The organism is Brevibacillus sp. HD3.3A (genome assembly GCF_013284375.2).
GTDB classification, from domain to species: domain Bacteria; phylum Bacillota; class Bacilli; order Brevibacillales; family Brevibacillaceae; genus Brevibacillus; species Brevibacillus parabrevis.
This window is the reverse complement of record NZ_CP085874.1, coordinates 4,354,485-4,412,155: the sequence shown is the minus strand read 5'-3', so window position 1 is coordinate 4,412,155 and position 57,671 is coordinate 4,354,485. Positions and strand designations below refer to the sequence as shown.

Genomic DNA, 57,671 nt, shown 5'->3' with positions numbered 1-57,671 from the left:
TTCGGCTCAAATTCTTTCCAGCCTTCGCGACGGCGGGCCAGTTCAGCCTCGTCTACGTTCAGGTGAATCGTGCGCTCTTCGAGATCGATCGAGATGATGTCGCCGTCTTGGACGAACGCGATAAGGCCGCCTTCAGCCGCTTCCGGGGAGACGTGCCCGATGCTGATGCCGCGGGAAGCGCCGGAGAAACGGCCATCTGTGACGAGAGCCACTTCCTTGCCGAGTCCCATCCCGACGATTTGCGAAGTAGGAGCCAGCATTTCTGGCATGCCCGGACCGCCTTTTGGTCCCTCGTAACGGATGATGACGACATGACCGGACTTGATTTTGCCTGCCGCGATGCCCGCCAGCGCTTCTTCCTGGGAGTCGAAGCAGATCGCTGGTCCTTCGTGCTTTTTAATAGAAGGATCGACACCGCCCGTTTTGATGATCGAGCCTTGCTCAGCCAAGTTGCCGAACAGGACGGCCAGACCGCCGGAGGCACTGTACGGGTTCTCCAGACGGCGGATCACCTGGTCGTTTTTGATTTCCGCTTCCGCGATGTTTTCCGCGAGCGTTTTGCCTGTCACGGTGATGCGGTTCGGATGGATCGCGCCTTCTTTTCGCGCAATTTCCTTGAGAACAGCGGAGACGCCGCCTGCTTCGTGGCAATCCTCGATGTGGTAGTCGGACGATGGCGCCAGTTTGCAAATGTGCGGAATGCGCTTCGCCACTTCGTTGATGCGCTCGATTGGATACTCGATGCCTGCTTCCTGAGCGATCGCCAATGTGTGCAAAACGGTATTCGTCGAGCCGCCCATCGCCATATCGAGCGCGAAGGCGTCGTCGATCGCTTCGAGGGTAACGATATCGCGCGGTTTGATATCACGCTCGATCAAATTTTTCAGTTTTTCTGCGGAGGCTTGTACCAGTTCGCGGCGCTCCGGAGAGACGGCGAGGACGGTGCCGTTGCCTGGCAGCGCCAGACCGATCGCTTCGAGCAGACAGTTCATCGAGTTGGCGGTAAACATACCGGAACAGGAACCGCAAGTCGGACATCCGTATTGCTCCAGCTCTTCCAGCTGCTTGTTGTCGATCAGACCTGCCTGGTACGCCCCGACTCCTTCGAATACGGAGGAAAGCGAGATGGAGCGGCCGTCGCTTGTCTTGCCTGCTTTCATCGGTCCGCCTGTCACGAAGACAGTCGGAATGTTGACGCGCAGAGCGCCCATGATCATTCCCGGAGTGATCTTGTCACAGTTCGGGATGCAAATCATGCCGTCGAACCAGTGCGCGGCTACGACTGTTTCCAGGCTGTCTGCGATGATCTCGCGGCTTGGGAGGGAATAGCGCATCCCGATATGGCCCATGGCGATCCCGTCATCAACCCCGATGGTATTAAACTCAAATGGAACCATGCCTGCGGCGCGAACAGCTTCTTTGACCAGCTTGCCAAACTCCTGCAAGTGCACATGGCCTGGGATAATATCAATGTAAGAGTTGCAGATGGCGATAAACGGTTTGTCGAAATCCTCGTCTTTTACGCCTGCCGCCCGGAGCAAGCTGCGGTGCGGTGCGCGGTCGAAACCTTTTTTAATCATGTCACTGCGTTGTCTAGCCAATGTATAGCTCTCCCTTCCTGCTTGAAAATGACCTGTCTTATGTTTTGCACTATCTTATCAATTTTTATTAGTAGAAACAACCGTAAAAGTCTGAACATTTGCTCAGTCTGACGCTTGCAGGCAGCTTGCCATGCCGCTTGCAGCATGGCGAAAACAAGCTTTATCGGCTACAATAAGAGAACGAATTTTAATTTTGTTGGAGTGAACAAAATGATAGAGGAATTGAAAAGTATTTGCGAGGAAGGCAGCGATGAGGAGCGCAAAATACTGGAGTTGGCGATGCAGGCTATCCGGCAAAAGCGCGAGCGCAAAAGTGCCTATCTTTCAGGCTTTCTCGGCTTGAAGGGAGAGTTTATCGACGAAAAGAAGCAGTCGTATCGCTTCGAACTGCCGCTCACGGTGTTCATGCACAATTCGGGAGGCGCGGTACATGGAGGGATTCTCGCCACGCTGATCGACTCGGCCATGGGCTCGTTGATCAACCGTTCCCTGCCCCCGGAGCAGTACGCGGTCACGACCGAGTTGAAACTCAACTACTTGCGTCCGGGAATAGGGGAACGGCTGCGCGCTGAAGCGACATTTTTGCATCGGGGACAGACGCTGGTCGTCATGGAAGGCAGCGTTTACGACGAGCGTAACCATCGGATCGCGCACGGCACGGGTTCGTTTATCGTTTTAAATCGAAAATTTTTTACCTGAACTTCACCGGATCACAACAAGTCCGCTGTATTGTGAAATATAGGTCAGCATCTTGCCGGAGAGGGGCACGATAAATTCCATGTTTTCTTTCTCCACGATGCCGGAACGAGAGACGATCCGCGCCCATTTGACGCCGATTTTGTAGTATTGGGAGCCAAAGGTCGTGTGGACGGTTTCTCTGTTCAGCCGAAACGACATCGGCGCCGTATCGAGCGTATGCGGCACCATGCTGACGATATCGTGCAAAAACAGGTGGTAGGTCAGGTGCGGCTTGAAAAACACGAGTTCTTTTGTCGTGACCGTAAAGCCGTAGCTATTGTTCATCTGGGTGAATTTCAGCTCACCCTCCATATTTTTCAGACGAATGAAGTCGCTGTTCATGTTTTTCCCCTCCTAAAAAGCGTCGGGCTGTATGCGCCAAAGCCTGGCTTTGCGCCCGCTCGCCTGCGCTGCGTCTTTTGTCTTTTTCACGATGGGTGTCATTCTATCATAGTGATGTGCGCATGAGGAATGCAAGGGAAAACAATGGACAAACGACCCAATGAAGGAGCGAAAAGCCGATGCTGGAAATTGCCAAGGAAGCAGCAAGTGTGGCAGGAGCCTTTTTGAAGGAGCGTTTTCTGGAGCAGCTCACCCCTGACGAGGAGCTGCATAACGATGTGAAACTGCCGGAGGACAAAGGCAGCGAGCAGCGCATCATTGAAGTGCTGCACCGTCACTTCCCGACGCATACGATTTTTTCCGAAGAGATCGGGATGGTCAGCCGCGACGAGGAGTATTTGTGGATTGTCGATCCGCTGGACGGCACGAACAATTATTTTATCGGCCATCCGTATTTTAGTATATCGATTGCCTTGCAGCACAAAGGCGAACTCGCCCTTGGCGTCGTGTACAATCCGGTAGCAGGTCAAATGTTCTGGGCGGAAAAAGGGCAAGGAGCGTTCCTGAACGGCAAACGCATCTCCATCAACAACCGGACAGACTTGACGCGGGCAGCAGGGACGTACATTCGCGGACGCGAAACCGTGACCAGGCAGGAGGAGCTTGCTTTTACAGAGCCGTTCATGCTCCAGACGAAGCGTCTGTTGCGCAACGTGGCTCCGGCACTCGATTGGTGCCTGCTCGCCAATGGCTGGCTCGACTACATCGTCATGCAGCGTTCGGGGATCATGGACGTGGCTGCCGGAATCGTGATCGCGAGTGAAGCGGGCGCTACCATAACCGATTGGCAAGGTGAGCCTTACCGACACGAGCCGTTTTTCCAGGATCAGACGCGTTCGCTCGTAGCGACAAACGGTCAGCTGCACGAGACGATCCGCGCGATGGCAGTGGAGCAGCACGTGGCGAATGTGCAGCGATAGGCTTGGAAGCCACATACAAACAGCGCGACCATTTTCACAAACGCTCTTTTCTAAGAAATTGTTGCTTTTAGAAAAGCCGTGAGTTGCTTGATATTTATAGTACCAAGCGAAGCGTGCATTCACGGTAAATGGAAATCCTATAGACTTCCTGATTTTCATTATAGAACACACGTTTCCACAACAGCAATAGCAACAAAATTTGCGAAAAGAGCCTTCACAAAAATGGCCAAGGCTGGGGCAGGAGACGGGACTCTTGCACCAGCTTTTCCCTTTTTAGCCGAATTTCGTGTTTTTTCGGCAACCATTTGTTCCGTGATGCGTATAAATTGGTGCTATCTTGAAAAGGGCATCATTTTACTGAGAAATGGGGTGACAGCATGGCTAGACTGGAATATCGTCTGCTGGACGAGACGAACGGGTACCCTGTCCTGTTTTATTACGATCGCATCGACAAGGACGAGGTGTCGCTGCGCTTTGCCTGCGACTATTTGGTGAAGGGGCATGTCGTCTACGAGAAGACTTCTTGCGCCATCGAGGGCGGGACATATGTGATCTACGTCCGCCACTCGTCCGAGGAGACGGCGGTGGACTATGCCGAAAGACCGTCCGTGCGCTGGGGGAGCATCCAGATCGAGATGCGCGAATACAGGGAGAACACACGTCTCTACCCACTCGTGCACACGTTTTCGTTCAAAGATGACGACGATGCTCTCCTGCATTTGCAAAGCGACTATTTGTATCTGAATGGCCGCGAATGGGAAAAAACCTCGGCTGAGGTGGATGAGGATCGTCAGGTGTACATTTACTACGCACAGCCGGCAGGGTAGGAGGGAAAAAGCATGGCACTGACAAAATCGGCAAAGGTGGTCGGTCTGTTTGTGGCGGCAACGCTGGCTATTAGCGGATGCTCGTCTGATTATGATGACGATTGCTACGACGATGACAATGACGGATATTGCGACGACGGCGGGAGCAGTTCGCGCGGATCGTCCGGCTACTACGGCGGCAGTTCGTCCAAAAGCAAGTCGTCAGGAGTATCCAGCGGCATTAGCCCCAGCAGCTCCAAAGGTGGAATCGGCAGCTCGGGCGTGTCCAGCTCGGGGTGATGGAAGTGGATAACAAGAACCGAAGAGAAGCGCTGTACGGCCCTTTGCGCGAGGAAGGAATTTTCCTGTGGGATTGGATGTACGGGGAAGAGTATGCGCTGGCGGATATCCACCTCATCTCCGAATCGTTTCGGGAGGAGCTTGCGACAGCAACGGCAAAGCTCGGCCGCATTTTTACGAAAGTGATGCCTGTCTTGCAACGCGCGGACGATGCGCTTCTGCTTGAGTTGGGCGTTCCGGCGCAAGCGTTGCAAACCGTGCGAACCGCTGTCCTGCAAGATTTGCCTACAGCGATCGGCCGCTTTGACTTCGCCAGCACGAGCGAAGGGCTGAAGATGCTGGAATGCAACAGCGATACCCCGACAGGGATTGTGGAAGCTTTTCACGTCAACGAACACGCGTGTCGCTACTTCGGGGTGAAAAACCCGAATGCCGGGATGGACGCGCAGCTGCAACGCGCTTTTGCCAGGCTGATGCAAGCTTACAGCGACAAGGGCTATCCGGTTGAGCACGTCTGGTTCAGCTCGCTGGACTGGCACGAGGAAGACAAGGGAACGACCTTGTATCTGATGGAAAAGTCGGGAATCGACGCCCGATTTGCGCCGCTGGAAAAGCTTCGCGTCTGGGAAGACGGACTGTACGTCGAAGCAGAGGGCAGCTTGCTTCCCGTCGATGTGCTGTATCGGCTGCACGCCTTGGAAAAGCTGGCCGAAGAGCGGGACGAAGACGGCTATCCCACAGGGGAGCACGTGCTTTCCCTGATCGCTGCGAAAAAACTGGCGATTATCAATCCGCCGTCTGCGTTTTTGATCCAGACGAAAGCGCTCCAGGCGCTGATCTGGAACTTGCACGAGGCAGGCGAATTTTTCCAGGAAGAAGAACACGCGATCATCGAGACGTACATGCTTCCAACGTACTTCGAAAATCGGTTTGCAGGAGCGAATGACTATGTCACCAAGCCGATTTTCGGCAGAGAGGGTGGCGGTGTCGCGCTGTTTGCAGCCGATGGGACACTGGTCGAAAAAGATCAGGAGGAATTTTACTGGGAGCAGCCGATGATTTATCAAAAGCGGGTGGAATTGCCCGAGATTACGGTACAGACGCTGTCAGGCCCGTATCAAGGCAGGCTGTTGTGGGGCTCCTTCTGGATTGGCGGAGAAGCGTCTGCGGTCGTGGCCCGTGTCGGCGGCCCGATCACCAACAACTTGTCCTATTACTTGCCGGTCGGCATGAAAGGGTAACGAAAAGGAGAGGAGTGCGGCATGATTACACAATGGAGTTACATACTCAATTTTTTGGCCTATTTGGCCGTGACTATTCCGATATTGGCAGTCGGCATTTTCGTTTTTACGTTTACGACTCCGTATAAGGAATTTGCGTTGATCAAAGACGGGGCACAGACAGACGACCCGAAAAAAATGGCGGCGGCGAAAGCAGCGGCACACGATTTGGGCGGAAAAATTATCGGTCTGGCGATCGTGCTTGCATCCGCTGTCTATCACTCCGTCAACCTGTTGGATCTGGTCGTGTGGGGATTGGTTGGCATGGTGTTTCAAGTCGTTATTTTTTATTTGTTCGAGTGGATCACGCCGTTCAAAGTGGTGTCGGAAATCCCGAACGGCAACGTTTCTGTCGGCATTTTCGCCTCCCGGCTGAGCATTGCGGCAGGCTTGCTGATGGCGGCTCTCATCAGCTACTAAGATATAGAAAAGCGGGATCGGTCCTCGGGAGGAGTCCTTCGTGTTTTGGCGCGTCATGTATGAGATATTCGTCATCATGCTAGTAATTACGTATGCAATTTTGCTTTTTGCTGATTTCTCGAACCACCCGCTGCTGACAGACGAATTGATGCATTGGGTCGACAACGGGCTTATCGTCATGCTCATCGCAGAATATATGGTTCGCTTGTGGAAGGCAAAAAACAAGCGGCAGTTTGTCATCTCCAACTGGTTCGATCTGGTGGCGATGATTCCCTTGGACCAGTATTTGTATTTGGCCCGGTTCATGCGTGTCCTGCGTTTGGTGCGCATTGTGCGGGCTTCTCCGTTTTTGCTTGGCGTCATCCGCTCCGGCCCTATGCGGCAAGTTCTCGGGGTCGTTACGATTATCATGCTCTGGAGCTCGACAGCGATTTATTTGCTGGAATACGGCGTGAACGAAAATATCAAGAGCTTCACCGATGCGCTTTGGTGGTCGATCGTGACGACGACGACGGTAGGGTACGGGGATATTTCCCCTGTGACGTCAGGCGGGCGGATCATGGCGACGATTTTGATGGTGACAGGGATTGGCATGATCGGTGCGCTGACAGCCAACTTTGCGACCCATTGGACGGAGACGCACGATGCCAAAAGCGACTCCGAAACCGACCGACTGACAGAAGAAATCCGGAAGCAGACGATTTCCTACATCCAGCAAATCGAGAGCTTGCGGGAAGAAGAGTACGAGACGTTAAAAGAAAGTCTGGACTTATTGTATCGTCGAACGAGAAAGAAACACGAAGAAGAGTGAGCTGTCGGTGCGCCGGCAGCTTTTTTTCATGACTTTTCGGGGGAAAATACAGAAAAGAAGCTATTTTCGTGAAGATTATACCGAAGAAATACGAATTGATTGTTGACGCGGAAAAGCAACCCATTTATAATTCCGAGTAAACACATATGATTTACTAAATAAGTTTGGATGAGGGGTATATCCGATGGCAAAAACTGCGGCTTTGGTAATCGCTCACGGTTCTCCCGATCCCGACTGGCTGAATCTGGTTGAATCAGCAGTCAGGCAGTGCCAGAGCGAGCTGCCGACCCGGGTCGCCTATCTGGGGGGAGTAGAAGGGCGCAGCATCAGCGACGAGTGGAAGCGTCTGGAGGCATCCGGAGCGAAGCGGATTGTCGTGGTTCCTCTGTTTGCCTCGGCGGGCAGCAATCATGTGACAGAGATACGGGCGATGCTGGGGCTTACGCCTTGGCCCACCTGGGAGACGGAGCAGGTGCGCATTCCTGTTCGGGCGAGGATTTTATGGTGTCCGCCGTTGGAAGATCATTCGCTGGTGGAGCAGATCGTCGGACAGCGCGCCATGGAGCTGGCAAAAGATCCTCGCAAGGAAGCGTTGTTGCTCGTCGGTCACGGCAGCGACTGGCCGGGATGCCAGGAGCGATGGGAAAAGCTGCTGCGCCGCATGACGTTTCGCCTGCAAAACCGCTATGCCTTTGCTGCAGCCGGATATGCGACGCTTCGGCCAGACACGCTGCGGGAACAAGTCGTGGCGCTCTCGGAAAAAGGAGAGGTCATCGTGCTCCCTCTGTTTGTCAGTCAAGGGTATTTCACCCGCAAGGCGATTCCGGCACGGCTGGCAGAGTTGTCGTATCGGTATAACGGCAGCGCGTATTTGCCCCATCCGCTGATTGCTGATTGGATTGCCCAATCGATTCGCATGGCACTTGTAACAGACCTTTTTACGCAAAGGAGCGTGTATGAGCATGGCAGAGAGAAAACAGTGGAAGTGGGCAGATGATCCGTCCCTGAACAAAATGGAATTTACCAAGCTGGAAAAGGACGGACTGGATGTCATCGAGACAATCGTCAACACTTATTCCAAAGAAGGCTTCGAATCGATCGAATCTTCTGATATGGACCGCTTCAAGTGGGCCGGTGTCTATCAGCAACGCCCGAAAGACGGCCACTTCATGATGCGTGTGCGCATACCTGGCGGGATCATGAGCAGCGAGCAAGCGAGAGTGCTTGCCAAAATCGCCCAGGATTACGGCCGCGATCTGGTCGACGTAACGACGCGCCAGGCTGTCCAGTTTCACTGGCTGACCGTAGAGTCGCTCGCAGACATTTTTGATCGGCTCAGTGCCGCTGGCATGTCGTCCTTCGAAGCTTGCGGAGACTGTCCGCGGCAGATCATGGGCAATCCGCTCGCAGGAATCGATCCGCATGAAGTGCTGGATACGCGCCCGATCGTAGCCGAGCTGGAGCAGTTTTTCCTGCTTAACCGCGACTTCTCCAACCTGCCGCGCAAATACAAAATGTCCGTATCTGCGAACATTTACAACGCTGCCCATGCGCAAATCAACGACCTCGCCTTTACTCCGGCAAAAAAAGTCATCGCTGGCGAAGAAGTCATCGGCTTTCACGTTTGGGTGGGCGGAGGCTTGTCGGCAAAGCCGTATTTGGCGAAAAAGCTCGATATTTTCGTCCGTCCGGAAGAGGTCGTCAAAGTGGCGGCAGGCGTCACGACGCTGTTCCGCGACTTCGGCTATCGGCAGAAGCGCACGCATGCCCGCCTGAAATTTTTGGTGGCGGACTGGGGACCGGAGAAGTTCAAGGAAGAGCTTGTCCAACTGGTAGGCGAGCTGGAAGCTGGCGGAGAGGATTTGACGAAAGGCTGGAACGGCGGTTACTTCTACGGTCTGCACGAGCAGCGCCAGCCAGGATTGTACTACGCAGGGCTGTCTGTTCCCGTCGGGCGCATGAACGCGGAGGAGCTGATCGAACTGGCTCGTCTGGCGGACGAATACGGGGATGGCACGATCGGAGCCTGCAACACGCAAAATATCCTGATCCGCAATATTGCGAAAGAAAAAGTGGCGGCGTTCCGCCAAGAACCGCTGATTGTCAACCGTTTCAAACTAAAGCCGAATACGTTTGTCGGATATGCCGTCTCTTGCACAGGCATCGAGTATTGCAATCTGGCTATCGTCGAGACAAAAGAAAGAATGCGCGGGCTGGCGCAATATTTGGATGATGCGGTTTCGCTCGACACACCGCTGCGCATTCACATGATCGGCTGCCCGAACTCGTGCGGACAACGCCAGATTGCCGACATCGGTCTGCAAGGCGCGCTGGTGAAGACGCCAGCCGGGATGGTCGAAGCTTTTGATGTCCACGTAGGCGGAACGCTGGAAGAGCCGCAATTCAACCGCAAGCTGAACGCGCGCGTCACCGTAGACAGGCTGGGGGCTTTCCTGGCGCAGCTGATCGCGCTTTACAAGGAAGATCGGCTGGAGGGCGAGGAATACTGGCGCTACGTCGAACGGGTCGGGCTTGCCCGGATTCAGGAGCAAGTCGACAGCATTTTGCAAACCGCATAACCAAGCCGAGCGAAAAACGCAATCTGAGGAAATGAGGGAGTACCATGGCAGAGGAACAAGCCGAGAGCTATTTGTACAAATTGGAGGCTGTGCTGGAAGAAGGCCAGTTGCTGACCGTGGTCGTGATTGCGAAATCGGATGAGCGTGCCTTTTCCACTGCGGAAAACAACCTGCTTCGGCACACGATTGTCCCGCCGAAGGTCAAGGAGCTGAGCCTGGTCGAGAAAAAGCCGCTCGGCCGTCAGGGAGTCGGCTACGTCGTGGAGACATCCCGGTTCAGCTAACCGGATGTGAAACAGGCAGCTTTGCTTTTCATGCTAGGAAGGCGTCAAGGAGGAGTGATCAACAATGAATGCTGGCAGAGTCGTCTTTGTAGGGGCAGGCCCCGGCGATCCGAAACTGCTTACCATCCGCGGGATGGAGGCGCTGCAAAATGCGGATGTCGTCGTCTACGACCGTCTGGCTAGTCCGTTGCTCCTCTCCCATGTCAAAAGGGAAGCCAGACTCATTTACTGCGGCAAGGAAAGAGACAGCCATACGCTGCCGCAGGAAGAGATCAACCTCCTGCTGATACGAGAAGCCAAACAGGGGAATAACGTCGTGCGCCTGAAAGGCGGGGACCCGAGCATGTTCGGCCGGGTCGGCGAAGAGGCGCAAATGTGCGTGGAGCATGGCGTGGCGTATGAGATCGTGCCGGGGATTACTTCCGGCATGGCTGCGCCGCTCTATGCGGGTATTCCGCTGACCCATCGCCAGTTCAGCTCCTCCGTCGCTTTTGTCACCGGACATCTCTGCGAGCAAAATGCCGACAAACAAGCGGATTGGCAGGCATTGTCCCGAGTGGAGACGCTCGTGATTTACATGGGCGTGAAAAATTTGCCGCACATTCAAGAGCAACTGCTTGCGTGCGGAAAAGCGGGAAATACCCCAGTCGCCCTGGTCAGATGGGGCACGGTTGGCGAGCAGCAAACATTGGTCGGCAGGCTTGCGACGATCGATCAGGATGTAGCCAAAGCAGGTTTTGCGGCACCTGCGATCATCATTGTCGGCGAAGTGGTGCAGCTTCGCGAGCAATTGAACTGGTACGAGTCTCGGCCCCTGTTCGGACAGCGGGTGGCCGTGGCAACCCGGACAGGATCAGGCAGCCAACTGCTGGCGAACCGCCTGGAGCAGCTCGGGGCAGAAGTGGTCCCCCTGCCGCTTGCGGAGCGACCCTTGCTGGCAGCGGAATGCTTGGGCGTGCCAAAAGACATGGCGGCATACAGCTGGGTGCTGCTCGACGACGAGCGGCAAGCGAGGGCGTTTCTCGCGGAGCTTGGCAGGCGCCGCTTTGACCTGCGAAAGCTGACGTGCAAGCTCGCCGTGCGCGGGGAGCGTACAGCCCTGTTTCTGGCGGAGAGAGGATTGTATCCGGAGCGGGTCTTTGCCGAGTCGCTCGCTTCGTCGGCTTTGATCGAGGAGCTTGTGCAAAAGAACGGGGAACAGCGGGTTTTGCATCTGCGCTCAAAAGGCGTGGCAGCGCTTGCCCATCCGGCGGCAGATGTCATCCATCTCACAGCAGGGGGAGTCCTGGAGTGGGAGGAGACGCATCCGATTGTTTCCTGGATAAAAAAGCGGCCGTTTGACTGGTTTGCAGCCGATGACGGCGAGGTTTTGCCTGCCTTGGCGGATTTTGCAGGGGCTGGCTGGGAGAATGTGCCACTCTTTTGCGCCAACCAGCGTACACAGCAGGTGGCGAAAAAAATGGGGTGGCGCATCGTCATCGACGATAGCCTGGAAAGCTTTGCCCAAGGAATCCATCCGCATGAGCAAATCGCCAGCGTAACGAATCCGGCGCCCCTGCTTTTTTGGAAAAACAGATTGGCATGACAGGAGGTAGGGCTGCTCGTGGATTGGAGTTACGTCGCCATCGCCATCGCTTTGTTTTTTGCAATGAATATCGGCGCAAGCGGGACTGCTGCTTCGATGGGTGCAGCATACGGCAGCGGAGCGGTTAAAAGCAAGCTGCTTGCGATGATTCTCGTCGCCATCGCGGCTCTGCTTGGAGCTGTGCTTGGCGGCGGCGAGGTCGTCAAGACGATTAGCGGAGGAATTATTCCGACGAATTTGCTCAGCATCGAGGTCGTCGTGATCATCCTTGCTTCCGCCACACTGACGCTTTTCGGCGCAAACCTGCTCGGGATTCCGCTCTCGACCAGCGAAGTGACAGTCGGATCGATCGTCGGGGTAGGGCTTGCTTATCAGTCGCTGTTTGTGGGGCACATTCTCGTCATTCTGTTCTTTTGGATCGTGGTGCCAATCGCGGCTTTTATCGGAGCCTACGTCGCCGGGAGGGTCATTTCCCGTGTGGAGCGGAGCTGGCCAGACTTGCAAAAACCAGGCTCCAAAGGAGAGCGCTGGCTGACGATCTTGCTCGTTTTGTGTGGGGTATACGAAGCGTTTTCAGCCGGAATGAACAACGTAGCGAATGCGGTTGGCCCGTTAGTGGGAGCAGGCTTGATGTCGACCGACTCCGGCGTGTGGCTCGGCGGTTTGGCCGTCGCTGCCGGGTGCCTGTTGCTGGGCGGAAAAGTGCTGGAAACGAACGGCAAGAAAATTACGTCGCTGTCGCTTTTACAAGGGAGTGCCGTATCGGCAACGGGTGGGACATTGGTGATTGTCGCGTCTTTGTTCGGGATTCCCGTGCCTCTGACGCAGGCGACTACTTGCGCGATTTTGGGTGTCGGGACGTCTGAGCGAGGTTTTGTTTTGTGGCAAAAAGGGATTATCAAGCAAATTCTCATGGTCTGGATTGTCTCGCCTGTTTCCTCGCTGGTCGTTTCCTTCGCGTTTGTCCATCTCTTTTTGCGCTCGGATTTGTACACGCTCGTCGTGCTCGTGAGCGTATTCGTAGCGACATTGGGCTTCGTAGGACTGATCCGGCTGATTCGCAGGGAAAACAGTTCCATCAACGATCAAGGAGGGGGCATATGAGCCGTTTACATTACGACACGGCAACAGCCGAGCAGCTTGCCGCGATCAACAAAACGCTGGCAAAGGGAGATACCGTCGATGTCATCAAGTGGGCCTACGAGACGTTTGGCGATGATCTGATCTATTCGTGCAGCTTCGGGGCAGAAGCCATGGTGCTCATCGACATGATCAGCGATGTGAAAAAAGACGCCCGCGTCACGTTTTTGGATACCCATCTGCACTTTGCCCAGACGTATGAGCTGATTGAAAAAGTGCGCGCCCGCTATCCTGCGCTGCAATTGACGATCAAGGAGCCGCAGCTGTCGCTTGCCCAGCAGGCAGCAGAGCACGGCGACGAATTGTGGATCGCGAAGCCGGATCTGTGTTGCCACTTGCGCAAGGTGTTGCCGATGGAAAGCGTGTTGAAGGGCACTGTGGCCTGGATGTCAGGACTGCGCCGCGAACAGTCTGCGACAAGAGCAGACGTCCAGTTTGTCAATCGCGACGAGAAGTTTCAGTCGCTGAAAATTTGCCCGCTGATTCACTGGAAGGCAGAAGAGGTGTGGCAGTACATTCGTGTGTTCGAGCTGCCGTACAATGCTTTGCACGACCAAAGCTATCCGAGCATCGGCTGCGCGCCATGCACGCGTCCGGTCAGAGCGGGCGAAGACGAACGCGCTGGTCGCTGGTCGCATCTGGGCAAGACAGAGTGCGGGCTGCATCTCGCCAAGTGAGTGTGAAGATAGAGAAAACGGATATGGATGAGGAGGGCTTGAAAGTGAGTGGTAGCATTCCGCATGGCAACGTACTGGTAAACCGTTTTGATCCGACCGCTGACCTGTCCCGTGCGACAGCAGAGGTCGAACTGGATGCTTTTGCCCTGTCAGATTTGGAGCTGATCGCGATCGGAGGATACAGTCCGATTGCCGGATTTTTGGATCGGCACGACTATACATCTGTCGTGGAACGCATGAGGCTGGCCGATGGATCGGTCTGGAGCATTCCGATCACGCTTCCCGTTTCAGCAGCTGTGGCAGGAAGTCTGCAAGCAGGAGACGCGGTGCGCTTGGTCTATCAGGGCGAGGTGTACGGCCTGTTGGAAATTTCCGACATTTATTCCCCGGATAAGCGGCAGGAAGCGCGCCTCGTATACGGCACGGACGACGAGAACCATCCCGGCGTGAAAAAGCTGCTGGAACGTCCTGATGTGTATCTCGGCGGGCCGATTACGTTGGTGCGGCGAGCTGACAAAGGAGCGTTTGCTGCTCACCATTTCGACCCGGTGGAAACGAGAGCGGCGTTTGCCGCCAAAGGCTGGAAAACGGTCGTCGGCTTCCAGACGCGCAACCCTGTGCATCGGGCGCATGAGTACATCCAGAAATCGGCATTGGAAACCGTCGATGGCCTGTTTCTCAATCCGCTCGTGGGCGAGACGAAATCCGATGATATTCCGGCCGAAGTGCGGATGAAAAGCTATCGGGTGCTCCTGGACAAATACTACCCGGCTGAGCGGGTCGAACTGGCCGTGTTTCCTGCCGCGATGCGCTACGCCGGGCCGCGCGAAGCCATTTTCCACGCGCTGGTGCGCAAAAACTACGGCTGCACTCATTTTATCGTAGGCAGGGACCATGCGGGTGTCGGCAACTACTACGGTACATATGACGCCCAGCATATTTTCCGCCAGTTCCAGCCTGAGGAACTGGGCATCACGCCTCTGTTTTTCGAGAACAGCTTCTACTGCAAGACATGCGGCAATATGGCATCTGCGAAGACGTGCCCGCACAGCGCTGAACACCATGTCGCCTTGTCGGGAACGAAGGTGCGGGAAATGCTGTCTCGCGGCGAAGCTCCGCCAGCGGAATTTAGCCGTCCGGAAGTGGCGCAAGTGTTGATCGAGGGATTGCGGCCGATCTCCGTATGACCAGGCAAGCAGCTGTTTGGCAAGGAAGGGAAGAAAGGGGAACGACTATGGCGAACGACAGTGCTGCGAATATTGTGTGGCACCCGACAACGGTGACGAAAGAACAGCGGCAGCAGCGCGCTGGACATAAAAGCGCTGTTCTCTGGTTCACGGGCTTGTCCGGGGCGGGCAAGTCGACATTGGCCAACGCGGTCGAGCACGAGCTGAATCAGCGCGGCTTGGCGAGCTATGTGCTGGATGGCGACAATATCCGTCACGGCTTGAACAAGGGACTGGGATTCGGGGAAGAGGACCGAAAAGAGAACATTCGCCGCATCGGCGAGGTTGCCAAATTGTTTGTGGATGCAGGCGTGATTGTCCTGACCGCGTTTATTTCGCCGTATCGCTCGGATCGCGAGCTGGCGCGCAGTTTGGTAGCGGCAGGGGAATTTATCGAAGTCTACGTCCAATGTCCGCTGGAAGAATGCGAACGGCGAGACGTGAAAGGGCTATATCAAAAGGCGCGGCGCGGGGAGATCGGCCAGTTCACCGGAATTTCGGCGCCCTACGAGGAGCCGGATCAGCCAGAGCTTGTCGTCGCCAGCAGCGAGCAGTCGATTGAGGAGTCGGTTGCTGCGGTCCTGGCCTATCTGGAGCAGGCGGGCATCCTCGCCTACGAAAAAAAGCACGACGCGTAAATGCGCCGTGCTTTTTTTGTACAAGTGCAGCTAAGGCTGCTGTTAAGGAGTAGCCGGAGTTACTTCTTCAGCCCACTCCGCTTCCAGTTCTTTTTGCCATTTCAGATCGTCCACTAGGCTTTGTGCAAAGTGACGCATGAAGCCTTTGTCGCTGAAGTTGTTGATCGCTTTTTCGTCTTTGTAAAGGTCTTCCGCTGTCAGGTAAGCGTCTTTTGCAGGGATTTCGAACTTGGTTGCTTTTCCGAAGTTGAACGCGTATTGATCAGCAAACAGACCGACTGTCAAAGGCTCTTTCATTTCTGGCGCCTGGAACGTTACGCTCAGGTCGCTCTTTTGGTGAACAGGCATTTTGTTTTTGTCTACGTAGAAGTCGAGGTTCCAAGCCAGCTTGTGGAAGCCTTCTTTTTTCATTTCTTCTACGATTTTTTCAGGTGTGTATGTTTTGCCTGTCTCTTCCAGCCATTGTTTTGCTTCTTTCAAGCCTTCGTTGATGGTAGCTTCGGCATTGGCGCGTTTTTCTGCCTCTGTCGTTTTGCCCATTTCCGGATACATTTCTTCTGTCAGGGAATTGGTCAGCACCAGCATGTCGATTGCGAACGTTTTGACGTCTTGGCTTGCTACCGCATCGTTAGCAGTGAAGAAGAACATTTTTACCAGTTCTTTGGCATCGATCTTCACGTTTACGTGAGTCGCTTCCACTTTTTCGCCGTTTGGCAAGGTTACGGTTTCTGTGCCGAGGTTTTTCGCATCAGCCAGTTTGTAGCCGTATTTGCCTACGTATTTTTTGATGAAGTCAAGCGTCAGCTTGTTCATTTTGTCTTGGTATTCTTTGAGTTTCGCCGGGTTTGCCTTGTCGTTTCCGCTTACGCCAGTGAAAGCGCCGGAAGTGTTTGCATCCACAGCCAAGTATTTGTTGTCGAGCGGAGATTTCACGAATACTTTGTCGTCGCTTACGAGCAGCTCAACAGACGCTTTTTTGTCGCCAGTCCAGAGCTTGTTGTCGCGCAGCAGTTTGTCGTCGTTTACTTCCAGTTGAACTTTTGCGTTTTTCAAGTCAAGCTGGGAGCCTTTTACTGTTACCCCTGCTTTCAAAGCGGACAAAATGGCTTGTCCTTCTTTGTCAGGATTGGTTTCCCCAAATGCCTGAGGCAATTTGTCTACGTCTCCGGTCAATTTTACAGTGCCTTGGAAGTCGTAGTTTGGTTTATCGATGGATGCCACGATCGAATCGCGCACCAGTGAAGCCTCACCAGCACATCCAGTGAGTACCAGCATACCTGCGAGCAGTAGGGCACTTCCTTTTTTCCACATGCTGTGTTCCTCCCCTATGTATTTGTATTTTTGTTCCTCTATGTATTACGTTTTAGTAAAGAAAAGGTTTCGCAAATACGGAAAAAAATCACAATCGGTCTAATTCGGCGCCGATTTCATGGTAAGATGAAAGGGAATAGATGGTTAGCAAAGAAAGGACGTTGCAGCATGTGGTTGTGGCTTCAAAAGCTGATGAAATTTTTTCAGGGCGAAGAGGAGCAAGATGAAGTAGTGGAAGGGCGTCCGGCAGCGAGTCCTCCTCCTGCAAGCCCGGCTCCCCGCCAGCCCCAAGCGAAGACGAAAAGCATTTACCCGAAAGAGCGGGTAAGTAGCCGGAATATAGAGGATGCGCGTCCACGCAGGGATCGTCAGTTTCGTTTTCCTGTCGTGCCAGACGATTATTTGGAGAACAAGCGAAAAGAGAGAATGAAGCAGCAGGCGACAGAAGAGGCCCAGCGAGTTCAGCCGCCCGTGCGTGAACGGCGGGAGCCAAGCGTCAGGGAGTCTTCCCGCGAGTCTTTTCGTGCTGCTCGCGAAGAATACATACCGGACAAGCCTATAGAGACGGGCGCAGACAAAAAGCCGTCTGCTACCACCGAGTACAAACGCGAGACACCGAGAAGGGAGCCTGTCAAACAGCCGGACAGCGCAGGGCGCGCGCCTTTGATTGCGGAAGGGAAGAAGGCGTACCAGCCATCGGAGATTGTGTCGCCCGTGTATGGCAAAATCACCCCGGCTACCCGTGAGGCTGAGCATCGCATCCATACGACAGGCGGTATCGTGTACCCGCGTCTGGAGCAGGAGGAGCATCTCCAGCAGCTCAAGCAGTGGGAGCAGGAAATCAGCGAGCGTTATTTCCCGGATGAGACGTGGGAGCATGTGCACTCAGCGAGCGATTCGGGTTCAGCAAGCGACCCCGCAAACGGTTTTGCGAGCGATTCAACCATTGATGCCGCAAGCGCGACGAAGGCGGACAGCCGGGTCAGCGAGCAAGGTGGGGAAAAAGCTGTTCCGCTTGAGCAGGCAGCAGAGGAAATCGCGGATGCACAGGACCAGGCAGCAGCAGTGGCTTTTGTGGCCTCGCAGGCGGAAGCAGCGGTTTCGGAGCCTGGACGTATTGTTGTGGAGCCGGCAGAAATGGTTGGCGGTGAACACGGAGACGGCGAGAAGACAGAAGTCGGGCAGCTAACTGAATGGACGACTGAACCAGGGCAGACAGAGCAGCTGGACGGGGCGTATGAGTCAGGTCCAGGTCCAGAAAACACGCAAGAATGGCAGCAAAGGGCAGCGAGTGGCGCGGTTCATCAGGAAGGCGAGGCGCAAGCGGTTGTGCTCTCGACCGACCATGCGACGACAACCGAAGCAGATGGCGAGTTGGCGGATGCGGAACGTGGCGGCGCAAGCGCAGGAGTGGAGCGAGAGTCAGCGTTTGCAGCGGGACAAGCCGAGACAGAGGGAGAACTTCACGAGGCCGCGGCAACTGCGGAGATCGCGGAGGGACAGGCACAGCCTGACGTGGAGCTTGTGGTCGTGCGAGAACAAGCGGGTGCAGGTGAAGCGGTCGAAAGCGCGGAAGCAGCGGGGGCGACGTTAACAGCGCAGGGGCGTTCGGTGACCGACGAGAGCGATATGCAGGCGCAGCAAAAGCTGATCGCAGCGCTAGGCGACGCCGTGCGCACAGGAATCGAGGAGGGCTTCGCGGCTGTTCACGGACAAGGGCAAATAGTCGATAGCGCCAAGCCTGCTGTTACGGGAAGCAACAATCATTTTGATGCCGATGTCAACCGTCTTTTGGCGCGTGCGATGCCGGAGTCGGGTGGTGAAGCTTCGTCTGTGGCGAGCGTGAAGCGGCTGGAGTCTGATGAAGCAACGTTGACCGTGACAGGAGTGAAGCCAGAGTCGAATGAAGCGACAATGACCGTGGCGGGAGCGAAGCCAGAGTCTGATGAAGCAACGCTGAACGTGGCGGGAGCGAAGTCAGGGGTGGATGAAGCAACGTCGACTGTGGTGGGAGCGAAGCTGGAGACGGGCGAAGGAAGCTTGACCATGGCAGTAGTGAAGCCGGAGTCGGGTGAAGCGACGTTGACCGTGTTGGGAGCGAAGACAGAAACGGGCGAAGAAAGCTTGCCCGTGGCAGGAGTGAAGCCAGAGTCGGATGAAGCAACGCTGACTGTGGCGGGAGTGAAGTCAGAGTCGGATGAAGCAACGCTGACCGTGGCGGAAGTGAAGCCAGAGTCGGATGAAGCGACAATGACCGTGGCGGGAGCGAAGTCAGGGTCGGATGAAGCAACGTCGACTGTGGTAGGAGCGAAGCTGGAGTCGGATGAAGCGACTTTGACCATGTTGGGAGCGAAGCCGGAAATGGGCGAAGAAAGCTTGACCGTGGCAGGAGTGAAGCCGGAATCGGACGAGCCAACTTTGACCGTAGCGGGAGCAAAGCTGGAATCGGCCGAAGCAACCTTGACCGTGGCAGAAGCGAAGCCAGAAACAGCCGAAGCATCCCCGGCTTTAGCGGCGGATGCTGCTACAGAGAACGCCCAACCAGCACCGCAAGCACCCGTGATCCAGCTGCCAAACGCTGGACAACAGACTGGCTTCCAGACATCGCCAGCCGCCGGGGTGGCAACACCGGGTCCGAGCGCGAATCCACCTGCAAGTACGGCGCAATCAAGCACACCATCCGAGCCAAGCGAAGCGGAAATCGCGGAACCTCCGTACTGCTTGCCGACGCTTGCGCTGTTGAATCCGAGCCCGCCGCCAAGCGATGACGACGATGAGCATACGCAGCTGCAAAAGCTGCTTTTGGAAGAAACGTTGTCCAACTTCAACGTGAGCGCAACGGTCGTCGGGATCGTCAAAGGCCCTTCCGTCACGCGCTTTGAGTTGCAGCCTGCTCCTGGCGTGAAGGTAAACAAAATTACCGGCTTGGTCGACGACATCAAGCTGAATCTGGCGGCCAAAGACATTCGGATCGAAGCGCCGATCCCGGGACGCAACGCGATCGGGATCGAGGTTCCGAATTTGGCGAGCCAGCCTGTACTGATCGAGAAGATCATCGGATCGGAAAAGTTCCAGCAGCATTCGTCGCCATTGGCTGTAGCCCTCGGCATGGACATCGGCGGCGAGCCGATTATTGCGGATATCAAAAAAATGCCGCACGGCCTGATCGCAGGCTCGACCGGATCAGGGAAAAGCGTCTGCATCAACTCGATCATCGTCAGCCTGCTTTACAAAGCGACGCCAGAACAAGTACGGCTTTTGCTGATCGATCCGAAAATGGTCGAGCTGGCACCGTACAACCATTTGCCGCACCTCGTCACACCTGTTGTGACCGACGCGAAGCAGGCGACAGCCTCGCTGAAATGGGCGGTCGAGGAAATGGAAAAGCGCTATGCCCTGTTTGTCGACGCAGGTGTGCGGGATATTGATCGCTACAACCAGACGACAGACGATCAGCTGCCGTATATCGTGATTGTCATTGACGAGTTGGCAGACTTGATGATGGTCTCCCCGCAGGATGTGGAGGATTGCATCATCCGGATTGCGCAAAAAGCGCGCGCCTGCGGCATTCATTTGCTGCTCGCGACCCAGCGGCCTTCGGTGGACGTCATTACGGGCAACATCAAGGCAAACGTGCCGACGCGTTTGGCGTTTGCCGTATTCTCGCAGGTGGATTCCCGCACGATCCTCGACCAGTCGGGGGCGGAACGGTTGCTGGGACGAGGCGACATGCTGTTCCTGGAGAGCGGCACCACCCCGGTGCGTTTGCAGGGCAACTTCGTCTCTGACGATGAGATCGAGCGCATTACGCAGGCGATCAAGAAGCAGCGCAAGCCGTCGTACCTGTTCAGCAAGGAAGATTTGGAGCAGCAGGTGCAATCTTTTGATGCAGGGGATGATCCGCTGTATATGGAGGCGCTGCTGTTCGTGGCAGACCAGGGTCAGGCTTCGGCATCCGGGCTGCAACGCCGCTTCCGGGTCGGCTACAACCGCGCTGCCCGCCTGATCGAGATGATGGAGGCGGACGGCTACGTCGCTGGACAGAGCGGAGGCAAGGCGCGAGCTGTTCTCATCACCCGCGAGGACGCCCAGGCTGTAGCGGACGGCTCGACTTTGTTGTAAAAGAATGTTGCAAAAGCAGAGGAGCTTGCCCAAGGTGGCAGGCTCTTTTTGCTAACCGAGGCAGGTAGGCAGAGGCGTGTAAACACGCTGCTGTGGCAGCTTTTTTGCAAAACAGACAGCAGAATATATAAAAAGGCACCGCGCCCAGAGAAGGACGCTCCCGTCGTGCCAAACCCGCGCAACCTCATTTCGTTAGGGAGGTGTCCGTTGGCTTCACCGAGAAGTTTCCTGCTTGCAAGATCAGGCAAAATAAGATATAACTGATTTTAGTTAGATAATCTAATTGAATTACAGAGGTGATGTCATGGCAAAAGAAAGCACAGTGGATCAACAGTTGCCCAAATTAGGGATCGCTCCTTATTTGCAACTGATGAACAACACGATGGCAAAGGGAACGGATCGCAAATCGGCCCAGATGGGATTGCTGATGTTGTGGCTCAGTGACAATGTCCTGGATGTGATCGACGAGGATTTGTCTGCGTTCGGAATTACCGAGAGCAAGCTGGATTTGTTGCTTTTGCTTCTGCTGCATGAGGAAAGAGAACTGGTCACTCCTTCGGCCATCGCAGATCGGCTGGGGATTCGCCGGGCTTCTGTAACAGCTCTGCTCGACTGGCTGGAAAAAAGAAAATGGATTGCCCGCGAGCAAAGCGCCAAAGATCGCCGCATGATTCATGTCCGTATTACCGAAGAAGGAGTGGACTTGATTGACAATGTGCTGCCGACCTTTTGGGCGACTTGCGCTTCCTTGCTCGACGACTTGGATGCGGAGGAACGCAAGCTGTTTGAGAAAATTTTGGTTAAATTGAATGGAAGTATAGAAAAAAGGTTAGGGGTGGGCAGATAATTTTTTTGTGCATATAGTTAGATAATCTTACTATTTTAAAGAGAAATTCAGGTGATGCGATGAAATCCCGTTCCCACCGTTATCGATTGTTTTCAGAAATGCTCCGGGAGGTGTTTTTTCAAGCAAAAGGGCAATGGAAGTTTGTTTTGGTAGCCGCTTCGTCTATCCTGGCGATTTCCGTCCTTGAATTTATCATTCCGCAGTGGACGAAAGTCGTCATTGATCAGGTCATCCCCCAGCAACAAATTGCTGCCTTGTTTGAACTGGGAGCCGCGATCGTTGGAGCTGCGCTGCTGTTGGGAGTGTTTCGGTTTGTTAGCAGCTTCGTGATGACGATTGTCAGCCAAGGAGCGATTTCACAACTGCGGAACAAGCTGTACCGACATACCGTGAACCTGGATTTGAACTTTTTCGATCGCAATCGCACCGGCGATCTCATGTCCAGATTGACGAGTGATGTCAACCAGTTGCAGGAACTGGTTTCGGCCGACACATTATCCATTGTGGCCGATTTCTTCACGTTTATCGCCATATGCGGTTATTTGCTGTATGTCGACTGGCAACTGGCGCTCTTGCTGATGAGCACGTTTCCTTTTCTGTTCTACACGTCGCGGTTTTTCAGCGGACGAATCAAGTCGGTCTATCGAACGGTACGACAATCCTCTGCCGAATTGAGCAATCATTTGCAGGATACGTTGTCAGGGATTCGCGTGATTAAATCATTTGCGAGCGAGAACGATGAAATCGATCGATTCGCTGGACTGACCGAGATCAATCGGGCCTCAATCGTGAAAGCTTCCCGGCTGTCCGCGTCCTTCCCGCCGATTATCGAGTGGCTGAATTACATCGGAATGACACTCGTACTGCTTTTTGGTGCGTGGCAGGCGATGCACAACCACATTACTGTAGGAGACATTGTCGCCTATTTGGCTTACTTGCGTCTGCTGCAAGGACCTGTTCGTTCCTTCAGCCGAATGGTTAGTAAAATTCAACAAGCTTCGGCTGCCTATGAACGAATCCATGAAGTGCTGGTGACGGTGCCAGCAGTGCGGAACAAAGAGAGAGCGATCATTTTACCACCCATTCAAGGAGAGATTCTGTTTGACAACGTGGATTTCGCTTATGAAAAAGACGTGCCAGTCTTGGAAAATTTTTATTTGCAAATAGAGCCTCAACAAGTTACCGCATTGGTTGGCTCGTCTGGTTCCGGGAAGTCGACCATCGCGCACTTGATTGCCCGTCTGTACGATGTGCAAAAAGGAGCGATTTTCATCGATGGGTATCCACTAACAGATGTCACGCTTGAATCGCTCCGCACGCAAATCGGGATTGTATCACAGGATGTCATCTTGCTTAACGGAAAGATTCGGGACAATATTGCCTACGGAAAGCCACAGGCCACTCGCGAAGAGATCGAGGCAGCGGCGAGAGCTGCGAATGCTCTGGAGTTTATTGAAGCTTTTCCGCAAGGGTACGATACGTTGGTCGGAGAAAGGGGCGTCAAGCTGTCTGGCGGTCAAAAACAGCGGCTGTCGATCGCGAGGGCGTTGTTGAAAAATCCGCGCCTGATCATATTGGATGAAGCGACAGCGGCGTTGGATACAGAATCGGAACAACTGATCCAAAGCGCGCTCTCCACTCTGCTTCCCGGGCGAACCTGCCTGGTGATTGCCCATCGTCTCTCCACGATTCAAAGCGCCGATCACATCGTAGTTTTGGAAAAAGGCAGGATTGTCGAAGCGGGCACGCACGAAGGACTGCTGACCCTTTCCGGTCGATACAAAACGTTATACGATAAGCAGTTTCCGCAAATGATCAAAGAGAAGGAGACGCTTCTAGCTTAGTCCATTTACGCTCCAACATTTATGAAAAGAGGTGCCTTATGTCACAAGCAGCGAGTTCAGCGGTAACGAAAAGAAACTTTTCGCTCATGGCGGCGATTTTATGCTGGTCTGGCATGGCCGTCATGTCCAGTTTGTATGTAACGATCCCTTTAATCTCCTTGTTTGCCGAGCTTTATCGCATTACGCCTACGCAGGCAGCGGCTACAGGAAGTGTTTTTTCGGTCGGCTTTGCGATTGGCTGCCTGATTTATGGCGCATTATCGGATAAATACGGGCGCAAGCAAGTCATTTTGATTGGACTTGTTGCGCTTGCGGCCATCTCTTTGCTGCTTGGCATGGTCGAAAGCTTCTCCTGGATGATTGTGCTGAGAGGGTTGCAAGGCTTTGCGGCAGCTACGTTTTCGCCAGTTGCCCTTGCTTATGCGGTAGAAATGTTCCCGGCAGACAAACGGGTGACGACGATCGGATTTATCAGCACCGGGTTTTTGGTCGCAGGCATCGTCGGGCAGGTTGTCAGTAGCCTCATCAGTGAGCAGCACGGATGGAACGCCGTATTTTATCTCCTGGCAGGGGTGTATGCCTTAACAGCGGTTCTGATTCTGCGCTTCTTGCCAAAAGGAGAGATTCAACAGCCACACGCGACTATATGGGAACCTTTAAAGCAAATCGGTAAAGTATTTTCGCAAAAAAACCTTGTTCTGAGCTATGTGGTGGCATTGGTGCTGCTCATGTCTTTTGTCAGCATGTACACGGTTTTGGGCAATTACTTGAGCGGTCCCGATTTTGGCCTGAATAAAGCAGAAGTTCTTTATGTTCGCTCTGTCGGTGTTTTGGGCATGCTGATTTCTCCTTTGTCCGGAAAAGTAGCGATGCGCTTTGGCGTTCGCGCGGTTCTGCGAGGCGGATTGCTGCTGGCGATGGCAGGCTTGGCTTCGTTGGGGCTGATTGCCAGCTTGCCTTTGCTGATTGCGATGAGTGTCATTTTTGTGGCGGGCATTGCGCTCTCCGTTCCAGCGCTCGTCTCTCTCGTCGGCCAATTGGCAGGCAAGGCGCGCGGAATTGCCGTTTCGGTCTACACGTTTGTTCTATTTGCGGGAACAAGTCTCGGCCCTATTATCTCTATCCGTTTGATGGAAAGCGGCAGCTACTTGCTGACTTTTGCGTTACTGGCGCTGCTCCTCGGCATAGGTCTGCTGGCTTCGTTGCTGATTCAGCGAGAGGTGCCTGCGCCTGCGGAAAATCAGGCGTTGAAACAAACATAAGGGAAAGGCCGCTTGAACATGCAACTTTTTTGTCTATTCAACATTTTCCGACGAATTTGTTGCCGAATGATTCGGGGAGATAGTATGCTATAGGATAGATTGTGGCGATAGCTGGAAGGGGAACGAGACAATGAATCCGCTTGCAAAAAAGTATCAGCAAATTGACGAGAAGATCGTGTTGTTCAACGAGGAGTATTATCTGGGTGTGGCAAAAATCGATATTTCCGCGCTGACGCTGGAAATCAGAGAAGCGCTGTTCAATCACCTCTACGATTTCGACAGCAAAGATATGGAGCTGGAAATCGATGTATCCGAGGAGGACAAAGGGAACTGGTACCTGCAACTGCTCGTCCCGCACGTCCTCACCTTGCCAGAAGCAGCCAAAAGACGGATTGAGCAAGGCACCGAACAATTGGTTCAACACCTGTCCGAAAAGACAAGCGATCTGAACCACGTGCGTCTCATCGGTGACGAAATCTATGACTATGTGAAGCGATACAATCCGGATCTGGAGCGGATTGCCTAATAAAAAACATCTCTTCTCGCCCGGGCAAGTTCACCGGGGAGGAGGGATGTTTTTTTGTGCTGGAAAGTTAGCTTTTTGCGGTTTTGGTCGCCAGCCACGTGCAGGCGGTCTTGTTTGTCGTGGTAGCGATCCACTCGCACGGCTGCCCGTTGACAGGCGTGATCAGCCGGAGCGTGTCGCCTTTGATCCCTCCGTATTTAACCGACGAGCTGGGAGGAGTGCTGACGTAGACGATTCGCTCGTTAATCGCCACGTTGGGGAGGTAGGAAGAGTTGTCAGAGTTGTAGCCGCTCGTCAGGCTGACGGGTACGGGCACGTTTTTCATGGAAAGTGTGACTTTGTCAGCCGCTTTATGATAAAACATTTTTCCGGTGACCTGGCTGAAATCTCCGCCGTCCACGGTGAGAAAAAGCGGGTATGAACCGGAGCCGTACAGCGCAATCACATGATCGCTGCCGGAGTAGCGGTTGTTTTCCAGATACACATTGCCGCAGCGGTTCAGGTACAGGTTTTGCTTGAGGCGGGGGTCGAACGCGCAGTTGCGGACCGTCACGATTCGTTGCGCCGGGACATCCCATGGATCAAAGCTGAGCGCGTAGCCATCGATCACAGCAGCGCTATCGGCGGCCTCGAAGCAGCAGCCGTCAAACACAAGACCGACGTTGTTGTAGTCGATAGTCAGGCCGCTGCCGATTGTTTTGGCTGCGCCTTGCGAGGTTGTATGCAGAACCCAGTTGCACTGGTGGAAAGTCATGTTCCGCATGAAGTTGACCCGGTTTTTCTGCGCGGTAGCGGTATAAAAGGTAGAGGCGCTGATCGTGCCAGTCAAGCAGCTAAGGCTGAAGCTGGCAAGCGAGACGAGGTGGCTTCCCTGGACGCGAATCGGCGCTGTCGCAATCCCTTCCAGATCGAGCTGTTGGCGGCAGTGAATATTGCTCAGATTGGCGATCATCGGGAGCTTGCCGTCGTATGCTTCATTCAGCTCTACTTCAAAGCGGTCGCAGGAAACATTGACAGCGTTCAGACGCTCCAAGCCTCCGGTGACCGTGATGTCGGAGCGGGTGCGTGTCCGGTTGTCGCTCGTAAAGTCGCTGATCGACACGGAGCGGACGTAGCAGTTCGCTTCTCCGGCGAAGTAAAAATGATCGGCTACGGCATCGGTGCACCATATGTGACTCAGCAGCACGTAGTTGATATAGCTTCCAGGCCCGTCGCCGCGAATGTAGAAGTCGGCGGAGTGCTCATAGGCATATGGTTCTGGCGGAACGGGATTTTCGCGCGCATTGGAGTCGATTTTCAGATTGGACACGACAAACGAATCAGCGTCTCCGCCCACTGAGGTGATCGAAAACAGCCACCTCCAGTCCTCGGCGGTAGAATTGGCTTTTCGTTTCAAAACGGAAAAAGGACCGGCACCCTGCAGCACCAGGCTTTTGCCTTTCCCTAGTGTGACAGCCAGTCTTTTCGGTTCAATGATATAGGTTCCCGGGGGAAAATACAGCGGAATTTGCTGGTTGACCGCGGCTGCCAGCGCGGCGGATATCGCCTGCGTATCATCTGTCACCCCATCTCCTCGCGCCCCGTAGGACTTTACATCGAGCATCATGCATCAATCTCCTCCACTTTGAAAAAATAGTCAGACAAGATTAGATTGTCTTCTTTCATTTCATTCAAAAAACGAAAAAAGTTGACAACCATTTTGCAAAACAGGCAAGAGCTTGTTTGCCTGGCAAGAGTGTCCTAGTCTTCCTGAACCGTTCCTGGCCGTCCTCATCCTACTGGCATATTTGTCCTAGAACCTCCGTATGAATAAGCAAAGAGGTGGAATGTATGTCGATTTTGGTGACAGGAACTGCTGGATTCATTGGATTTCACGTAGCGAAAAGACTTTTGGAAGGAGGGGAAGTCGTATGGGGGGTGGATAATTGCAACGAGTATTACGATCCCCGCTTGAAGGCAAAAAGACTGTCGATGCTGCAAGAGTTCGAACAGTTCCACTTCTATCAAGCAGATATAGCCGATCAGACGACAATGGACGAGTTGTTCCGCAAAATGCAACCGGAGCGGGTCATCCATCTGGCGGCGCAGGCTGGAGTCAGGTATAGCCTGGAAAACCCTCACGTATACACGTCCTCCAACATCACGGGATTTTTGCATATATTGGAAGGCTGCCGGCACACAGGGGTCAAGCACTTGCTCTACGCTTCTTCCAGCTCCGTCTACGGCGGGAACAAGAAACTCCCCTTTTCCGAGGGCGACCGGGTGGATGAGCCGAACAGCCTGTACGCCGCCACGAAAAAAGCGAACGAGCTGATGGCGTACACGTACAGCCATCTGTACAACATTCCGGCGACCGGGCTGCGGTTTTTTACCGTCTACGGGCCGTGGGGCCGCCCGGACATGGCGCTCTATGCGTTCACCAAGGCGATTTTGGCGGGGGAGCCAGTGAGCATTTTCAACTACGGAAAAATGATCCGGGACTTTACTTACATTGATGATGTGGTCGAGGGCATCTTGCGACTCATGGATCGTTTGCCTGAACCAAAAGACGGAAAGGCGCCGCACAAGGTCTTGAATATCGGGAATCATCGGCCTGTGGAGCTGCTTTCGTTCCTCGAACTGCTGGAACAGAAGCTGAAACGGCCAGCCAACCGCCAGTACATGCCGATTCAGCCAGGAGACGTGGCTGCTACTTTCGCCTCGGTCGATGCGCTGTTCGCAGAAACGGGCTTTCGGCCTGATACTCCGGTCGAGGTAGGAATTTCCCGTTTTGTCGATTGGTATCTTGATTATTACGGTGATGCCCATGCGTAAAAAAGTAGGAGTCGTAGGACTCGGGTATGTGGGCTTGCCTGTTGCGGCTGCTTTTGGGCAAAAGGTTCCGGTGATCGGCTACGACGTGGACGCTGCGCGCATTGCCGCGCTACAGACAGGGCGGGATGAGACGGGAGAGCTGACGGCTGACGAGCTGGCGCGTTCAAGCATCACGTATACGGATGATCCCGGGCTGCTTGCGGAATGCGACTTTATCATCGTGACCGTGCCTACGCCTGTGGACGACGCCAAGCGCCCTGACTTGAAGGCGTTGCTGCTCGCCTCCGAGACAGTAGGAAAGCATTTGCAGCCAGGAGCGATCGTCGTCTATGAATCGACCGTATACCCTGGCGCCACGGAGGAAACGTGCATTCCGGTGCTGGAGCGCTCATCCGGGATGCGGGCAGGCGCAGAGTTTTTTGTCGGCTATTCGCCCGAGCGGATCAATCCGGGGGACAAGGAGCGCAGACTCGCCCAGATCGTCAAGGTCGTCTCCGGGCAGGATCAGGCGACGTGTGATGAGATCGCGCAAATGTACGGGCTGGTAGTCGAAGCAGGGATTCATAAAGCGTCCTCGATTCAGGTGGCAGAGGCAGCCAAGGTGATTGAAAATACGCAGCGCGACCTGAATATTGCGTTGATCAACGAATTGGCGATCATCTTTGACCGACTGGGAATCGAAACAGCCGACGTGCTGGAGGCGGCTGGAACAAAATGGAATTTTCTGCCGTTTTCGCCCGGACTGGTCGGCGGTCATTGCATTGGAGTAGACCCTTACTATTTGACCTATCAGGCGGAGCGCGTAGGCTACCATCCGCAGGTGATTTTGGCGGGACGGCGCATCAACGACGGGATGGGAAAATTCGTCGCGACCTCCCTGGTCAAGCAGATGATCTGGCGTCATATTCCGATTCAAGGCTCACGCGTCACGATTTTGGGGATGACGTTCAAGGAAAATGTGTCGGATATTCGCAACAGCAGAGTGATCGACATCGTCCATGAGCTGCGGGAATTTGGCGTGGAAGTTCAGGTGACAGACGATTTGGCAGACCCGGAGAAGACATGGTCAGAGTACGGCATCAAGCTGAGGGAATGGGACGAATTGCAGCCTGCCGATGCGCTGGTTCTGGCTGTGCCGCACGCGAAATACGTCCATCTGAGCTGGGCTGAGCTGTCGTCTTTGCTGCACCAAAACTGCGGAGTGATTGCAGATGTGAAAAGCGTGTTGAATCAAAAAACATGCCCGTCTGATATCGTTGTCTGGCGCTTGTAGATGCAGCCACGATTGCGAATCTAGACTGCCTGGAGCGGATGAATATGAGCTACCGGAAGAGAAGATTCTGGTTAAGCTTATCGGACGCAGGAATTATCAGTTTGGCTGTTTGGCTGGCCTGCCTGGTTCGATTTGATTTTTCTTTTGCCGAAATATACGAGCATCGCCCTCTTTATTTGATCATTGGACATGTGCTGTTCGTTTTGGCGGGGATGCATCTCGCCGAGTTGTACCGACCCGTCTACCGTTACGTCAGTGCGGGCGAGCTTGCCTCGATTGTCAAGGCGACGAGTTTGTCCATCCTGATTCTCGCTTTTTTCCTGAACACGCTGGGGCATTGGCTGTGGATGCCAATCCGGTTTCCGATATCTTTGTTTTTGATTGCCTGGACGTTCGTGCTTGCCGGGATCACAGGCTCGCGTTTTCTGTGGAAATGGTGGTATGAGGAACGCGACAAAAGGAGCCTGGATCGCAGGCGCACCTTGATTGTCGGGGCCGGCAGCGCAGGCGTGCTCGTTGCCAGGGAGATGCGGCGGTCGCCGCTGTCCGAGCAACGGCCGATCGCTTTCATTGACGACGAGCCGAGCAAGCAAAATTTGCGCGTGTACGGCTTGCCCGTAATCGGGAGCAGGGAAGACATCCCGCGCATCGTACAGCGGCACGCGATTTCCGATATTGTGATCGCCATGCCGTCTGCGTCGCGTCAAACGATCCGCGACATTTTTGATATTTGCAAGACGACGAAGGCAAGCGTCAAAATTTTGCCGCACGTCTCGGATATTCTCAGCGGGAAAATCAGCATGGGCATGATTCGCAACGTTAAGCTGGAGGACTTGCTCGGGCGCGAGACGGTGGAAATGAATTTAGAAGAAATCACGGGTTATTTGCGCCAGCAAGTCGTACTTGTTACCGGAGCCGGGGGGTCTATCGGTTCGGAGCTTTGCCGTCAGATCGCTAGATTTGGCCCAGGGAAACTGCTTTTGCTTGGAAATGAGGAAAACGGCATTTTCGAGATCAGTCTGGAGCTGAAGCGAGCATTTCCTGAATTGTCTACAGCAAGCCTCATCGCAGATATACGCGATCGGCAGCGGATTGCTGCGATCATGAGCGAGTATCGTCCTGCCGTCATCTTTCACGCCGCCGCCCACAAGCATGTGCCCCTCATGGAACAAAACCCGAGTGAAGCGTTGAAAAACAACATTTTGGGAACGAAAAATGTGGCCGAATGCGCCCTGGAAGCGCAAGCCGAGCACTTCATCCTGATTTCCACCGACAAGGCCGTCAATCCGACGAGCGTGATGGGCGCCACGAAGCGCATTGCCGAGCTTTTGATCCAGGGATATAACCGCTTTGGTCACACTCGTTTTGCGGCGGTTCGCTTTGGCAATGTTCTCGGAAGCAGAGGCAGCGTCGTGCCGATCTTTCTCGATCAAATTCGGGCGGGCGGTCCGGTGACGATCACGCATCCGGAGATGGAACGGTATTTCATGACTATTCCCGAAGCGGCCCAACTGGTCATTCAGGCTGGCGCGCTGGCGCACGGTGGCGAGATTTTCGTGCTCGACATGGGCAAACCCGTCAAAATCGTCGATATGGCGAAGGACCTGATCCGCTTGGCGGGCCTGGAGCCGGAAAAAGATATCCCGGTCGTCTACACAGGCATCCGTTCGGGTGAAAAGCTGTACGAGGAACTTTTGACGGCGGAAGAAGGGCTGACTTCGACGTGCCACGACCGCATTTTCATCGGAAAGCCGCTCGACTTTTCCTGGAGCGAGCTGTTGTCTGCGATTTCCCGTTTGGAGCAGTTGGCCAAAAAGGGCGGGCTGATCGAGGATCACTCGAAAATGATTGAAATCTTGCAGGCGGTCATTCCGAGCTATCAGTCTGCCTCCCAGCCTGTCGACGACGCCAAGCCAGTTCCTTTCTCGGTAGCCACAGGATGAAAGAGACGACGAGGAAAGAGCGAATCGCGCGGACAGCGAGGCAAAAGTGGGCGCGCATCCTGCTGGCAGGGGGGATTGCCTGTCTGGTTGGACTGGGAGGGTATGCGACTTACGTCTATTTTTCGATCAAACAGACCGTAAACAGCATGTACGTCCCGCTGCGGACAGAGAAGACCAAGGCGTCTTCCCTTCCTGTGCCAACTGTGAGGCAGCAAGAGCGAGCAGAAAAGCAAGCCCAGCCTGCACAACCTGCTGTGCAGCCAGAGAAAGCAGAAGTGCACGAACCCGTCACCTTGCTCTTGCTCGGGATCGATGAACGGGAAAACGACAAGGGGCGCTCGGATGTGATCCTCGTGTTGACGGTCAATCCGCAGACAAAATCGGCGCTGTTGGTCAGCATTCCACGGGACACGCGCACGCAGCTGGCCCATTCGAAAACGCTGGATAAAATTAACCACGCCTACGCATTTGGCGGACTGCAACAAGCCGTTGACACCGTCGAGCAATTTATTTCCGCGCCTGTCGATTACGTGGTGGCCGCCAACATGGAAGGCTTCGCCGGGATCATCGACACGTTGGGCGGTGTGGATGTCGAGAACAAGCTCGCTTTTACCTACGCCGATTATCACTTTCCGCTGGGGCCGATTCACCTGGATGGAAAGCAGGCGCTCGTGTATGCGCGCATGCGCTATGAAGACCCGCGGGGAGATTTGGGGAGAAACGAGCGACAGCAACTGCTTATCAAAGCGCTGATGCAAAAAAAGGGGGCTTTGGCGTCTCCCTCTACCTTGAACGGAGTCCTCGATACCATGGGGAAATACGTGAAGACGAACATGACCTTTGACGACATGAAAATGCTTGTTCAAAGCTACGGTACGGCCGTATCAAGCGTGGAGACGATTCGGATGGAAGGAAACGGCCAGCTGATCAACGGGATTTACTACTACATCGTAAGCCAGGGGGAGCGGGAAAAGTTGATCCGTCGGCTGTCTGCCTTTCGCGAGCAAGTCGTTGAGAAAGGCGCAGAGAAAGGCGCAGAGAAAGCCGGTGAGGCCAAGCCACTGCCGAATCAAGCGAGTGACAGCATGGAGGGGCGAAGGGGGGAGCAAAATGAATGAAACCGTGAATCTCCGGGAAATATTGCTGGTTTTGTCCAAACGCTGGGGCGTAATTCTCGCCATTACTTCCATTTTTACGATAGGAACGGCACTCATCAGTTTTTTTGCATTGACGCCGATCTATCAGGCAAAAACGGAAATTTTGGTGAATCGCTCGCTGGACTCGAATCTGGAGGGAGTGCTGTCGGTTGCCGAGATTGACTCCAATCTCAAGCTGATCGAGACGTACCGGGTCATTATCGAGAGTCCGCGAATCATGGAGAGAGTCGTGCAGACACTCGGGCCGGAAGCGAGTATGGATGAGCTGTTGCTGCATACGAAAGTAGAGCCGGTCAAAGATTCGCAAGTCATTTCTATTACAGTGGAAGACCCTGATCAAAAGCGAGCCGTGCTGATTGCCAACACGATTGCCACGACCTTCCAGGAAGAAGTGGTCAAAATGTTGAGCATGAACAACGTGCACATTTTGGCGGAAGCGCGCGATAATCCGGCAGCCAAGCCTGTCAGTCCGAAGCCGCTGCTCAACTCGATTATCGGCTTTGTGCTTGGGCTGGCTACTTCTGTAGGCGTTGTGTTTTTCATGGAGCATCTCGATACACGGCTGAGATCGGAAAAGGAAGTGGAGGAATATTTGGGCCTGCCTGTGCTCGCCACCATCGCCGTCATCGACAAAAAGACAAAGAAGCACTTGCGGCAAAAAAGGGCGGAGGAGGTAAGAAGCGAGTATGAGAAGGCAGAAGCCTGACGATCGTTACCAGAAGCTGATCGCCCATTGGGAGCCACTGTCTCCCCTGGTGGAAGGCTACCGCACCTTGAAGCTGAACATTTCGTTTTCCACACAGGGACAAAGGTTGCAGACGGTTTTGGTGAGCAGCCCGGGGCCGTCGGAGGGCAAGACGATTACGGCAGCCAACTTGTCGCTGATGATGGCAAAAGATCGGCGCAAGACGGTGCTGATCGATTTCGACTTGCGCAATCCGCGCATTCATTTCACGTTTGAGATGCCGAATTTGTACGGGATCAGTTCTTATATGACCGGGATGTGCCAGTTTTCCGACATCATTCAGGATGCGGGCGTTCCGAATTTGTCGATCGTGACAGCGGGGCCGATTCCCCACAATCCGGCTGAACTGTTGGGAACGCCGCGACTGGGGGAATTGCTGGAGCAGCTGCGCAACAACTTTGACATGATCGTCGTGGACAGTCCTCCGCTCATTGTGAGCGATGCCATGGTGCTGGCGAGAGAGACGGACGGGTGCATTCTCGTCGTGGATGCGAGCAAAACAAAGCGGGATTCGGCCGTTCGCGCAGTCGAGCAGCTGAAGACGGCCGGGGCCAACCTGCTCGGGGTTGTTCTCAACAACAAAAAGCTCGGGAAGAGAGAAGGCTATTACGGTTATGGGTATATGGAATAGTCAAGTCAGAAGCGGGGGCGAGTAATGGATGAATGCCCTCAAACTTGTTTGGCAGCAGCAGTTGGCCAAAGTCCGCAACAATCGGGACGTTCATGAAGTATTGCACGGTTCAGCGATTACGTTTCTGTTCCGGCTTTTCGGGTTTGTTCTGCTCTATTCGTTGCAGTTGTTTATAGCCAGGGAGTACGGGGCAGGCAATCTGGGCATTTACTCGCTGACGATCACGCTGCTCAACATCGGGATGGTGCTGGCGCTGTTTGGCACCGACACGGCGATCATCCGCTTGCTGGCCGAGTATCGGGCGCAGGGGGCGTCCCAGCGGATTCGGCAGTTGTTCAACAAGGTTGCGGTCTGGACATTCGTGCCCTCTCTCTTGCTTTCGGGACTGTTCTATTTGTTTGCCGAGCCGATCTCCAGCTATGTGTTTGCCAACGAGCTGCCTGCGCAAACGCTGCGGGTGATGGCCTGGATGCTGCCGTTTGTCTCGCTTGCTAGACTGTACGCTTCGGCTTTCCGCGCCTTGCATCGCGTGACGGCGTCCGTGATCGTCGATACGGTGGGCATGCGCTTCCTCCATCTGCTGTTTCTCGTGATCGCGCTGCCCTTGCTTGCTCCGACTTCCAATCTGTTGATCGGCTTGCTCGCAGTCGCTGTCATTTTGAACACGCTGATCGGCATGGGGAAGTGGCATGTTGTGTCGCGAAGCATGAACGCGGGCATTCAGCCGCGCGAGATGGAGGAAGGCCAGGCCATCGGCTTTCGCACGCTTTGCGCCATGGCGATTCCGATGTACCTGAGCGCCTCGATGGAGCTGATCATGAGCTGGACAGACACGATCATGCTGGGGATTTTTACAGACGCGGAAACAGTCGGAGTGTACAGCGTCGTCATTCGTCTCTCGATGGTGACCAGCTTTGCGCTCATCTCCATCAACACGATTCTCTCCCCGAAATTTTCCGAGATGTACGCCCGTGGGGATATGGACGGGCTGAGAAAAATGATTGCGTTTGCCAATCGGCTCATTTTCTTCGCATCTGCTCCGATCAATTTGCTGGTCGCCATTTTTGCCGCCCCGTTGCTTACCTTGTTCGGCGAAGAGTTCGCTGGCAGCAGTCTCGTCCTCGTCATTCTTTGTCTGGGGCAGTTTATCAACTTTTCTTCCGGCAGCGTCATTCCGCTTTTGACGATGACGGGCCGCCAGAAAACGTCGCGCAACATCCTGGTTTTTTCAGCCTTGCTCAACATTTGCGGCAACTGCCTGTTGATTCCCTGGCTTGGCATTACAGGAGCAGCAATCGCCACCGCTATCAGCCTGAGCTGTCGAGATATCTGTGCTTCGTATTGGGCATACCGATATTTCGGTTTCCGCACGTGGTATATCCCGTTCTTCTCTGAAAAAAATTCCGTCTTGATACGAAGACGAGGTAATGAAGAAGGTGGCTTACGGTGAAGGAAGACTTGTATCCGAACATGTTTTGGGACAGCGAGAAGATTCGAGATTGCCGGATTCAGGTGCAAAAGCCATGGGTTCGCGAGGAGTTTTGGTCGTACTATTTCTCCAGGCGCATCTCGATTTACTTGAGTCTGTTTTTGGCAAAAAGAAAAGGGGTTTCCCCGAATGCCATCACGATCGCGGGAATCGCTGCCGGGCTGATCGCCGCAGCAGCTTTCATGTACGGATCAGCCGCGGCCTTTTTGATCGGGTGTTTTTTCTACCAAATGTGCTACCTCGCTGACTGCGTCGACGGAGAAGTCGCCCGGATCAAAAACCAGAACAGCGCAGGGGGCGTCTGGCTCGATATCGGATTGAACTACTCGCTGTACCTCGTCTCGTTCAGCGTCATCTACGGCGTCGCCAGCAGCCAGCCGACGCTCGGGCCGTACTTGATCTACCTGATCCTGTTTACGATTTTTACGGAAATATTGGCGACGAACGGTTCGGATCTCGCTTTTGGTCAAGGGAAAATCTCGCACGAAACCGTATCCATGCGCAAGCGCAGCAGATGGCTCGATGCCGGAGTGTTTCTGTTCCTGACCCAGACAGGCTTCCAGAGTGGCGTGCTGATCGCCGCGCTCATGTGGGCATTTAGCGGACAGCATCAGTTTCTCGATTTGTGGACGGGGTATCATCTGCTGGTGGGACTCCTCAGAGCGCTATACAAGCTGAAACTGAACATCAAGTATGTCACTTCATCGAGACAAGAGGGAGGGGAAGCACATGAAGGCTCTGCTCATGGCGGCAGGACTCGGATCAAGGATCAGCGGGCAAATTGACGGCAGCCCGAAATGCACGATCGATATCGGCAACCAGGCGTTGATCGAAAATACGATTTTGGAGTTGAAGCGAAAAGGGATTCACGAGATTGCCATGGTCGTCGGATACCGTGCTCACGTGATTACCAGTCTGCTTGGCGGCGAAAACATCCGCTTTTTTCACAACCCGTTTTACGATCGCACCAACAGCATCGCCTCCATGTGGTTTGCCCGCGATTTTCTGACGGACAGCGACTGCCTCTTGCTCAACGCGGATGTTTATTTTGAAGAGCAAGTATTGGATGTCGTGCTCCAGGAGACGAGGAGTCCGGTCATGTTCGCCGACCCTTCCCGCAGGGCGGAAGGCGATTACAAATTCGGCTACGAAAACGGCCTTTTGCAAAAGCACGGCAAAGAACTCCCCCTGGAGGAGACGACAGGGGAATACGTCGGAATTGCCCGGCTGCACCGCGAGTTTGTCCCGATCTTTCAGGAGCGGCTGCAAAGTCTGATTTTGCAGCGGCAGCACGATTTGTGGTGGGAAAATGTTCTGTATTCGTTTTTGGGAGAAAGAGACGTGCATGTGGCGCAAATACCGCCGGGGCTGTTCTGGGCAGAGGTAGATACATGGGAGGACTACAAGCGGATTCTTCATTTTACGAATCATTTGGCACATATGTAGGCGATGGCTAAAGCAAAGCTCTCGCTGGACAAAGTTCTGCTGTTTCTCTACGTACTGCTGAAGCCCTTCTACTTCTTCCCGAGCGGAAATCCGCAAATTGCCGATTTTGTCATGATGCTTCTCATCGCGTATACGTTTTTGTTTCAGCTGAAATGGCTGGAACGCAAATACCGTTTTTTCGTCGTGATTACGCTGTTATTTTTATACGATATTTTGCTGGTGAACGGGATTTGGGCGATCGCTTTGGGCGGCGTCATGGAAGTGTTTGAGTCGACGAAATGGTATTTGTACAACGGAGCGGTCATGCTGACCATCATCGTGCTGGGCCAGCGTGATCCCCGCGGCTATGCGAAATGGCTGTTTTGGGCCGTCGCCTGTTCGCTTGCTGTGCAGACACTTGCGCTGCTCTTTGGACTTGCCCCGGGGGAGCACGACTTCCGTCAGGCGCTGTTTTTCAACAACCCGAATCAGCTCGGCTACTACGGCTTGCTTTGTCTCGGGATTTGCCTGTTTTGCGCCCGCTTTTTTCCTGTCAAATCGCTCTACCTGTTTCTCGTCATCGGCTGCTCGCTGAGCGTGATTGCCGCCTCGTTGTCCAAAGCAGCGATCTTGAGTGCCGTGCTGATGTACCTCGTGTTTCTGTTCGTCTCGTCAAAAGAGCGGACAGGGCTTTTTTGGCAAAACGTGGTGTGTGTGCTCGCTCTCTTTTTTCTGCTGTTTTGCGTATCGCTGTACACGAATGAAAACGTATTGCACGATGCGACCATTTACACACAAGTAAAAGAGCGGATGGAAACATTGGGGGAGGACTCGGACGACAATTTGGCATCCAGAGGCTACGACAGGATCGCCAATCATCCGCAGTACGTGTTTTTCGGTGCCGGAGAAGGGCAGTATGAGCGGTTTGAGAGCACGATTACGCTCGAACTGCACTCGACGATTGCCAATCTGTTCTTTTCGTACGGCATTGTGGGCACGCTGCTGTTTTTGCTGCTTTTGTACGCTGGCGTGAGAGGGCATCGGCTGTACTCCTGGTATCCGCTCTTTTTTCAAATTGTGTACGGCTTGACGCACAACGGCATCCGCGAAACGTTTTTCTGGATCTTGCTGGCGCTCTATTGTGTGACAGCCGGACTGAGTCTTGGCTCAATCAAAAATGGCGGTGACCTGCATGGGAAAAATCTTGCAAATTTGCGCAATTGACCGATCAGTGGAAAGCTTGCTGCTGCCGCTGATCGAAAAGCTGACGGACGAAGGCCACGAAGTGCATACCGCTTGCACGGATACCGGACGGTTCGCGTCGCTGCGGGCTATGGGCCACGTCCTTTGGCATATCCCGATCAAACGTAAAATCGCACCCGTCTCCAATTGCCGTTCCATCCACGCCCTGTACCGGCTGATGAAGCAGGAGCAGTACGATGCGGTGCACGTTCACACGCCGATAGCCGCGGTTCTCGGGCGGGTGGCAGCGAAGCTCGCGGGCGTCCGTCCGGTCATTTATACGGCGCACGGCTATTACTTCCACGACGGAATGAGCAGGGGCGAGTACCAGTTTTACTACGGGCTGGAAAAGTGGTTCGCCAAGCACCTGACAGACTACTTGCTCTTGCAAAGCAGGGAGGATTACGAATTGAGCGTGCAGGAAGGTTTTGCCCCTCCGGAGCGGATCGTGCACCTCGGAAACGGGGTGGATGTGGAACGCCGCTTCCATCCGCAGGCAGTCACGAGCGAGGAGGCTGCGCAAGTGCGCGCTGCTCTCGGCATCGGCCAGGAAGAGCTGGTCATCGCGTACGTGGGCCGGATGGTGAGCGAAAAAGGGATATTCGAGCTGCTGGAGGCGTTTCACAGGCTGGCGAGAGAATCGTCGCGCGTGCGTCTTTTGCTGGTGGGGGAAGTATTGGCGAGCGAGCGGGACCAGCGCGGACAAGATTTGCAGCAGCTTTGCCTGTCGCATCCGCAAATCGTCCTGACCGGATTTCGCTCGGACATCCCGCAGTTGCTTGCGGCAAGCGACATCTTCGTCCTGCCTTCCCACCGCGAAGGCTTGCCCCGGTCGATCATCGAAGCGATGGCGATGGGCAAGCCGATCGTCGCCACGAACATTCGCGGCTGCCGGGAAGAAGTGACGGACGGCGTGAATGGACTTTTGGTAGAGCCAAAGCATAGCGAATATTTGTACAAGGCTCTGAAAAAGCTCGCTTTGGACGCCAGGCTTCGCGAAGCGTACGGACAAAACAGCCGCTACCTTGCGGAGGAGCATTTCAACGAGCGACATGTCCTCGACAGGCAAGCCCGCCTGTTCGCCGAGTTGATCGCCGCCAAAACAAAGCCGCCGCGCACGGAAAAGGAGGTTGACGAACGGATTGGGCACAACAGGAGCGTTGGTCATATCCCTTGATTTTGAACTGTACTGGGGCGTGCGCGACAAAAGAGCGCTGTCTTCCTGCCAGGAAAATTTGCACGGAACTCGCCAGGTCATTCCCGCCATTTTGGAGCTTTTTCAAAAATACGAGATTCACGCTACCTGGGCTACGGTCGGCTTTTTGTTCTGCGAGTCGCGCGAGGAACTGATGAGCACGCTTCCCGGACTGTTGCCAGACTATGCAGACGCCAACTTGTCGCCTTACCGTTACTTGCAGTCGGGAACGGTGGGAGAACGCAAGCAGGCCGATCCGTATCACTACGCTCCGTCCCTCATTCGACTGATCTCCTCCTACCCGCACCAGTTTATCGGCAGCCACACGCACTCCCACTACTATTGCCTGGAGCCGGGACAGACCGCCCAGACGTTTGAAGCAGATTTGGCCGCCTGCAAAAAAGTGGCGCGCAAGAAAGGACATTCCCCGACGAGCATCGTTTTTCCGCGCAACCAGCTCCAGCCTGCCTATTTGGCGCTCTGCAAAAAGCACGGCTTCACTTCGTACCGCGGAAACGAGCCAGCGTGGATGTACCGCGCCGGGCCGGGAGCGGAAGACTCGCTGTTCAAACGGGCTTTGCGGCTTGCCGACTCGTACGTCAATTTGAGCGGACATCACGCTTACGACAAGCTGTTCACGAGTCGGGAAGGGCTTGTCAACGTCCCTTCCAGCCGTTTTTTGCGGCCTTACTCGCCCAAGCTTCGTTTTCTGGAAGATCTCCGCTATGCAAGGATCAGGCGCGACTTGCTGTTTGCCGCGAAAAATCAGCGACTGTATCACTTGTGGTGGCACCCGGAAAACTTCGGCAGCTATCCGGCGGAAAATTTGCGTTTTCTGGAGCGGCTTCTCGCCTATTTTGCCGATTTGCGCCGCCAGTACGGGATGCAGAGTCTCAGCATGGAGGAGGCGGCAGCGGACTGGAACAAGCAAAAGGAGGGGCGGCATGAAGCTTTTGTTTGATCGGCTGGTCGCTTTGTCGCTGTTAATCGCGGTTTCGCCTTTGCTGCTCGTGTTGTCCGTGCTGATTCGCTGCAAGCTCGGTGCCCCGGTCTTTTTCGTCCAGGAGCGCCCGGGCCGCTACGGAAAGCCCTTTTTCATCTATAAATTTCGCACGATGACCGACCAGCGGGACACGTCCGGCGAGTTGCTATCAGACGCCCAGAGGCTGACGCCATTCGGCATGATGCTCCGAAAATACAGCCTGGATGAACTGCCGCAGTTGTGGAATGTGTTGAAGGGCGAGCTGAGTCTCGTCGGACCGAGGCCGCTGCTCATGGAGTATCTCCCGTTGTATACCCCCCGGCAAATGAAACGGCATGATGTGCTGCCGGGCATTACCGGATGGGCGCAAGTCAACGGACGAAACGCGATTACATGGGAGCAAAAATTCGAACTGGATGTTTGGTACGTGGAAAATCGCAGCTTTTTCCTCGACATGAAAATATTGCTGTTGACCGTCAAGCGGGTCTTGCAAAAAACCGGAATCAGTCACGAGGGCTGCGTCACGATGGAAAAATTCACGGGAAGCAAACAGGCAGAGCAGGCTAGGAGGGACTTGCGTGAGTTTGATCGTGCTTACGAATCAGGATGACTGGACGTGCTGTATGCGCGAGGTGGCGCATTTGGACATTTCCTACACAAAAGAGTACGTAAGCCTGTATGCCGAGCGAGAAGGGGGAGTGCCGGAAGCGGTGTTCTTCTCCGCGGGAGAGGAGCGGATTTTTTATCCGTATGTGGTGCGCTCCCTCGACTCGTTCCTCCCGGGCTATTCGGATATCGTATCGATCGGGTACGGCGGCCCGTCGCTGTGTTCCAAGCAAAGCGTGGTCCAGTCGTTTTCCGCGCAGTTTCACGCCTATTGCCAGAGCAAAAAGTACGTAACAGAAACGGTGCGTTTTCACCCGCTTTTGAACAACGCCGAACTGTTTCGCGATCAGATGCAGCTTGATCTCGTGCGCGAAACGATTGCTGTCGATGTGCGGCCCTCGCTCGCCCAGATTCAGGCGCAGTACAGTCAAAATGTCAGGCGCAATATGAAAAAGGCCAAAGACCATGCGGTGAGAATAGTGGAAGGAAAAAGCAATCATGACCTCGCGGCTTTCATTTCGTTGTATCGCGAGACGATGGAGCGCAATCACGCTGGCGCTTCCTATTATTATGACAATCCGTTTTTTGCCGGACTGTTGCAGGAAACGGCGCTGTGCAAGCCGCGACTGTTGCTGGCGATTCACGATGACATCGCGGTAGCGGGCGCGATCATGCTGTGCGGCAGCCGTTATGCCCATTTCCATCTGGGAGCATCGCACACGGAGGACATGCCGCTCGGGATCAATCATTTGCTGTTCGATGCGATGATTTCGCTGGCGAAGGAGGACGGACTGGATTACTTGCTGCTCGGGGGAGGAAATCAGGAGCAAGACGGTCTGTTTCGCTTCAAGGCATCGTTTACAAAAGATGCGCCTTATCCTTACTGGATGGGCAAGCGTGTGCACGACGAAGAGGTGTACCAGGTGCTATGCGAACAAAATCGGGCGGATGACGCGGGAAGTTCGACTTTTTTTCCCGCCTACCGCGCATGGGGGAAATGAATATGGGGGAACAATCGCGCATTTTTTTGTCGCCGCCGCACATGGGAACAGAGGAACAGGAGCTTGTTGCCCACGCCTTCGCCTCCAACTGGATTGCGCCGCTCGGGGAGCATGTCGATGCGTTTGAGCACGAAGTCGCCCGGTATGTCGGGACAAAAGGAGCGCTTGCCGTCTCGTCAGGCACGGCGGCCATCCATCTGGGGCTGCGCTTGGCCGGGGTCGGGCCGGGCGATCTCGTGTTTTGCTCCAGTCTGACTTTTGTGGCGAGCGCCAACCCGATCTTGTACTTGGGAGCCACTCCCGTCTTTATCGATTCCGATGAAGCGACCTGGAACATGTCGGAGGCGGCGCTTGCGAGAGCGCTGCGAGAAGCAAACGAGCTAGGGCAATTGCCCAAGGCTGTCGTCATCGTTCACTTGTACGGGCAAAGCGCCGACATGGGGCCGCTCATTGCGCTGTGCGAGCAATACAAGGTCGCGGTCGTGGAAGACGCGGCAGAGTCGCTGGGCGCCGACTACAAAGGGAGAATGAGCGGCTCCTTGGGGCATTTCGGCATTTTTTCGTTCAACGGCAACAAAATCATTACGACCTCCGGCGGGGGCATGCTCGTCTCGGACGATCTCGAAGCTTTGGAGCGAGCGCGCTTTTGGGCGATGCAGGCCCGCGAGCGGGAACGCCATTATGAACATGTGCAGATGGGCTACAACTATCGGTTGAGCAATTTGCTGGCGGCTGTCGGCAGAGGGCAATTGCGCGTGCTGGAGGAGCGGGTGGCGGCGAGAAGGCGAATCTATCAACGCTATGCAGCGGCGCTTCAGCCGTATGCTGGCATCACCTTCATGCCGGAATCTCCGACAGGGAGAGCGACGCGCTGGCTGACGGCGCTGACGGTTGACCCCGAGCAGGCCGGAATTACCGCAACGCAACTGATTGATGCATTGGAAAAGGCAAACATCGAGGCGCGGCCCGTGTGGAAGCCGATGCACCGCCAGCCGCTGTTTGCAGGGTGCCGCTACTACCCGCACGAGCTGGGGTACAGCGTGTCTGACGAGCTGTACGCGCGTGGCATCTGCCTTCCTTCCGGCTCCAGTCTGGGCGACGAACAGCAGGAGCGGGTCATTTCCGTGATCAGGAGTTGCCTGTCGGGACGCGCGAAGGAGGTCGGTCATGTACACTTATGAGCAGCTTGCCGAGTGGCGAAAGCTTTGTCAATCTTCGTTTTTCCTGCTGGATACGGCCAGGCTCCGCGACAACTACCGACGGTTTTACGAAGCGTTTGCCAGTCGCTATGAGCAGGTGAGCGTTGCCTACTCGTACAAGACGAACTACGTGCCGTTTGTCTGCCAATCTTTGCACCAGCTCGGGGCGCAGGCGGAGGTCGTGTCCAGGCTGGAGTACGATCTCGCCCGGAAGCTTGGTGTCGAGCCTGCTGCCATCGTTTTCAACGGCCCGCTGAAAACGGCAGAAGATATTCAGCTGGCTTTGGAGCTGGGCAGCCTGGTCAATCTGGATTCGTTTTCGGAGATTGCCCCTGTGCTCGCTTACGCAAGACAGCACCCTGAACAGACGGTCCGCGTCGGCTTGCGCGTCAATTTCGATTTGACGCGCGGCGGCGTCAGTCCGCTGCAAAACGGCTATGAAGTGAGCCGCTTCGGCTTTTGCGTGGAAAACGGCAGCTTTGCCCAAGCGCTGGCGCTGTTGTCTGCTGTGCCGAATGTGCGGGTCACGGGCTTGCACGGGCATTTTTCCACGAACCGCAGCGTGGGGGTGTATCGGCAAATTGCCCGAGAGCTGTGCCGACTGGGCAAAGCGCATCTCGGAGAGCGGCTTGAATTTATCGACATCGGGGGCGGATTTTACGGCGAGCTGCCCGCCACGTTCGGGATGGTCGGCGTTCCGAGCTTTGACGATTACGCTGCGGCGATCACTTCTGTACTCAAGGACGAACTGGCGGAGGCGGCACGCTTGCCGCAGTTGATTCTGGAACCGGGCATCTCGCTTGTGGCCGATGCGGTCGAGTTCGTCTGCCAGGTCGTGGATGTCAAGGTGAACCGCAACGATCGCTTTGTGCTTGTAGACGGCAGTGTCCACAATATCAAGCCGACCATGCACGCACATCGGCTTCCCGCCACCGTCGTGACACAGAGCAACGAGGCAAGGGAAGGGACGTACCATGTCGTAGGCTATACGTGCATGGAAAAAGACTATTTGCTGCAAGGCTTTCGCGGCAAAGTGCCGGAACCGGGAGATTTTCTCGTGTTCGGGCACACGGGGGCGTACACGCTCGTGTTCAATCCGCCGTTTATTCGCGAGCGGCCGCCTGTCCTGGCTATCGCAGGCGGCGATGTCGTCGTCGCCAGGCGCAAAGAGACGCTGGCGGAGTTTTTCCCGGAGTCGCTCTATGAATTTCCGGCTGGTCAGGCTGGCAAAACAGGAGGATACGCCCAATGAATGTGCTCATGACGAGCGTAGGCCGCAGGGTCAAGCTGATCGAGTATTTCGTCCAAGAGTGGGGCAGTGCCGGCAAAATTATCGCGGTGGACTGCGATCCTACGGCTCCCGCGCTGTTCGCCGCCCATCACAGGCAGATCGTCCCGCGCATCGACGACCCGGATTACGTACAGGCATTGGAGCAAATTTGCCTGCGCTATGACATCAGGGCGGTGCTTTCCTTGATCGATCCCGAGCTTGGCGTGCTCGCCGCCCATGCCGAGCAATTTTCGCGGCTTGGCGTGCAGGCCGTCGTCTCTCGGACGGACGTGGTGGACTTGTGCCTCGATAAAAAGGCGACCTGCGATTTTTTGCGCGACCACGGGCTGCCGTGCGTTCCTACTTACACGCTGGAAGAGGCGCGAGCGGCGCTTGCCTGCGGAGAGCTTGCCTATCCGCTATTGGCGAAGCCGCGCAAAGGCAGCGCCAGCCTGGGCCTGGTCCGTATCGAGAGCGGGTCGGAGCTTGCCGCACTCGCGCAAAAGACAGAGGAGCTGATTGTCCAGCCGTTTTTGCAGGCGGAGGAATACGGCGTGGACGGCTACGCCGATCTCGTCACGGGTGAACTGACGACGCTTTTTACGCGCAAAAAAATTCGCATGCGGGCAGGCGAGACAGACCGCTCGCTGGCGATCCGGGACGAGCGGCTGACGTCGCTGGCCGCGTCGCTCGTCTCTGTCTTGCCGCTTCGCGGACCGTTCGACATCGACTGCTTTTTGCTCGGGGACCAGTACGTGATCTCCGAGATCAATCCGCGGTTCGGCGGCGGCTATCCTCATGCACACGAAAGCGGCGTGAACGCCGTCGCTGCTCTGTTCCGCAATTTGCGAAAAGAGGCGAGCAAGCCGAACGTAGGCGACTACGAAGCAGGGACGATCATGCTGAAATACGATCAGGTCATGCTCGTCCACAGCAGTCGGCTGGCGGGGGAGGAGATGTAAAAAAGCGCGGCGGTCTTGGGCGATCTGTTGTACAATGCAAGGTACGGGGGAGAAATGCCCCCCGTGAGCATTTTGACAGGAGTGTCGTCCGCTATGACTATGAGTCCCCAATTCATGCGTTATCGGTAAGAAAAGGTACAGTCTAGCCTGATCCCGCTCGTTTTTTCAAAAGGAGAGCCGGGGTTTATTTGACTGTGCCTTTTTTCATTCACCGATTTCGAATGAATGGGGTGCTTTTTTTATGCTTCCAACCAAAAAAGAGCGGCAGGCCGAACTGCTGGCCCGGCATAGCGGGATGCTTAGATGCCCGGTTTGCCACGGGACGCTGACGCTCATCCATACAGCCAGCCTTGTATGCGCCAACCGCCATTGCTTTGATGTGTCGAGACACGGCTATGTGCACCTGGCGAATGCGGGCTACCGATCGAAGTACGAGCAAGAAATGTTTTTGGCGAGAAGAACGATTTGCGAGCAAGGCTTTTTTTCTCCGCTGCACGCTGCTGTCAGTCAAAAGCTGGCGGAGTACGCAGCGACCAGCGGCGAGCCGCTGTACGTGCTGGATGCCGGGTGCGGCGAAGGTTCGCACCTGGCCCGCATTCGCGAAGAGGTGATAGCGCGACAGTCAGTCGATGTCGTCGGCGCGGGTGTCGATCTGTCCAAAGCGGGCATCGCCCTCGCAGCCAAGGCGCACCCCGAGCTGATCTGGTGCGTCGGCGATCTGGCGAATGCTCCGTTTGCCGACAATCGCTTTGCGGCCATCCTCAACGTGCTGTCGCCGTCCAATACGCGGGAGTTTGCGCGAATGCTGAAAAAAGACGGGTTCGTCATCAAGGTCGTGCCGGGCGAGCGATATTTGCTGGAACTGCGCGAGCGCCTTTATGCCCAGCCTGTAAAGCAGGTGTATTCCAATGCAGCGACGATCCAGCGCTTCGCCGCCAGCTTTTCGCTGATCGACTGCGAGCGGGTGGCGTATTCGTTTCGGCTGGACCAGCCGAGCCTGGCCGCGCTGGTCCAGATGACGCCGCTGACGTGGGGGGCCGCACCGCAGCAGTTGGCACAGGCGCATGAGCTGGAGGGCGGAGAGATTTCCGTCGAGTTTACGGTTCTTGTTGGAAGAAAATGAGTGAGGGGGCCGCGCGCGCCGCGGATAGCTTGCAGCAGTAGCGCGCCTTTTTAGGCAAAACAGAATGACGGAGAGCGCCGCCTGTGCCGTTTCATTCCTTTGGGAGTGAAGGTGCGGGCGGCGTTTTTTTGCTAAAGAAACCGGGATGGAAATTCGTATCGCGCAAATGCAAAGGGCGGATATCAGCCAGCGAAAGGTTCTGTCACAACCATTGGCGCAGCCAAGTTTTTTATGCGATAGTCTCAATTTGATACAAAAAGTCTCAAAATGATCCTTCTGTCATCTCATTTTGATATGGATATTCTGTCCAGAAGGAACGGAACGGGATGAGCAAATCGCCGGGCTGCCTATCCTCATGCCTTCAACCGCCTTGGCACATTCCTTGCAATTCAAATAGTCAACCAGAGTGGCAAAAGCCAGCAAAAGGAGGAAACTGCCGATGTCAGCAGAAAAAACGATACGAACAGTGGCAAACACGAAAAAGCAGCGCGGCTCGCAAGCCGAGCGCCAGGCAATCCCTGTCTTTTTGTCCGCAGAGGAAACACAGCCTGCGCGCGACTTTCACGCGTCTTGTCCCGTCTATGCTCCGACGCCGCTCGTCCCGCTGCCGCAACTCGCCCGCGAGCTGGGAGTTGGGCATTTGCTGGTGAAGGACGAATCGCTGCGCTTTGGGCTGAACGCTTTCAAAGTGTTGGGCGCGTCTTATGCGATGGCCCGGTATTTGTATGCAAAGCTGGGGCACACGCCCGAGGGGATGAGCTTCGCTGCTCTCGGCGAGGAAGAGGCGAGAAGACAGATCGGAGAAGTGACCTTTGTCACCGCGACCGACGGCAATCACGGCCGGGCGGTTGCCTGGGCAGCGCGGGAGCTGGACCAGCGGGCGGTCGTTTACTTGCCAAAAGGCTCGACAGCAGAACGGGTGGAAGCGATCCGCTCGCTGGGGGCACAGGCGCATGTCATCAATGGCAACTACGACGAGGCTGTCCGCCTTTCGGAAAAAGTAGCCAGGGAGCGCGGCTGGCAGGTGGTGCAAGACACGGCCTGGGAAGGCTACACGACGATTCCGGGCTGGATCATGCAAGGCTATGCGACGATGGCGGCAGAAGCGCGCGAGCAGCTGGCGGCCCTTTTGCCGGACAAAAAGCCGACGCACTTGTTTTTGCAGGCGGGCGTTGGCTCGATGGCGGCGGCTGTGCTGGGACACTTCGTCGCAGAAGCTGGCGGGGAGGAGCTGGTCAGCGTCATCGTCGAGCCGCATGCGGCGAATTGCATGGTCTTGTCTGCCGAAGCAGCGGACGGAGAGCCGCAAGTGGCGCACGGGGAGCTGGCGACGATTATGGCCGGACTCGCTTGTGGCGAGCCGAATCCGGTTGCCTGGGAAATTTTGCGCGACCATGCCGACTTCTTTGTCAGTTGTCCAGATTTCATCGCGGCAAACGGGATGAGGATGCTGGCTGCGCCAAAAGCAGGCGACCCGCAGGTCATCAGTGGCGAAAGCGGTGCTGTTGGAGTAGGGCTGTTGGCGGCGCTAATGAACAAGCCGGAGTACAGAGGACTTGCCAAGCAACTGGGGCTAAACGAAGAGTCGGTCGTCTTGTGCTTCAGCACCGAAGGAGATACGGACCAGGATTCTTATCGGCGCATTGTTTGGGAGGGCGCGTGTTCGGCTGACGACAAGTAAAAAGGAGGAAGCGACGATGAATGTCACGATCGACCGGGAAAGACTCGTTCAACTTGTGCAAGAGTTGATTCGCATCGATTCGGTCAATCCGTACCTGGACGCGGATGGAGCAGGAGAAGCCGGGATTGCTGCGTTTATTGCCGACAAGCTCAAGTCAATCGGGCTTGAGGTAGCCGTCATTCCGATCAACGAGACGGCGTGCAACGTCATCGGGATTTTGCGCGGGAGTGGAAACGGCAAGTCGCTCATGCTGAACGGGCACATGGACACGGTGAGCGCCAAGCGCATGTCGATCCCGCCTTTTGAACCGACTGTAACGGACGGCAAAATTTTCGGCAGAGGCAGTCAGGATATGAAAGGCAGTCTCGGGGCGATGCTGGCGGCAGTCGAAGCGGTTGCCCAGGCGAAAGTTCCGCTTGCGGGCGATGTGATCCTGGCGTTTGTCGCCGACGAGGAGTACAAGAGCATCGGGACGGAAGCATTGGTGCAGGACTATTCCGCAGATGCCGCGATCTGCTGCGAGCCGTCTGATTTGCAAATCGGCGTTGTGCACAGAGGCTTTGCCTGGGTCAAGTGCGAGGTGTTCGGCAAGGCGGCGCACGGCAGCAGGCCACAAGAAGGAATCGATGCGATCGTTCACGCGGGCAGGGTGCTGCGCGAGCTGGAAAGCTTGTCGGAAAAGCTGGCGCAAGAGCCGCCGCACCCGATTCTCGGGACGGCATCTGTTCACGCGTCGCTGATTCAAGGCGGAACAGAACTGTCTACGTATCCCGACTATTGCCGGATCGACTGGGAGCGCAGAACGGTGCCGAACGAGACGCAAGAACAAGTGGCTCTGGAAATCGAATCGTTGCTTGCGAAGCTGCGGGCAGAGGACGCGGCATTCCGCGCGAGTGCCGAGCTGACGTTTTGGCGCGAGCCGTTTGAGGTGGCACTGGCCGAGCCGATTTTTCTCGCCCTGCAAGCGGCTTGCGAAAAGCGGCTGGGGGCAGCGCCCGGCATTTGCGGCTTTTCCGGCTGGACAGACGCCGCGCTGCTGCAAGGAGCGGGGATTCCGACCGTCCTGTTCGGCCCGGTGGGAGCGGGACTGCATTCGGCAGTGGAATACGTCGAGGTGGATAGCCTCGTGGACATGAGCTATATTTTGGCCCAAACCATTTGCGAGTTTTGCCAGGAGTAGACAGGCGGTTCCTCCTGTCGCCGCGTTATAATGAGAAAAAGACAAGCAGAGGAGGAACAAGCCGATGTCCTTGCGGGAGATTCAGGAGAGCGTGCAAAAAATCGCCCAGGCAGTCGCCGCCGTGCTGCGAGTGGAAGTAGAGATTGCCGACAGCGATTTTTTGCGAATTGCAGGGACGGGCAAAACCGAATCCGGCGTGTTGCGCACGATGGCAGGCGAAGATCATATTTACCGGGCGTCGCTTGTCAATGGCGAGCCTGTCGTGATTACCCGACCGGGGCAGGATGAAAAATGCCGCCCTTGCACGCATTATGGAAGCTGTGCGGAGACGGGGGAAATATGCTGTCCGATCCGACTGGATGGGCAAAGCGTAGGCGTGATCGGGCTGCTTGCTTTTGACGACGAACAAAGGGAGCGGTTGTTCGCCGATGTCGAGGCGATTCTCGGCTTTTTGCAAAAAATGGCCGAGCTGATTGCGGTCAAGCTCAAAGAGCACATCATGTACACCAGGCAACAGCTCATTGCCGAAAAGCTGCGTGTCGTCATGGATGAAATGGACAAGGCAATGCTTTTGATCGATCAAAAAAACCGTATCGTCGAAGCGAATCAGCGGGCGCGGCAATATTTGCAACTCGATGCAGACGACAGTCAGGCCGCAGAATGGATTGCCGCCATTCGCTTGGCCGATGGCTCGCAGTCCGCGCCCAAGCAAGTGGCGCTTTCGGTTGGCGGAAAAGCCAAAACGTTTTTGTTCGCCATCCGCCCTGTTCAGCTTGGCGACGAGATCAAGGAGTGGGTCATTACGCTCGACGATGCGCAGGAAGTCGTCGAGATGGCGCGCCGGGTCACTGGCACAGATGCAGGGGATGCTTTTGCGGCGATTTCCGGCAACAGCGCTGCGCTGCTCCAGGCCAAAACGATCGCGCGGACAGTGGCGGGCAGCGAATCGACGATTTTGCTCCAGGGAGAGAGCGGCACGGGAAAAGAGCTGTTCGCCAAAGCGATCCATCAGGCCAGTCCGCGGCGGCAACAGCCGCTGATTTCGATCAATTGCGCGGCGATTCCCGAGCATCTGATGGAAAGCGAACTGTTCGGCTATGAAGACGGCACGTTTACCGGCGCGCGAAAAGGCGGAAAGGCAGGCGTGTTTGAGGCGGCTGGCAAAGGGACGTTGTTTCTCGACGAAATCGGGGATTTGCCGATGCACTTGCAAGGCAAGCTGCTGCGGGTGTTGCAGGAAAAAGAGTTCCAGCGGCTGGGCAGCAGCGGAAAAACGCTTCCCGTCGAAGCGCGGATTATCGCCGCGACCCACCTCGATTTGCAGGAGCGGGTCGCGCAAGGCCAGTTTCGCCTCGATTTGTATTACCGCCTGCACGTCATTCCGATTCAACTGCCTGCTTTGCGGGAGCGCAGGGAAGACATTCTTTTGCTCGCCCATGAATTTCTGGCTGCGTATACAAAAACGCTGGGGAAAACGATTCGCGGCTTTTCCCAGGAGGCGCAGTCCGTGCTGTTTTGCCATGACTGGCCTGGCAACGTCCGCGAGCTGGCAAATACGGTTGAATACGCGGCCAATCTGGAAAACTCCGACTGGATACAAGTGGCAAGCCTGCCTGGACACACATTCCGGCTGCAAAAGCCTGCGGAAAGAACGGGACGCACAGATAGCAGCGAAGCGCCAAAGCCGGTCTTGACGCTCAAAGAGCTGGAAAAGTCTGCTGTGGCGCAAGCTTTGAATGAAGTGCGGATGCGCAAGGGCAAAAAGGAAGAAGCAGCCGCGCTGCTCGGGATCAGCCGGGCGACGCTGTTTCGGAAAATGCGCGAGTACGGACTGTTGTGACTCTCGCGTGCTGACGTGGATGAAGAGCGAAAAGAGCCGGGGAGCCTATGGGACCGGCTTTTTGGGTTTGCGTCATTTTTGTGATATGATAGAGGGTAGAGGATAGGGGAACGAAGTTGTATGAGAGGAGTGGCATAGCATAATGAAAGAGCTGATGGGATGGGTCCGTTCGATTGCCTTTGCAATCGTCTTCGCTCTGGTTCTCGGAATCTTCGTGTTCCAGCCGTACAAGGTTGATGGTCATTCGATGGACCCTACCTTGCAAGACCAGCAACGCATTTACGTGTCCAAGCTATCGCATACGTTTTCGTATTTGCCGGACTATGGCGATATCGTCGTCATCGACAGTCGCGTGGAACGCAAAAGGTCCCTTGTGGACGATGTCGTCAGTCACCCATTGGTGGCGCTGGTGACAGGGAAAGCGGACGACGACCACTCGATGTACGTCAAGCGAGTGATTGGCAAGCCTGGCGATGTGCTGGAGTTCAAAGACAATCAGGTGTATCGCAACGGCACGGTGCTCAACGAACCGTACATCAAGGAAACGATGGAGTACGTATCCGATGGAAAAGTGACAGTGCCAGCCAACCATATTTTCGTCATGGGGGATAACCGCAACCATAGCACGGATTCCCGTGAGATCGGCTTTATTCCACTTGATCACATCATGGGCACGATGATCCAAAATCCGTTTACAAACGAAGAGAAATAGCAGGAGCAAAGGTTGTCCATTCACGGGCAACCTTTGTTTGCAACAAGAGAAGTTCTCGCATTTTTCTGGCAAGCCGCAAAAGGAGGGCTGACGATGCCCGGCATACTGATTGCAGACAGGGACGCGACAGAGCGGGCCGGGATCAGCTGGCTCGTCGCAAGCTGCGCCATCCCGTATGACCAAGTACATACGGCCGGGACGATGGCGGAAGTGTTTCAGGTGATGGAAGCACACCTGCCGCAAGTCGTCTGCATGGAACTGGATATGATTGACAAGGCGCACTGGGAGCGCTTCAAACTTTTGGTCGCCCAATATCGGCCGATCGTGCTGGTCACGACTTCGGAAGCGACCTTTGAGCGGGCGATGCAAGGAATCGAGCTTTCCGCGCGGGACTTGTGGCTGAAGCCGCAAACACCTGAATACATCCGCCGCGTTTTGACGCGCTGCTGTCAGGAACGCTCAGGAGACGAACGGCTGGAGCCAGGAGCGGGGAGCGTCCAGGGGCTGCGCAAGGAAATCTCGTATCTCGACTTGTTTTTGCCCGGATCGTCGCCAGTTGGTCAGCAAAAAGTCATGCTCGCCCAATTGGAGGATGCCCGCAGACATTCGGAGCTGCTCGACTTTTTTTCCGGCTACCCGTTTCGCGACAAGCCTGTGCTGTTGCCGACCAAAGACGCGATTGCCGCTGTTTTTCCGGCAGACGCTACCTTGTCCTGGTCCCAGTGGCACCAATTCGGCAAGCGCTTGCTGATGGACTGGGAGGCGTCGAGCGATGCTCCGCTTTTTCTCGTCATCCACGATGCCGAAGATTCCGAGCAGAGCTTGCAGCAAAAATACGAGCAGGCGAGCCAGGCGCTGCACTTGCGTTTTTTCAAGGGCTATCGGCAAGTGAGCATGGTGGAAGGCAGCGTAAACTGGCTGATGATCGACCCGTTCCTGACGCCAGGCGAGCAGCGAACGTGGATCGACATGCTGCACAGCGGCAATCGCGAGCAGCTGAAGCAGTGGCTGTATGCGCATTTTTTCTACAAGGACGAGCCGTACCCCGAGCCGGGGCTGTTGCGCATTCGTCTGACCAGCATTCTCGCGCAGGTCAGGCGCTACATGAAGTCGCACGGGCTGGACAGCGCTTTACTCGAAGAAGCGTACCATCGTGTGTTTGAGACGATTTTGTACGCTCCGATCTTGTACCGGATCGTGACGGAGCTGCTGCTTTTTATCAACGAACTGCTCGATACTTTCAACAACAGGGGCGACGAGATCAAAGCGGATGTGATCGAGCAAGCGCTGCGCTACATGGAGGGGCGTTACACCGATCCGGCTTTGCGCCTGGAAGATGTGGCCCGGCATGTCGACCGCAGCCCGGCTTATTTCAGCACGTTGTTTGCGCAGAAGCAAGGCAGCTCCTTCCGGCAAATTCTCACGGCGATGCGGGTGAAGGAAGCGCAGCGCCTGCTGCTGGAAACGGCGTTGTCCGTCCAGGAGGTGGCCGAGCGCAGCGGGTTCGTCAATGCCAATTACTTTAGTAAAATTTTTAAGGAAAAGACGGGTACAACCCCACGTTTGTTACGAAATCAAAAGAAAAGATAGAAATCGAAAGAAAAGAGAGTTTTTTAGAAAATTCAATCTGCTTCCCTTGATTCAATCGAAAGAAGAGGCACCAAATCGAAAGCATGGTGCCTTTTTTGTCTGTTTTCCGGCTTTTACAATATAGCTAAGAGATACACACTCTAAGGAAAAGCAGGTGGAAGCAGGATGACAACGACACAATCCATTGAGCAATTGATTCAGGCTTACTCGGGCACTGAACTGCATACAAAAGGGTGGATTCAGGAAGCGGCGCTGCGCATGCTTTTGAACAATTTGAATCCCGACGTGGCGGAGCGTACGGAAGATTTGGTCGTGTATGGCGGGATCGGGAAAGCGGCGCGCAACTGGGAATGTTTCGATGCCATTGTCAAAACATTGCAAACGTTGGAGAGTGACGAGACACTGCTGATCCAGTCCGGGAAGCCAGTGGCGGTGTTCAAGTCCCACACGGACGCGCCGCGCGTGCTTTTGGCAAACTCCAACCTCGTTCCGGCCTGGGCCAACTGGGAACACTTCCACGAGCTGGACAAAAAGGGCTTGATGATGTACGGACAGATGACGGCGGGCAGCTGGATTTACATCGGCAGCCAGGGGATCGTCCAGGGAACGTACGAGACGTTTGCGGAGCTGGCTCGCCAGCATTTTGCAGGTACACTCGCTGGCACGATCACGGTTACCGCTGGTCTCGGCGGCATGGGCGGCGCACAACCTCTGGCCGTATCGCTCAATGGCGGCGTGAGCATCAACATCGAGGTCGACCCGACACGCATCCAGCGCAGACTGGATACACGATACCTGGATGTGATGACAGACAGCCTCGATGAAGCGATCAAAATGGCGGAGGAAGCCAAGCGGGAGAAAAAAGGCATTTCGATCGGACTTTTGGGCAATGCGCCGGAAGTGCTGAATGCGATGCTTGACCGCGGCTTTATACCGGACGTTTTGACGGACCAGACTTCTTCGCATGACCCGCTCAACGGCTACATTCCGGAGGGCATGAGCCTGGAAGCGGCAGCAGAGCTGCGCACGCGCGATCCGAAAGAATACGAGCGACGTTCCAAAGCGAGCATCGCCAACCACGTCCGCGCCATGCTGGCTTTGCAGGAGAAGGGTGCCGTTACGTTTGACTACGGCAACAACATCAGACAAGTAGCGAAAAACGAGGGTGTCGAGGACGCATTCCGCTTCCCTGGCTTTGTGCCGGCTTACATCCGCCCGCAATTTTGCGAGGGCAAAGGCCCGTTCCGCTGGGTAGCGCTGTCCGGCGATCCTGAAGATATTTACAAGACGGACGAAGTCATTCTGCGCGAGTTTTCCTATAATACGCATCTGTGCAACTGGATTCGCATGGCGCAGGAGCGGATTCAGTTCCAGGGACTTCCTTCCCGTATTTGCTGGCTGGGGTATGGCGAGCGGGCGCGTTTTGGCCAAATCATTAACGAGATGGTGGCGCGCGGCGAGCTGAAAGCGCCGATCGTCATTGGCCGCGATCACCTCGACTCTGGCTCTGTCGCTTCGCCAAACCGCGAGACAGAAGCGATGAAAGACGGCAGTGACGCTGTTTCCGACTGGCCGATCCTGAACGCGATGATCAATGCGGTAGGCGGCGCAAGCTGGGTGTCGGTGCATCACGGCGGCGGCGTCGGGATGGGGTACTCCTTGCACGCAGGTATGGTCATCGTGGCAGACGGCACGCCGGAAGCGGCGCGTCGCCTGGAGCGCGTCCTGACCAGCGACCCGGGAATGGGCATCGTCCGCCATGCGGATGCAGGCTACGAGCTGGCGATTCAGACCGCCAAGGAAAAAGGCGTCCACATCCCGATGTTGAAGGAGTAAAAGCGATGAACAAACCAGTATGGATTCGCCATGCCAGCCAGCTTGCCACGCTGGCTGGCGGCTCTCACTCCCCGGTGACAGGTGCCAGAATGAACGAGCTGTCCATCATCGAAAATGGCAGCGTCTGGCTGGAAAACGGTGTAATCGAACGCGTCGGCACAGATGAAGAACTGGCTGAGTGGTTCCGCGAACGCGCCCACGAAGCAGATGTCATTGACGCCACAGGCAAGCTGGTTACGCCTGGCCTGATTGACCCCCACACACATCTGGTGCACGCAGGCACGCGACAAAACGAGTTCAACATGCGGCTCTCTGGCGCTACTTATATGGAAATCATGAACAACGGCGGCGGAATCCACGCCACGACGGCTGCGACGCGACAGGCGACGCACGACGAGCTGTATGAGCAGAGCAAGCGGCGGCTCGACCAGTTTTTGCTGCACGGAGTGACGACGGTCGAAGCGAAAAGCGGCTACGGCCTTACTTTGGAAGACGAGATCAAGCAGTTGGAAGTAGCGCAAAAGCTGCACGAAACCCACCCGATCGATCTCGTGAGCACCTTCATGGGCGCACATGCGGTACCGCGCGAGTACAAGGAAACGCCGGATGCGTTTGTCGATCTGGTCATCGAGCAGATGATTCCCGAAGTAGCGCGCCGCAAGCTGGCCGTCTTCAACGATGTATTTTGCGAGCGCGGCGTGTTCACTCCCGAGCAGTCGCGGCGCATTCTCGAAGCGGGCCGGGAGCACGGCCTTTTGCCGAAAATTCACGCCGATGAGATCGAGCCGTACGAGGGAGCCGAATTGGCGGCGTCTCTGGGAGCGGTGTCCGCCGATCATTTGCTGCGGGCGTCAGATGCGGGCATCGAGCGAATGGCGGAAGCAGGCGTCATCGCGGTACTGCTGCCGGGAACGGCCTTTTTCCTCATGGCGGATTCCGCAAACGGCCGCAAAATGATTGACCGTGGCGTGGCAGTCGCGATCTCGACCGACTGCAATCCCGGCTCCTCGCCTACCGTCTCGATGCCGCTCATCATGAACCTCGGCTGCCTGAAAATGGGCATGACCCCGGCAGAAGTGCTGACGGCGGCGACGATCAATGCGGCACACGCGATCCGTTGCGCCCACGAGGTCGGCAGCATCGAGGCCGGAAAAAAAGCCGATGTTACCATTTTTGCTGTGCCTGACTTCATGACGCTGCAATACCGTTACGGTGTGAACCATGTGGATACGGTAATCAAAAACGGAGCAGTAGTCGTGGCGGGAGGGCGGCTCGTATGACGGCATACCCGTACCCGCTGCTTAAACCGCCCAGCTTTGCCTGGGACAGGAGTGCCGCGCCAGCCGAGCCAAAAGTGAGCGAATGGATCAAGACGCTAGAGGTGGCAACGGCGGGCAGCACTGATTGGAGCGACTACGACGTAGCGCTGCTCGGAGTGCCGCTTTCCCGTTCGTCCATCTCGGCCTCGGCCGCCAGCGAAAATCCAGATGCGATGCGGCGGGCGTGGAAATATTTTACGACGTACAATCTCGATTACGATGTCGACCTGCAATCGCTTCGCGTGGTCGATCTGGGCGACGTCAGGCAGCATGTTACCGACATCGCCCAGTGCCACCGCAACATTCGCGAAGCCATGGCGCACATGCGCACGAACCATCCTCAGCTTTTGCCCGTGATGATGGGCGGCGATCACTCGATTACGGCCATGCTGATCAAAGGCTACAAGGACGTTCACACGGACGAGCGGGTAGGCATTTTGCAGCTGGACACCCATTTTGACTTGCGCGACCTGACGGATAACGGACCTTCGAACGGCACGCCGATTCGCAATTTGATCGAAAGCAAGACGATCCAGGCCGAGGACGTTCACAACATCGGTTTGCACGGCTTTTTCAATGCCCGGTCGCTCAAGGCTTACGCGGATGAGGCAGGCGTGCGCTATACGACGCTGCGCCAGGCGCGGCAAAAAGGCGTTGTCCAAACGGTGCAGGAAGCACTCGAACGGCTGGCCTCGCAAGTCGATACGATTTATTTGACCGTCGATATGGATGTGCTCGACATCGGCTACGGGCCGGGCGTCCCTGCTTCTACTCCCGGGGGTATGCGGAGCGACGAGCTGTTTGACGCCGTCTATGAGGCAGGCTTGCACCCGAAGGTCAAAGCCATGGACATCGTATGTCTCGACCCGTACAAAGACCGGACGGAGGCGACAGTCAAAACAGCCGTTCATGTGATGCTGTCCTTTTTGACGGGATATCGGCAGCGAAAGTAATTTTTGGCGTCAAATCTGCTCCTGCAAAAGTTTTTTTGCTTGGCGAACCGTTGTTTCTCTGCTGCTGACAGAGGGACAGCGGTTTTTTGTCGAAAAAAAGCTAACTTTAGTAAGGTTCTTTTTCAAGCAAATTTTGGTAGAATTTACTTGCCATTTCTTGGGTTATCCATGACGGAAGAAAGTC

At 55.3% G+C, this 57,671-nt stretch carries 50 protein-coding genes (1 of these 50 only partly in view); 46 read left to right on the top strand and 4 right to left on the bottom strand.

The annotated features are described in order from the left end of the window. Nucleotides 1–1,601 carry the 5' portion of a dihydroxy-acid dehydratase gene (gene ilvD, locus HP435_RS20600; protein ID WP_122963925.1) on the bottom strand. 76 nt of this gene lie to the left of the window's left edge, so the window shows 1,601 of its 1,677 coding nt (coding positions 1–1,601); the start codon lies at nucleotides 1,599–1,601; its stop codon lies off the left edge, out of view. A 210-nt stretch (nucleotides 1,602–1,811) separates the two neighbouring features. On the opposite strand from ilvD, the gene HP435_RS20595 reads away from it, so the two are divergent. Beyond that, on the top strand, nucleotides 1,812–2,300 hold the full coding sequence (locus tag HP435_RS20595) for a PaaI family thioesterase (RefSeq protein WP_122963926.1): 489 nt from the start codon (nucleotides 1,812–1,814) through the stop codon (nucleotides 2,298–2,300). 3 nt (nucleotides 2,301–2,303) lie between these two features. On the opposite strand, the gene HP435_RS20590 is transcribed toward HP435_RS20595, so the two are convergent. Beyond that, a complete protein-coding gene (locus tag HP435_RS20590) occupies nucleotides 2,304–2,681 on the bottom strand; it encodes a hypothetical protein (RefSeq protein WP_122963927.1) in 378 nt (125 codons plus the stop codon). Nucleotides 2,682–2,860: 179 nt separating this feature from the next. Between HP435_RS20590 and HP435_RS20585 the strand changes: the two genes are divergently transcribed. From HP435_RS20585 to cysC, 14 genes are all read left to right on the top strand, one after another. Further along, nucleotides 2,861–3,661, top strand: a complete 801-nt coding sequence (locus HP435_RS20585; protein WP_173599102.1) for an inositol monophosphatase family protein — start codon at nucleotides 2,861–2,863, stop codon at nucleotides 3,659–3,661. Between the two features lie 377 nt (nucleotides 3,662–4,038). Beyond that, nucleotides 4,039–4,488 (top strand): hypothetical protein, encoded by a 450-nt coding sequence (locus HP435_RS20580; protein WP_173596849.1) that lies wholly within the window; start codon nucleotides 4,039–4,041, stop codon nucleotides 4,486–4,488. Between the two features lie 12 nt (nucleotides 4,489–4,500). Continuing rightward, nucleotides 4,501–4,767, top strand: coding sequence for a hypothetical protein (locus tag HP435_RS20575; protein WP_122963930.1), 267 nt, complete (start codon nucleotides 4,501–4,503; stop codon nucleotides 4,765–4,767). Next, the gene (locus HP435_RS20570; protein WP_173599138.1) at nucleotides 4,767–6,008 is read left to right on the top strand and encodes a glutathionylspermidine synthase family protein; all 1,242 of its coding nucleotides are present in this window, start codon (nucleotides 4,767–4,769) and stop codon (nucleotides 6,006–6,008) included. Before HP435_RS20575 ends, HP435_RS20570 begins: the two co-directional genes overlap by 1 nt. A 21-nt stretch (nucleotides 6,009–6,029) precedes the next feature. Continuing rightward, nucleotides 6,030–6,467 (top strand): DUF350 domain-containing protein, encoded by a 438-nt coding sequence (locus tag HP435_RS20565; RefSeq protein WP_063228032.1) that lies wholly within the window; start codon nucleotides 6,030–6,032, stop codon nucleotides 6,465–6,467. Between the two features lie 40 nt (nucleotides 6,468–6,507). Beyond that, complete coding sequence (locus HP435_RS20560; RefSeq protein ID WP_122963932.1) at nucleotides 6,508–7,278, top strand: potassium channel family protein; 771 nt, start codon at nucleotides 6,508–6,510, stop codon at nucleotides 7,276–7,278. Between the two features lie 184 nt (nucleotides 7,279–7,462). Beyond that, entirely contained in the window at nucleotides 7,463–8,275 is an 813-nt protein-coding gene (locus tag HP435_RS20555; RefSeq protein ID WP_122963933.1) for a sirohydrochlorin chelatase, read from the top strand. After that, nucleotides 8,241–9,857, top strand: coding sequence for a nitrite/sulfite reductase (locus tag HP435_RS20550; RefSeq protein ID WP_173599103.1), 1,617 nt, complete (start codon nucleotides 8,241–8,243; stop codon nucleotides 9,855–9,857). The genes HP435_RS20555 and HP435_RS20550 overlap by 35 nt, the downstream gene beginning before the upstream one ends. Before the next feature lie 44 nt (nucleotides 9,858–9,901). Beyond that, on the top strand, nucleotides 9,902–10,141 hold the full coding sequence (locus HP435_RS20545) for a DUF3906 family protein (protein WP_063228036.1): 240 nt from the start codon (nucleotides 9,902–9,904) through the stop codon (nucleotides 10,139–10,141). Nucleotides 10,142–10,205: 64 nt separating this feature from the next. After that, entirely contained in the window at nucleotides 10,206–11,726 is a 1,521-nt protein-coding gene (cobA, locus tag HP435_RS20540; protein WP_173599104.1) for a uroporphyrinogen-III C-methyltransferase, read from the top strand. An 18-nt stretch (nucleotides 11,727–11,744) separates the two neighbouring features. Next, nucleotides 11,745–12,830 (top strand): sulfate permease, encoded by a 1,086-nt coding sequence (locus tag HP435_RS20535; RefSeq protein WP_304502697.1) that lies wholly within the window; start codon nucleotides 11,745–11,747, stop codon nucleotides 12,828–12,830. Continuing rightward, a complete protein-coding gene (locus HP435_RS20530; RefSeq protein WP_173596853.1) occupies nucleotides 12,827–13,543 on the top strand; it encodes a phosphoadenylyl-sulfate reductase in 717 nt (238 codons plus the stop codon). Before HP435_RS20535 ends, HP435_RS20530 begins: the two co-directional genes overlap by 4 nt. Before the next feature lie 44 nt (nucleotides 13,544–13,587). Beyond that, the gene (gene sat / locus HP435_RS20525) at nucleotides 13,588–14,730 is read left to right on the top strand and encodes a sulfate adenylyltransferase (protein ID WP_173599105.1); all 1,143 of its coding nucleotides are present in this window, start codon (nucleotides 13,588–13,590) and stop codon (nucleotides 14,728–14,730) included. Between the two features lie 47 nt (nucleotides 14,731–14,777). Beyond that, complete coding sequence (gene cysC / locus HP435_RS20520) at nucleotides 14,778–15,407, top strand: adenylyl-sulfate kinase (protein ID WP_122963939.1); 630 nt, start codon at nucleotides 14,778–14,780, stop codon at nucleotides 15,405–15,407. Between the two features lie 42 nt (nucleotides 15,408–15,449). Here cysC and HP435_RS20515 read toward each other — a convergent pair whose 3' ends face one another. After that, complete coding sequence (locus HP435_RS20515; RefSeq protein WP_122963940.1) at nucleotides 15,450–16,718, bottom strand: hypothetical protein; 1,269 nt, start codon at nucleotides 16,716–16,718, stop codon at nucleotides 15,450–15,452. 168 nt (nucleotides 16,719–16,886) lie between these two features. Between HP435_RS20515 and HP435_RS20510 the strand changes: the two genes are divergently transcribed. The 5 genes from HP435_RS20510 to HP435_RS20490 all read left to right on the top strand — a co-directional run bounded on the left by HP435_RS20510 (nucleotide 16,887) and on the right by HP435_RS20490 (nucleotide 25,319). After that, nucleotides 16,887–20,840 (top strand): DNA translocase FtsK, encoded by a 3,954-nt coding sequence (locus HP435_RS20510; protein WP_173599106.1) that lies wholly within the window; start codon nucleotides 16,887–16,889, stop codon nucleotides 20,838–20,840. A gap of 304 nt (nucleotides 20,841–21,144) precedes the next feature. Then, a complete protein-coding gene (locus HP435_RS20505) occupies nucleotides 21,145–21,687 on the top strand; it encodes a MarR family winged helix-turn-helix transcriptional regulator (protein ID WP_122963942.1) in 543 nt (180 codons plus the stop codon). 59 nt (nucleotides 21,688–21,746) lie between these two features. Beyond that, nucleotides 21,747–23,531: an ABC transporter ATP-binding protein gene (locus tag HP435_RS20500; RefSeq protein WP_173599107.1), complete on the top strand. Its 1,785-nt coding sequence runs from the start codon at nucleotides 21,747–21,749 to the stop codon at nucleotides 23,529–23,531. Between the two features lie 38 nt (nucleotides 23,532–23,569). Beyond that, nucleotides 23,570–24,793: an MFS transporter gene (locus HP435_RS20495; RefSeq protein ID WP_173599108.1), complete on the top strand. Its 1,224-nt coding sequence runs from the start codon at nucleotides 23,570–23,572 to the stop codon at nucleotides 24,791–24,793. A 130-nt stretch (nucleotides 24,794–24,923) separates the two neighbouring features. Then, nucleotides 24,924–25,319 (top strand): hypothetical protein, encoded by a 396-nt coding sequence (locus HP435_RS20490; protein ID WP_122963945.1) that lies wholly within the window; start codon nucleotides 24,924–24,926, stop codon nucleotides 25,317–25,319. Nucleotides 25,320–25,386: 67 nt separating this feature from the next. Here HP435_RS20490 and HP435_RS20485 read toward each other — a convergent pair whose 3' ends face one another. Then, on the bottom strand, nucleotides 25,387–26,925 hold the full coding sequence (locus HP435_RS20485) for a glycosyl hydrolase family 28-related protein (protein ID WP_173599109.1): 1,539 nt from the start codon (nucleotides 26,923–26,925) through the stop codon (nucleotides 25,387–25,389). Between the two features lie 224 nt (nucleotides 26,926–27,149). On the opposite strand from HP435_RS20485, the gene HP435_RS20480 reads away from it, so the two are divergent. From HP435_RS20480 to HP435_RS20355, 26 genes are all read left to right on the top strand, one after another. Continuing rightward, a complete protein-coding gene (locus HP435_RS20480) occupies nucleotides 27,150–28,133 on the top strand; it encodes an NAD-dependent epimerase/dehydratase family protein (protein ID WP_173599110.1) in 984 nt (327 codons plus the stop codon). After that, on the top strand, nucleotides 28,126–29,406 hold the full coding sequence (locus tag HP435_RS20475; RefSeq protein WP_173596863.1) for a nucleotide sugar dehydrogenase: 1,281 nt from the start codon (nucleotides 28,126–28,128) through the stop codon (nucleotides 29,404–29,406). The genes HP435_RS20480 and HP435_RS20475 overlap by 8 nt, the downstream gene beginning before the upstream one ends. Before the next feature lie 44 nt (nucleotides 29,407–29,450). Then, complete coding sequence (locus HP435_RS20470; RefSeq protein ID WP_173596864.1) at nucleotides 29,451–31,349, top strand: polysaccharide biosynthesis protein; 1,899 nt, start codon at nucleotides 29,451–29,453, stop codon at nucleotides 31,347–31,349. Then, complete coding sequence (locus tag HP435_RS20465; RefSeq protein ID WP_173599111.1) at nucleotides 31,346–32,467, top strand: LCP family glycopolymer transferase; 1,122 nt, start codon at nucleotides 31,346–31,348, stop codon at nucleotides 32,465–32,467. Before HP435_RS20470 ends, HP435_RS20465 begins: the two co-directional genes overlap by 4 nt. After that, nucleotides 32,460–33,212 (top strand): YveK family protein, encoded by a 753-nt coding sequence (locus tag HP435_RS20460; protein ID WP_122963951.1) that lies wholly within the window; start codon nucleotides 32,460–32,462, stop codon nucleotides 33,210–33,212. The genes HP435_RS20465 and HP435_RS20460 overlap by 8 nt, the downstream gene beginning before the upstream one ends. Beyond that, a complete protein-coding gene (locus HP435_RS20455; protein ID WP_063228054.1) occupies nucleotides 33,193–33,882 on the top strand; it encodes a CpsD/CapB family tyrosine-protein kinase in 690 nt (229 codons plus the stop codon). Before HP435_RS20460 ends, HP435_RS20455 begins: the two co-directional genes overlap by 20 nt. Before the next feature lie 28 nt (nucleotides 33,883–33,910). Beyond that, nucleotides 33,911–35,332, top strand: coding sequence for a flippase (locus HP435_RS20450; RefSeq protein WP_173599112.1), 1,422 nt, complete (start codon nucleotides 33,911–33,913; stop codon nucleotides 35,330–35,332). After that, complete coding sequence (locus HP435_RS20445) at nucleotides 35,329–36,156, top strand: CDP-alcohol phosphatidyltransferase family protein (RefSeq protein WP_122963953.1); 828 nt, start codon at nucleotides 35,329–35,331, stop codon at nucleotides 36,154–36,156. The genes HP435_RS20450 and HP435_RS20445 overlap by 4 nt, the downstream gene beginning before the upstream one ends. Continuing rightward, complete coding sequence (locus tag HP435_RS20440) at nucleotides 36,101–36,817, top strand: phosphocholine cytidylyltransferase family protein (RefSeq protein ID WP_122963954.1); 717 nt, start codon at nucleotides 36,101–36,103, stop codon at nucleotides 36,815–36,817. Before HP435_RS20445 ends, HP435_RS20440 begins: the two co-directional genes overlap by 56 nt. Nucleotides 36,818–36,820: 3 nt before the next feature. Next, a complete protein-coding gene (locus HP435_RS20435) occupies nucleotides 36,821–38,020 on the top strand; it encodes an O-antigen ligase family protein (RefSeq protein ID WP_173596867.1) in 1,200 nt (399 codons plus the stop codon). Then, the gene (locus HP435_RS20430; protein WP_173599113.1) at nucleotides 37,989–39,215 is read left to right on the top strand and encodes a glycosyltransferase family 4 protein; all 1,227 of its coding nucleotides are present in this window, start codon (nucleotides 37,989–37,991) and stop codon (nucleotides 39,213–39,215) included. Before HP435_RS20435 ends, HP435_RS20430 begins: the two co-directional genes overlap by 32 nt. Further along, nucleotides 39,169–40,194 (top strand): polysaccharide deacetylase family protein, encoded by a 1,026-nt coding sequence (locus tag HP435_RS20425; RefSeq protein ID WP_229049721.1) that lies wholly within the window; start codon nucleotides 39,169–39,171, stop codon nucleotides 40,192–40,194. Before HP435_RS20430 ends, HP435_RS20425 begins: the two co-directional genes overlap by 47 nt. Beyond that, a complete protein-coding gene (locus tag HP435_RS20420) occupies nucleotides 40,178–40,825 on the top strand; it encodes a sugar transferase (protein WP_063228061.1) in 648 nt (215 codons plus the stop codon). The genes HP435_RS20425 and HP435_RS20420 overlap by 17 nt, the downstream gene beginning before the upstream one ends. After that, the gene (locus HP435_RS20415) at nucleotides 40,794–41,822 is read left to right on the top strand and encodes a GNAT family N-acetyltransferase (RefSeq protein WP_173599114.1); all 1,029 of its coding nucleotides are present in this window, start codon (nucleotides 40,794–40,796) and stop codon (nucleotides 41,820–41,822) included. Before HP435_RS20420 ends, HP435_RS20415 begins: the two co-directional genes overlap by 32 nt. Nucleotides 41,823–41,824: 2 nt before the next feature. Continuing rightward, entirely contained in the window at nucleotides 41,825–43,003 is a 1,179-nt protein-coding gene (locus HP435_RS20410) for a DegT/DnrJ/EryC1/StrS family aminotransferase (RefSeq protein ID WP_173599115.1), read from the top strand. Further along, a complete protein-coding gene (locus tag HP435_RS20405; protein ID WP_173599116.1) occupies nucleotides 42,990–44,273 on the top strand; it encodes a type III PLP-dependent enzyme domain-containing protein in 1,284 nt (427 codons plus the stop codon). Before HP435_RS20410 ends, HP435_RS20405 begins: the two co-directional genes overlap by 14 nt. Then, a complete protein-coding gene (locus tag HP435_RS20400; protein ID WP_173599117.1) occupies nucleotides 44,270–45,253 on the top strand; it encodes an ATP-grasp domain-containing protein in 984 nt (327 codons plus the stop codon). The genes HP435_RS20405 and HP435_RS20400 overlap by 4 nt, the downstream gene beginning before the upstream one ends. Before the next feature lie 241 nt (nucleotides 45,254–45,494). Then, nucleotides 45,495–46,376: a putative RNA methyltransferase gene (locus tag HP435_RS20395; RefSeq protein ID WP_173596874.1), complete on the top strand. Its 882-nt coding sequence runs from the start codon at nucleotides 45,495–45,497 to the stop codon at nucleotides 46,374–46,376. 439 nt (nucleotides 46,377–46,815) lie between these two features. Next, entirely contained in the window at nucleotides 46,816–48,057 is a 1,242-nt protein-coding gene (gene dpaL / locus HP435_RS20390) for a diaminopropionate ammonia-lyase (protein ID WP_173599118.1), read from the top strand. A gap of 16 nt (nucleotides 48,058–48,073) precedes the next feature. Beyond that, nucleotides 48,074–49,237, top strand: a complete 1,164-nt coding sequence (locus tag HP435_RS20385; RefSeq protein WP_173599119.1) for an ArgE/DapE family deacylase — start codon at nucleotides 48,074–48,076, stop codon at nucleotides 49,235–49,237. 64 nt (nucleotides 49,238–49,301) lie between these two features. Then, on the top strand, nucleotides 49,302–51,077 hold the full coding sequence (locus tag HP435_RS20380) for a sigma-54-dependent Fis family transcriptional regulator (RefSeq protein WP_173599120.1): 1,776 nt from the start codon (nucleotides 49,302–49,304) through the stop codon (nucleotides 51,075–51,077). Between the two features lie 142 nt (nucleotides 51,078–51,219). Next, a complete protein-coding gene (gene lepB / locus HP435_RS20375) occupies nucleotides 51,220–51,789 on the top strand; it encodes a signal peptidase I (RefSeq protein ID WP_122963967.1) in 570 nt (189 codons plus the stop codon). 93 nt (nucleotides 51,790–51,882) lie between these two features. Then, nucleotides 51,883–53,379, top strand: a complete 1,497-nt coding sequence (locus HP435_RS20370; protein WP_173599121.1) for a helix-turn-helix domain-containing protein — start codon at nucleotides 51,883–51,885, stop codon at nucleotides 53,377–53,379. Between the two features lie 165 nt (nucleotides 53,380–53,544). Continuing rightward, nucleotides 53,545–55,215: a urocanate hydratase gene (gene hutU / locus HP435_RS20365; RefSeq protein ID WP_173599122.1), complete on the top strand. Its 1,671-nt coding sequence runs from the start codon at nucleotides 53,545–53,547 to the stop codon at nucleotides 55,213–55,215. Between the two features lie 5 nt (nucleotides 55,216–55,220). After that, complete coding sequence (gene hutI / locus HP435_RS20360; RefSeq protein ID WP_173596880.1) at nucleotides 55,221–56,495, top strand: imidazolonepropionase; 1,275 nt, start codon at nucleotides 55,221–55,223, stop codon at nucleotides 56,493–56,495. After that, a complete protein-coding gene (locus tag HP435_RS20355) occupies nucleotides 56,492–57,487 on the top strand; it encodes an agmatinase family protein (protein ID WP_173599123.1) in 996 nt (331 codons plus the stop codon). The genes hutI and HP435_RS20355 overlap by 4 nt, the downstream gene beginning before the upstream one ends. Nucleotides 57,488–57,671: the final 184 nt, after the last annotated feature.

What these genes read in the sequence shown, in the direction of transcription:
- HP435_RS20370 (WP_173599121.1), top strand. Translation starts at nt 51,883, where the DNA reads ATGCCCGGCATACTGATTGCAGACAGGGACGCGACAGAGCGGGCCGGG.
- HP435_RS20485 (WP_173599109.1), bottom strand. Translation starts at nt 26,925, where the DNA reads ATGATGCTCGATGTAAAGTCCTACGGGGCGCGAGGAGATGGGGTGACA.
- HP435_RS20505 (WP_122963942.1), top strand. Translation starts at nt 21,145, where the DNA reads ATGGCAAAAGAAAGCACAGTGGATCAACAGTTGCCCAAATTAGGGATC.
- HP435_RS20585 (WP_173599102.1), top strand. Translation starts at nt 2,861, where the DNA reads ATGCTGGAAATTGCCAAGGAAGCAGCAAGTGTGGCAGGAGCCTTTTTG.
- HP435_RS20570 (WP_173599138.1), top strand. Translation starts at nt 4,767, where the DNA reads ATGGAAGTGGATAACAAGAACCGAAGAGAAGCGCTGTACGGCCCTTTG.
- HP435_RS20395 (WP_173596874.1), top strand. Translation starts at nt 45,495, where the DNA reads ATGCTTCCAACCAAAAAAGAGCGGCAGGCCGAACTGCTGGCCCGGCAT.
- HP435_RS20590 (WP_122963927.1), bottom strand. Translation starts at nt 2,681, where the DNA reads ATGAACAGCGACTTCATTCGTCTGAAAAATATGGAGGGTGAGCTGAAA.
- HP435_RS20355 (WP_173599123.1), top strand. Translation starts at nt 56,492, where the DNA reads ATGACGGCATACCCGTACCCGCTGCTTAAACCGCCCAGCTTTGCCTGG.
- HP435_RS20435 (WP_173596867.1), top strand. Translation starts at nt 36,821, where the DNA reads ATGGCTAAAGCAAAGCTCTCGCTGGACAAAGTTCTGCTGTTTCTCTAC.
- HP435_RS20460 (WP_122963951.1), top strand. Translation starts at nt 32,460, where the DNA reads ATGAATGAAACCGTGAATCTCCGGGAAATATTGCTGGTTTTGTCCAAA.
- HP435_RS20550 (WP_173599103.1), top strand. Translation starts at nt 8,241, where the DNA reads ATGGCAGAGAGAAAACAGTGGAAGTGGGCAGATGATCCGTCCCTGAAC.
- HP435_RS20410 (WP_173599115.1), top strand. Translation starts at nt 41,825, where the DNA reads ATGGGGGAACAATCGCGCATTTTTTTGTCGCCGCCGCACATGGGAACA.
- HP435_RS20480 (WP_173599110.1), top strand. Translation starts at nt 27,150, where the DNA reads ATGTCGATTTTGGTGACAGGAACTGCTGGATTCATTGGATTTCACGTA.
- HP435_RS20470 (WP_173596864.1), top strand. Translation starts at nt 29,451, where the DNA reads ATGAGCTACCGGAAGAGAAGATTCTGGTTAAGCTTATCGGACGCAGGA.
- HP435_RS20455 (WP_063228054.1), top strand. Translation starts at nt 33,193, where the DNA reads ATGAGAAGGCAGAAGCCTGACGATCGTTACCAGAAGCTGATCGCCCAT.
- HP435_RS20440 (WP_122963954.1), top strand. Translation starts at nt 36,101, where the DNA reads ATGAAGGCTCTGCTCATGGCGGCAGGACTCGGATCAAGGATCAGCGGG.
- hutI (WP_173596880.1), top strand. Translation starts at nt 55,221, where the DNA reads ATGAACAAACCAGTATGGATTCGCCATGCCAGCCAGCTTGCCACGCTG.
- HP435_RS20450 (WP_173599112.1), top strand. Translation starts at nt 33,911, where the DNA reads ATGAATGCCCTCAAACTTGTTTGGCAGCAGCAGTTGGCCAAAGTCCGC.
- HP435_RS20530 (WP_173596853.1), top strand. Translation starts at nt 12,827, where the DNA reads ATGAGCCGTTTACATTACGACACGGCAACAGCCGAGCAGCTTGCCGCG.
- HP435_RS20405 (WP_173599116.1), top strand. Translation starts at nt 42,990, where the DNA reads ATGTACACTTATGAGCAGCTTGCCGAGTGGCGAAAGCTTTGTCAATCT.
- HP435_RS20545 (WP_063228036.1), top strand. Translation starts at nt 9,902, where the DNA reads ATGGCAGAGGAACAAGCCGAGAGCTATTTGTACAAATTGGAGGCTGTG.
- HP435_RS20555 (WP_122963933.1), top strand. Translation starts at nt 7,463, where the DNA reads ATGGCAAAAACTGCGGCTTTGGTAATCGCTCACGGTTCTCCCGATCCC.
- lepB (WP_122963967.1), top strand. Translation starts at nt 51,220, where the DNA reads ATGAAAGAGCTGATGGGATGGGTCCGTTCGATTGCCTTTGCAATCGTC.
- HP435_RS20575 (WP_122963930.1), top strand. Translation starts at nt 4,501, where the DNA reads ATGGCACTGACAAAATCGGCAAAGGTGGTCGGTCTGTTTGTGGCGGCA.
- HP435_RS20420 (WP_063228061.1), top strand. Translation starts at nt 40,178, where the DNA reads ATGAAGCTTTTGTTTGATCGGCTGGTCGCTTTGTCGCTGTTAATCGCG.
- cobA (WP_173599104.1), top strand. Translation starts at nt 10,206, where the DNA reads ATGAATGCTGGCAGAGTCGTCTTTGTAGGGGCAGGCCCCGGCGATCCG.
- HP435_RS20385 (WP_173599119.1), top strand. Translation starts at nt 48,074, where the DNA reads ATGAATGTCACGATCGACCGGGAAAGACTCGTTCAACTTGTGCAAGAG.
- cysC (WP_122963939.1), top strand. Translation starts at nt 14,778, where the DNA reads ATGGCGAACGACAGTGCTGCGAATATTGTGTGGCACCCGACAACGGTG.
- HP435_RS20380 (WP_173599120.1), top strand. Translation starts at nt 49,302, where the DNA reads ATGTCCTTGCGGGAGATTCAGGAGAGCGTGCAAAAAATCGCCCAGGCA.
- HP435_RS20490 (WP_122963945.1), top strand. Translation starts at nt 24,924, where the DNA reads ATGAATCCGCTTGCAAAAAAGTATCAGCAAATTGACGAGAAGATCGTG.
- HP435_RS20580 (WP_173596849.1), top strand. Translation starts at nt 4,039, where the DNA reads ATGGCTAGACTGGAATATCGTCTGCTGGACGAGACGAACGGGTACCCT.
- HP435_RS20430 (WP_173599113.1), top strand. Translation starts at nt 37,989, where the DNA reads ATGGGAAAAATCTTGCAAATTTGCGCAATTGACCGATCAGTGGAAAGC.
- HP435_RS20515 (WP_122963940.1), bottom strand. Translation starts at nt 16,718, where the DNA reads ATGTGGAAAAAAGGAAGTGCCCTACTGCTCGCAGGTATGCTGGTACTC.
- hutU (WP_173599122.1), top strand. Translation starts at nt 53,545, where the DNA reads ATGACAACGACACAATCCATTGAGCAATTGATTCAGGCTTACTCGGGC.
- HP435_RS20595 (WP_122963926.1), top strand. Translation starts at nt 1,812, where the DNA reads ATGATAGAGGAATTGAAAAGTATTTGCGAGGAAGGCAGCGATGAGGAG.
- HP435_RS20495 (WP_173599108.1), top strand. Translation starts at nt 23,570, where the DNA reads ATGTCACAAGCAGCGAGTTCAGCGGTAACGAAAAGAAACTTTTCGCTC.
- HP435_RS20500 (WP_173599107.1), top strand. Translation starts at nt 21,747, where the DNA reads ATGAAATCCCGTTCCCACCGTTATCGATTGTTTTCAGAAATGCTCCGG.
- HP435_RS20510 (WP_173599106.1), top strand. Translation starts at nt 16,887, where the DNA reads ATGTGGTTGTGGCTTCAAAAGCTGATGAAATTTTTTCAGGGCGAAGAG.
- HP435_RS20465 (WP_173599111.1), top strand. Translation starts at nt 31,346, where the DNA reads ATGAAAGAGACGACGAGGAAAGAGCGAATCGCGCGGACAGCGAGGCAA.
- HP435_RS20565 (WP_063228032.1), top strand. Translation starts at nt 6,030, where the DNA reads ATGATTACACAATGGAGTTACATACTCAATTTTTTGGCCTATTTGGCC.
- dpaL (WP_173599118.1), top strand. Translation starts at nt 46,816, where the DNA reads ATGTCAGCAGAAAAAACGATACGAACAGTGGCAAACACGAAAAAGCAG.
- HP435_RS20475 (WP_173596863.1), top strand. Translation starts at nt 28,126, where the DNA reads ATGCGTAAAAAAGTAGGAGTCGTAGGACTCGGGTATGTGGGCTTGCCT.
- HP435_RS20400 (WP_173599117.1), top strand. Translation starts at nt 44,270, where the DNA reads ATGAATGTGCTCATGACGAGCGTAGGCCGCAGGGTCAAGCTGATCGAG.